Here is a 57,671-nt window from a genome sequence, read left to right as displayed (position 1 = left end):
TTGCTGCTCGCCTGATAACAGATGCAGCATTACACCGTACAGAAACAAGAGGTTGCCATATTCGCTCCGATTTTCCCAATAAAGATAACGAGTATTGGCTACAAAAACGGATCGTTCATTTTAAATCGACGAATAGAATGGAGGTAACCTATGATCAACCTTATACAATTAAACACCATGCTTAATCAATTCTATTTAGAAGATATTGGACATGGCGATATGACGAGCCAAAATTTGTTCGATACACATATGCAAGGAACCATCACATTTCATGCTAAAGAACCAGGGATTTTTTGCGGTGCTGAAATTATAGATTTGGGTTTTCAAATTATCCATGCTCCTATTCAGCTTATTAGAAATAAAGAAAACGGAGACCATCTAGGAGTTGGTGACGTAATTGCTACTGCATCAGGATCGATCATCAATCTATTACAAGCGGAAAGGGTGATCTTAAATCTGCTCCAACGAATGAGCGGAATTGCTACATTAACCTCAAAAGCTGTACAAATGGTGAATGAAACAGACGTAAAAATTTGTGATACTAGAAAAACGACACCTGGATTACGTATGTTGGAAAAACAGGCGGTACGATGTGGAGGCGGATATAATCATCGATACGGTTTATCTGACGCAGTGATGATTAAGGATAATCATATTGCCTTTTCTGGCTCAATTACAAATGCCGTACAAAGGATAAAGTCCAGGCTTGGTCATACAGTGAAAATAGAAGTTGAAATTGAATCAGAAGATCAATTATTAGAGGCGATTGCCAATGAAGTCGATATTATTATGTTTGATAATTGCTCTCCAGAAATGATTAGGAATTGGATTCACCATGTTCCAAAAACGATAATCACTGAGGCTTCTGGCGGTATCCAGTTGGAGCAATTACTGAATTATGCAAAAAGTGGGGTTGATTTTATCTCATTAGGTTATTTAACACATGCAGCACCGTCATTAGATATAAGCGCTTCTGTCTATATGTGAACCTAATATTACTTAAAGTCATTAGAAAAACTTGGCTTGTCGCCAAGTCTTATGGCGGAAGCCTTTGTTTTTCTTATACTATAAACCAAAAAAATCTTATACTCCCTCTATATACTAACGTTTTCTTTCCTATAGTGGAACAAAGGCGCAGGGCGCCCGTTTAGCAACGTAGCGAATGGAACGAATCAACTAAAGATTTAGGAATCACGGTGAGGTAACGAACCGATGATGACTTATCGTAGGGCGCATTTCTAAAGTCGCCTAGTTGCTGGGCGCTGCAGCCGGACGTGGCTTCGGTTATTTCGTTATCCATAAGCACCTCATTTTATAGTTTCTTATCTTATTAAAAAGGAGTTTTATATATGGATCTGCTTAAAGAGTTAACCCAACCATCCACATCCATTCCGAAAGAATATCTAGCCTTATCGAAGCAAGAAATGGAGGATCGGGTTAAACAAATAAAGCTTGATTTAGGCAATGCCTTATTCATTCCCGGACATCATTATCAAAAAGACGAAGTCATTCAATTTGCTGACGCTGTTGGCGACTCTCTTCAGCTTGCCCAAGTATCTGCACAAAATAAAGAAGCAGCTTACATTGTATTTTGCGGGGTTCATTTTATGGCGGAGACCGCCGATATGTTAACAAATAATGAGCAAATGGTGCTCTTACCTGATATGAGAGCAGGTTGTTCTCTAGCAGATATGGCTGACATCTATCAAACTGAACGCGCTTGGGAAAAGCTCAGGCAACAATTTGATGATTCTATTCTACCGTTGACATATGTAAATTCGACAGCGGCAATTAAAGCATTTGTCGGTGAACATGGGGGTGCTACTGTTACTTCATCGAATGCACACAAGATGGTGGAATGGGCATTTACACAAAAAGAACGGATTTTATTTTTGCCAGATCAGCATTTAGGGAGGAACACTGCTTCTGATCTTGGTATTGATGAAACAGAAATGGCAATATGGGATCCAATCCAAGATGAGCTCGTTTTTACTGGAGATGTACAGAAAATAAAAGTAATTTTATGGAAGGGGCATTGCTCCGTGCATGAAAACTTCACTCTAAATAATGTGGACTACGTACGAAAAGAACACCCCAACATGACTATTATTGTCCATCCCGAGTGCAAGAAGGAAGTGGTGGATGCTGCTGATTATAATGGCAGCACCAAATATATTATTGAAACGATTGAACAGGCAAAGACAGGAACCTCTTGGGCGATTGGAACGGAGATGAATCTCGTCCAACGAATAATGAACCAACATCCTGATAAGCATATTATTTCGCTAAACCCATATATGTGTCCATGTTTAACAATGAATCGAATTGATCTACCACACCTGCTCTGGTCTTTAGAAAAAATTCAGCAAGGATCACCGATTAATCAAATTACTGTAGATACAGAAACTGCTTCCCGTGCTCGTCTTGCACTTGAGCGCATGTTGGAAAGAGCATAATAACATGTTTTATACTTTCTTATCTCATTAGAAAAAGGGGCTTCATGCGTTTCATGTGCCCCTTTTTCGATTGGTATTTAGCTTGCTTTTTTTGCTCTAAATCGTTTTCTCATATACAATGCTACACCGAGAACAATGAGAGCTACACCAGCGAATAACAAATTATATATGTTTGTTGCCGTATTTGGCAATATGCTTCTATCGTCATTTTTACTTCCTGGTGTTTCTGATACGTTATGATCAGTATTCCCAATTAAAGTGCCATTTGCGTTGTTACTTGACGAACCGTTACCAGCGTTGTTTCCATTGTCACGGTCATCGTTATCCTTTCCTGGTGTAGCACCACCATCATGATTCATATTGCTGTTATTGTTATTGTTGCCGTTATTGTTGCCGTTATTGCCGTTGTTATCGCCGGTGTTGTTATTGTCGTTGTTACCATTGTTTCCGTTATCGCCATCGTTTCCACTATTTCCTGGACCTTCACCATTACCAGTTCCTGGGTTCCCTGTACCGCCTCCAGGGTTTAGTGGTGGCTCTTCATCTTTGGCAACAGAAATTCTGCCTTCAGCTTCAAATAGGAACGGATTATTCTCCGTTGTATTTAAGCTTTTGACAAATTCAACCGTTGCATCAAGATCAGATGGTCCCATAACTGGATTTTTACCAAGTTCACTAATTGGGCTGTGCTTCGGATTTTTCGAAGTACCCATATAATTATTTACAGTTAAGGTGAACACCTTATCCGCCTCAATTGGTGTACCATCTGGATACGTAACATCTACTACTTGATTCGTCTCAGGATTCCATGTGTAGTGGAAACCACTAATGCTATAGTCTGGTCCGTATATTGGTGACAGTTGTGCATTAATAATCGGCGCCAGGTCTTTCCCTTTAATTTCAAAGGTCATTAATGTGTTTCCAAATGGTTGAATATTATACAAGTCTCCCCAGGTTACTTTTCCAGCTAACAAATCATCGCGAATACCGCCACCATTCATCATCGCGAAATCACTATCCATGATCGAATTCATTCCATCCGCAATTAGATTTCCTAACCCGTGATCACCTTCATTGGTGTAATCGCCCGTTAAATCAGTTGCATTATACCCAACTACTTCATTCATAATTGGAGCAATTTGGTTTTCATATTTCGCTAGAATATCACTGACAGCAGGATCTGCTTCGTAGTCGCTTTGCGTCACAAATACTACGTCAGCATCTTTTTTAACAATATCGCCAGTCGTGCGATCAATTTCCACATCTACATCAGCAAAAGCTTTGCCATATTCAGACGCTTGAACGATTAATTTATCGTCAACGATACGATCTACTACTTGGTGATTATGGGCAGCAAAAATGATATCGACCGCGTCATCAACTTCTCTTGCTAAATCAGCCGCTTCTCCAGTTGCACCATCGCCTGCTTGATCGGCAGGAATATGTGCTAATACAACAATTGCTTCAACGCCTTGTTGCTGTAGCTCGGCTACTGCATTATTGACAGCTGCTGTTTCATCGGTAAATTTAATATCCGCGATCCCCTCAGATATTACCATATTAGCAGATGTTTGCGTGTTTACCCCTACAAAACCAATCTTTTCACCATCAACTTCTTCGATGTGATATGGAGGTAGAATCGTATCACCCGTTTCCTTGTCAACACAATTTGCACAAAGCTGCGGGAAATTCATCCCATCATAACCCTCTGTACCTTTTCCTTCTGGATGTTCTCCCCCATTTAGCATACGCATAAATTCTTCCGTACCTTCGTCAAACTCATGGTTCCCAACCGTACCGACATCAAAGCCAATTTCTTCAAGAATTTCCACTGTTGGCTCATCCTGAAGCAATCCAGAAATTGGTGAGCTTCCACCGATCATATCACCAGCATGCACGATAAATGTATTTGGGTTGTCCTGCTCTCTTTCCTTTAAAGCTGATGCAACAAAATCCATGCGACCATACGTATCAAATACGCCGTCTCCATCTGGATCTAAATCGTATTGTTGATCAATTTTCCCGTGTAGATCATTCATGCTTAAAAATTGCACAAGCAAGTTATCTTCTACAGGATTTCCTTCACCTGCTGGCTGATAACCATAGGATTCTGCTTCCTCTGGGCTTGAGAAAAACACGCGCTTTTCTACAGGTACGTCTGCCCAATCATCTGGAATGACGTATTCTTTTGTATCTGAATTACCGACAAAGCGCAAGAAGCCTTTTTGATCATCATTCGCACGAAATGCAAACGGTAATTCCATCAGCGGATTATCCGCACCCCAAATACCTAACCCTTGATCTTTTGCTTCTTTAACGGCTTGCTGATATTTCGGGTATGCCTCTTCGTCAATAGGTGCAATGAAATAGGATACAGCATAGCCATCACGTACCATTTCGAGATTAACATTCTTCCCGTCAGCTGTAATAACTTCTGCTAGCAGACGTCCATAATTATCTGTCGGCTGTTCTCCAACTTTGACAGTAATTTTATCGCCTGGCTGAATATACGTTCCGATATGTGCTGTCGCTTCATCACCATGATATTTTTGATTTTCATTAATCGCTTGACGTTCTGGAGCTTTATTTTTTGCTGCATATGTTTCTGGAGTATCCATATTTACAAACCGAACACGATTACTTCCAAACACGGGATCAGCAATTCGAATAGTATCCCCATCGGTTATTTTTTCCACGGCGGTTTCATATTCCCCTGCAGCTGAAGGAGGGTCTGGCTGCTCCTCAGCTACTTGTAAATCAGCCTGTTCAGTAGGCAACAGCTGATGATCATTGTATTGACTAACAATTCCGGTAATATCGTACCATTGCTTCTCTTCAACTTGACTAATATCAACAGCATTTTCCATCATTCGTAATAATGCGGAGTTATAGTCTTGATCGATAAACGTTACATTGTATCCGCCGCCAGCGGGAGAACTAGGAATGGAATTAATATAGCCATTTACACGTACAAGCTCACCTTCGTAGGACTCCGCTACCTCTTTATTTTGCAAATCTTCCAATGTTATCTGCTGTACTTCTGGTAGGGCTTGTCCTCGTTCAAGTATTTCAATCGAAGCTGGCACAATTTCTTTTAAGCCATTATAAGAATCCATCGTCCCTGTTACTTTGACACGATCTCCTTTTTGAACTTCGGGTAAATCACCTTGTTCATACTTAAATAAATTTATTCCAGCTGTTTCATCTTGGATATATGTAGAAAACTGGTTGCCATTGCTTAATGCTTCAGAATTAGCCGTAACAATTCCTTCCACAACGACTTCAGAACCATCTGCTAATTGTCTTGCTTCGCCAATCGTGTGGGTTTCGGGATCTGGTTCTGGATTGGGGTCTGGATCCGTCGGTTCACCAGGATTATTCTCATCATTCCCATCCATCGTATGGCTTCCTAAATAAGTAAATATGTCCTTGCCATAATCGGTCCATTGGCTAGCGTTATAGGTTGAAGTTGGTGTAGTCACATTTGTATTTCTAACTAACGTCTTGTCCTTAGCAAAATCTGACTCGTCCCCTATTGCACCGAACAAATCGATTATTTCACCGTTCTTTTCTAAAGCAATTGCATCGTTCCCATTAAAATTGACAACTGCCGAAGTACTATCGGCTACTTGCTTAATAGTATCATTTGCTTGACCATGAGCAAGTACAAGAACATCGCCATGGCTTAACGTTCCTTCCAAATTTTCTGTGTTGCTCGGCTCAGTTTTTCCATTACTGTACAACTTTAATTGATAGCTTGCGAGATTTACATCAGCACCTGTACCATTATAAATTTCAATTGCCTTATTTTGAGAGCTACCTTCGACATACTCTGATATAATTAGTTCATCCGCTGCGCCCGTTTCTCCAGCAGCAACTACAGTTACCGGAGCAACATTTGAAAAAATCAGAACCACAATCAATAAAACATAAATCCATTTCATACGTATCTGGTTAGCCATACATACCCTCCCATTTACTAGATTCATATAAACGTATAGTTATACTATGACATAGAGGAGAGTACGTTTCTATATATTTTTCATTAAGTTATTGTAAATTGTTCCAAGTAATTATGAATGCATTTTCACGATGAATGGAGCAAGTTAAAATGTTTATTACGAAGTTATCTAAAAAAAGCAGAGATCGTTCGTTTTGTGCTTTAATCATACACAGTGACAATAACACCTCCTACATTGTCACCGGAAATCGTATAGTTATGATTCTTTGGTATATTCACCGTCATTGATTTGGATACTGGGTAGTAACGGATATGATAATTTTTCCCATCCACTGTCGTAGAAATTTGTTTTTTTTCCCTGAGGAAATCCAAGTATTCCTCTAGAACAAAGTCTTTATCATACATAATCGCACTATGTGGTTTACTTACGTAACGAATATGCCACGGCTCGTATTCAATCCCTGTAATCGCCTTCTTTTCCTCTGGGTAGCGCAAAATAAACCCAAACTGCCATGCATTTTCTGCGATCCACACACCTTCTTCTGCTTCTGCCATTGATCCTGCTGATGAACCTACATCAAGTGCTAAGCCTAATTGATGCTCACTGAAACCTGCCGGCAACGCATAGTCCTTCCCCATTTCTTGATACAGCTTCGTTTGCTCTTGAAACTCACGATAACCGCTGCTGATTAAAAAATTATTCACACCATCTTTTTTAGCTGCCTCTATCATCTCATTAAAATAAGTGGTAATTTCTTTCGATAGCTTTATTTTATTATCGATTAACCCATAATCGCCTATTAAATGCTTATTTTCAAATAAATTTACGATGTCCGTTTTGGCACTTTTCTCTATCCCATGCTCTTCATTCACTAATAATAGCTCCCCTCGGTGAATGTCTTCCACATCTATCTGTAATGGTTCTTCACCTTCTTCATGTGTTTGTTCGATGTAGACAATGGATTTATTGTTTTTGTCATACCACATAATCGCAACAACAATACCTATAATAATTATATATAAAAACAATCTGCTTTTTTTCATTTCATTTTCCCCCCCTTCATTTTAAATGATAGAGAGGAAAACTTAAATTTTTGCTATGGTAAATCTTAAATTTTTCTTAAACAGACGTATCAAAATACTGCGCGTTAAAGCTCCAAATGCTGCTTTAGCCTATAGCATAACAATTGCTATAGGCTAAAGCAGCATTCGAACTACCCCGATGAACCAACCTGAGTCTGCATGATAGCAAACCTAAACCGGCTCCCCAATTTTCATAAGGAAGTATATCATTATTTTGGCAATCGAACTTCAAATATAGTTCGAATAACTGTGCTATCTGCCTCAATACTTCCACCATGCTGTTCGACAATATTTTTAGCAATAAATAATCCTAGTCCTGTGCTACCTGCTTTATATGTTCTCGACTGATCCTGTTTAAAAAACATCTCAAAAATATTCGGTAAGACATCATCGGGAATGCTATCTCCATAATTAATAACTTGTACAACGATGTCATTTGTATCTTGAAAAGCTTTTATATCAATAAATTTTCCGTCAGCACCGTAACGAATAGCATTTGTAAGCAAATTCTCAAATACTCTAGCAAGCTTTTCACCGTCAGCAGTAATCATTAAGCTGGATTGAATATCTAACCGGGTTCGGATATGATTTTTTTCAAGCATCGGATAAAATTCTTCATTCAATTGCTGGAGCAACTCTCCAAGATTAATCTCCGTCTTATCCAATTGCAGCATGCCATAGTTCATTTTTGTTATATCAAATAACTCATTAATTAGAGCTTCTAAGCGCTGTGATTTTTTATATGAAATGGATAAGTAATGTCGCTTTTGTTCATCAGTTAAGTGCTCATCTTTAAGTACTACATCCAAATAACCGAGGACAGATGTTAGGGGCGTTCGTAAGTCATGAGCTAAATTGACAATTAATTGATCTTTGCTACTTTCAGCAAATTCACCACGTTCAATTGCCTGCTGCAACTTATCCGCCGCTGCATTAATATCTTCAGCTATATCATGAAATTCATCTTTCGTGTCAATTTGCACATGATGTGTAAAATTACCATTCGCGAGTTGATGAATTCCTTGTGAAATTTCTTTAAAATAGAGGGAGTACCGCTTCGTTAACAAATAGAAAAACATAATGGAAAGCGGAATAAATAGAAGGATAAAAAAGTTGAAATCACCCACTGTTGCTATCATGCTGCGAATATTAGCTAAAGGTTCCCCTACTTGTACATAGTTGTGATAATAAAAACGCAACCCTAAAAAAATGGAAAATGTTACAACACCAGCAAACAGCATACTTAATCCAAACAGCATAACCATCTTTGTACGAAAATTTTTTATCCTATTACCCATGGAAGCTGTACCCCACTCCCCAGACCGTTTTAATCCATTTATCCTTGAGCTTCTTCCTTAATGTCCGTATATGTACCATGACAGTATTCGCACCTTCATAGTACAGTTCTCCCCATACCTGCTGAAAAATGGTCTCCACATCAAACACTTTCTTCGGGTGACTTGCCAACAGGAATAAAATATCGAACTCTTTCGGAGTCAGATCAATTTCTTCTTCATATAAGGTTACGCTCCGTCGATCCTTATCTATGCATAGTTCACCATATTCAAGAACGTTATTTTTGCCCTCTTTCTTCCCATTTAACACCGTAAACCGTCTTAATTGTGCATTAACACGGGCTACTAATTCCATTGGCGTAAACGGTTTTGTCATATAATCATCAGCCCCAATAACTAGCCCTTTCACTTTATCAAAGTCAGATGTTTTTGCACTTACAAAAATAATTGGCATTTGATAATCTTCCCGTATCCTTTGCGTCACTTCATACCCATCCATCTTTGGCATCATAATATCTAAAACCACTAAGTGGACAACTTGCTCTTGAACAAGCTGCAAAGCTTCCGCTCCATCCGCTGCCGTAATTACATTATATCCTTCATTTTTCAAATGAATGGAAATTAAATCAGCAATTTCCTTTTCATCATCAGCTACTAGTATCGTTATTTGTGTCATCTTTTTCACTCCAATAGGCTTATCAGGATAAACATCCTACGTATGATCATACAATAGTAAACATTTGATGTCATCATTAATGGTACAGAAGCCAAGAGACATTTTTCTAATGATACGAGCGACTTTTCCGGCTGTCACGAGCGATCCCTTCAACCTTTGTGAGCGATTTTCAGCTTTTTGAGCGACTTCTCTGATTTAAACGAGTGGTGATATTTGCCACGAGTGACTTTTTCAACAGCTGATCTGCAAGCTATAGCCAATTAATGGAATCAGAAGCTAATTAATTCGCTTTGGATTATCAGCTTTTTTCACACACTAAAAAGACAGACTCAAAATGTGCGGATATATCCTATTCTGAGTCCGCCTCATTAAAAACTATCCTTTAATTTTTCATTTTAGGATCTAAAGCATCTCGCAATCCGTCACCAATAAGGTTAAAGCCTAAAACAACTAGCATGATCGAAATACCAGGAAAAATGAGTGTCCAAGGGGCTAGTTGGATAAAATCACGCGAACCTGCCAGCATGGCTCCCCATTCAGGTGTTGGGGGTTGTGCACCCAACCCTAAAAACCCCAGTGCGGCTGCGTCTAATATGGCTGTCCCAAACCCTAGTGTAGCTTGTACAATAATTGGTGCGGCACTATTAGGCAAAATATGATGGAAGATGATGCGACCGTTTTTCATTCCTTGAGCTCTGGCGGCCATGATAAATTCTTCTTCCCGCAAACTAATAACCTTCGACCGAACGATCCTTCCAAAGATTGGTATATTAATAATGGCAATCGCTATTAATGCATTTTGCAAGGAAGCTCCTAAAATGGCAACAACCGCAATCGCCAACAAAATACTCGGGAATGCTAATAATATATCAAAAATTCTCGATATAATGGTATCTATCCACCGACCAAAATAGCCGGCAATCATTCCTAGTAACGTACCAAATACAAGCGCCCCTGTGACGGCAAAAAAACCAACTTGCAAAGAAACTCTTGCACCATAGGCGATACGAGTAAAAATATCTCTCCCCACATCATCTGTGCCAAACCAGTGCTCCGGTGACGGTGGTTGTAAGCGATTGGCTAAGTCTTGTCCTTGATAAGAATAGGATGTCAATAAAGGCGCTAAGAGACCGAATAAAACAAAAAATAGGATAATTAAAAATCCAGTAATAGCAAAGCGATTTTTCTGCAAGTGTTTACATGTATCTTTCCATGGAGACGTTTCTTCGATGTCATCCTCATCGATATGCGAATCCAGAGTTGCAGGGTTGGTTAACGGCAGTTGCTGTCCTTGCTTGTTATTTTTTTCCGCACTCATTCCATCACCCCCTAATATTTAATCCTTGGATCAATATACGTATATAAAATATCGACAATTAAATTAATCATGACAAAGAGAAACGCAATCACTAAAATACCTGATTGAATCACTGGGTAATCTCGATAATTAATTGCTTCAAATACATACCTGCCAATTCCTGGCCAACTGAAGATCGTCTCTGTTAGTATCGCCCCACCTAACAGTACACCTGTTTGCAAACCGATTACAGTCAGGACAGGTATGGTCGCATTTTTTAAAGCATGTTTATAAATAACCAGAAATTGTCCTCCACCTTTAGCTCGAACGGTTCGAATATAATCAGACTGCATTACCTCCAACATACTGGAACGAGTCATTCTTGCAATAATGGCCATCGGAATTGTCCCGAGTGCAATACTAGGTAATAGAAGATGCTTTAAAATAGTGAAGACTCTTGGAAAATCCAAATGAATCAATGCATCAAGCACATAAAATTGTGTAATGGCTGCAATTGGATCGCGGCTATTTTCCCTTCCATAAGCAGGAAACCATCCAAGCTCTTGAGCAAATACCCATTGTTCCATTAAAGCTAACCAAAAAACAGGTATGGATACTCCTACAAGCGCGAATAGCATAGCTAAGAAATCAAACCAGGAATTTTGTTTCCAAGCACTAATGATGCCAGCGTTAACACCAATAAATATAGCAAATAGCATTGCAAAAAAAGTTAATTCAAACGTAGCTGCAATATGTGGCCAAATTTCTTTTGTAATAGCAGCTTTTGTTCGTAACGACGTTCCTAAATCGCCTTTCAATAAATCAGTTACATAAATCCCATATTGCTTTATATATGGTTCATTTAATCCCATACTTTCTTCGAGATTTTTAACAGCTTCTTGTGTAGCTGCTTCTCCTAGGATGGTTTGCGCGGGATTGCCTGGTATTAAATGCACAATCGAAAAAGTAATTAATGTCATTCCAATTAATACCGGAATCAGATGCAACAAGCGGCGTATGATATATGCAGTCACCTTTTCACCCCAATCTTATTTCGATCTAACTCAACAAAATAGGGAGGGTAAGCAAAATGTATATTAAAATAACCGTGTCGTATTTTATAATAGTTACCCCCTATTTTGTTCGATACAGTTCGCTGCCAAACCTCTCCACCCTAACTTTCAACAAAATTCTGATATATAAAAGTTTTATCGGACAAGGAAAAATTCAGCAGCAAACACAAGCGTTTTCAAACGATCAGCTATTTCCAATTACCATCCAAAGATGGCGAAACGATACTCTATTTTGGTTCTAGAAGATATCCATTTAAGCTTTATTCCGTTGCAATCTCAACTTCTTCCAATGGATCACTTGTAGACGGATGTGGAATGAAGTTTTTCACTTCACTTTTAGCTGCAGCAAGAGGTGTTGAATGTACAATGTTTACTCCTGGAGCTTCTTCATGAAGGATCGCTTGCACTTGCTTATACAATTCTGCACGTTGGTCTTGATCAATTTCAGCTCCAGCTTGATCAATTAATTCATCCACCTCGTTGTTTTTATAAAACGAACGGTTTTCCCCGCCAATACTATCTCCATGCAATAAGCTATCAAAGAAGTAATCTGGGTCCCCATTAGATCCAGACCAACCGAGCAAGTATAGCTCATGTTCCCCTTTACCGGTTTTTTCTAGATAAGGCGCCCATTCTTCTCGTACAATGTTTGTTGTGATACCTACTTCCTCCAAATTGCTTTGGACGATTTCGGCTACCGTTTCAGGGTCTGGCATGTATGGTCTGGACACAGGCATGACCCAAAGATCCAACTCAAACCCGTTATCATATCCTGCTTCAGCTAATAATTCTTGCGCACGCTCCACATCATACCCGTAGGCTTTTATTTCTTCATTGTAACCAAAGTAGTTCGGTGGAATTAAATTAATTGCTGTTGTTGCATAATCAGCATACAACGCTTCGACAATGGCTTCTGTATCAACAGCATAATTGATGGCCTGACGAACTAATTTGTCATTTAATGGCTCCTTTTCCACATTCATACCTAAAAATCCTACATTATTTTCTCCTCGAACGTATAACTCGAGCCCTTCTTCTGACTCAATCCCGGCAGCATCATCTGGGTTAATCCCATCAATAATATCCACTTCTCCAGAACGTAAGGCGATTAATCGTGCTGAATTCTCTGGAATAACTTCAAAGATAACTTGATCTAACTTTGGTAGCCCTTCTTTGCGGTAATCTGCAAATTTTTCTAAAATAATTTGATCATTTTTACTCCAGCTGACAAATTTAAATGGACCTGTCCCTACAGGGTTTTCTCCAATATCCGGACCATATTTTTCTAAAGCCGCAGGAGAGGTCATCGCAAAATAATGCATGGCCATATTTTGCAGGAATGGTCCTTGGGGTGCTTTTAAAACAAATTCAATTTCATAATCATTAATCACATTTATTTCTTTAATATTGTGTGTGTCATCACCTTTATAGCCGCCGAACATCGTTCCATACAACGGATATGCATACCCTTGATCGGTAAACGCGTATTTATGTTTCGGATCTGCCCAGCGTTCGAAATTGATTTTTACAGCTTCGGCGTTAAAAGGTGTGCCATCATGAAAGGTGACGTCTTCTTCTAAGAAAAAGGTATAACTTAAACCATCATCTGATACTTCCCAGTCGTGTGATAAACCGGGGACTACTTCAAAAGATTCTTTATCATAGTCCAGTAAGCTTTCAAAAATGTTTTTCGTAACCCGAGAAGATTCTCCGTCGGAAATACTAGCAAAGTCCAAGCTGACAGAATCACCACCGCGTGCATAAACTAACACCTGGTCTCCAGCAGCATTTGAACCTTTTTGCTCACTTGTACCCTCTTCGTTCCCAGCTTCGTTCCCTTCTTCTGAAGCACTGGGATCTGCTCCCCCATCCCCACTGCAGGCTGCTAATAATAAAATGAATAAAAGCATTAGGATGGACCAAAATGCGTATTTTCCCTTCATCATTCTTCCCCCTTTAAAACTGAATATATTTGATACTGGTTCATCAAATCTATAAAGTAAATCTTCAATCAGCGGGGGTATCTTCATCCCCCTGATTGTTAGTACCGCGTGGATATGACCTAAAGGCCTCCGAACTAATTTGGCATTTAGGTGCCTTAGATTTGTTTGCATTCACCTCAACTTTGGAAGTGGTATCCTACAGCACCTTACATAATGAACAAATGACATGCGACAAAATGGTTATCTTCCACCTCTTCAAACGCTGGTTTTACTGTTTTACAAATGTCCATTGCTTGTGGACATCTTGTATGAAACACACACCCTGTCGGAGGGTTAGCTGGACTTGGTACATCGCCTTTTAAAATAATTCGTTCTCTAACATCGTCAGGGTCCGGTGTTGGTACTGCTGACAATAACGCTTGTGTATATGGATGTTTGGGACCTTCATACAACTTGTCCTTGTCCGCTAATTCCATCAAGCCTCCCAAGTACATAACGCCTACCCGATCACTTATATGTTTTACAACGCTTAGATCGTGAGCGATAAACACATAAGTTAACTGAAATTCTTCGCGCAACTTTTGCATCAAATTTAGAATTTGTGACTGAACGGAAACATCTAATGCTGATACTGGTTCATCGCAGATAATTAATTTGGGATGGTTCGCTAGTGCTCGGGCAATTCCGATTCGCTGGCGTTGTCCGCCACTAAACTGGTGCGGGTATCTTGAAGCATGATAGCTGCTAAGTCCGACTACTTTCAATAATTCTTTCACTCGCTTTTTTCGTTCTTCCGCAGATATCGTCCCATGGACAAGCAGAGGTTCGCCAATTATTTTTTCAACAGTGTGTCGCGGATTTAAAGAAGCGTACGGATCCTGAAAAATAATCTGCATATCCTTACGTAGTTTGCGCAGCTCTTCTGAATCCAAATGAGTAATCTTTCTACCTGCAAATGTCACTTCCCCAGCCGAAGGTTCAATTAAGCGCAAAATCGATTTTCCAGTCGTTGACTTCCCACAGCCTGATTCTCCGACAATGCCTAGTATTTCTCCTTCTCTTACTGTAAAAGAGACGTCATCGACGGCTTTTATTTCCCCAGTTTTTCGACCAAACACCCCTCCTCTTATCTCAAAATATTTTTTCAGCCCTTTAACTTCCAGCAGTGGTTTTGTCATTTTCTGCTCTTCCTCCTTCCGTTTGTTCATTTAGAAAGCACCTGCTTTTACGAATTTTCCCTAACTCAAACAATGGAGGAGTCTCTTGAAAACAACGTTCAAACGCAAGGTCACAGCGTGGTGCAAAACGACAGCCTACTCTTCCCATTTTTGGCTTTGGTACCGTCCCTGGAATGGAGTAAAGACGTTGCTCTTTTTTATTCATAGTTGGCAGTGATCGAATTAGACCTTTCGTATAGGGATGATTTGGATATTTTAATATCTCTCTCGTCGTCCCTTCTTCAATTACTTGCCCCGCATACATGACAACAACTCGATCGCATATTTCTGCCACGATGCCTAAATCATGAGTGATTAATAAGATCGCTGTCTGCTTTTCTTTATTTAACTGGCGCATAAGATCTAATATTTGTGCTTGAATGGTAACATCGAGTGCTGTTGTAGGTTCATCTGCAATTAACAAATCTGGGTTACAGGCCATGGACATGGCAATCATTACACGTTGCCTCATTCCGCCTGACAGTTGATGAGGGTAACTATCCACAATCTCATTTGCTCTTGGGATACCTACCAGTCGTAATAATGCCATAGCTCTGTTTCGAGCGTCTTGTTTGCTTATTTTTTCGTGCAATTGTATCCCTTCCATAATCTGATTGCCTATAGTAAACAAAGGGTCTAACGAAGTCATTGGCTCCTGAAAGATCATAGCAATCTCATTACCACGTATTTGCTTCATCCTTTTATTGGAAGCGGATACAATTTCTTCACCTTTAAATTTAATTTTGCCACTTACTATTTTTCCAGGCGGACTGGGGATTAATTGCATTACTGATAAGGAGGTTACGCTTTTTCCACATCCCGATTCACCAACAATTCCAACCACCTCGCCTTTATGAACGGATAAGCTAACCCCATCTACCGCGGGGATTTCCCCCTTATCCGTAAAAAAGTGCGTATGCAAATCCTGTAATTCCAGTATGACTTCGAGCATCGTTATTATCACCTCTTTTTCATTAAACATATTTTTATCATAAGATGAAGACTTAAGTCCTGTAGTTTTAAATCCAAGATATGAATCTTTATTTTGGCTTTAAAATGTATAAGATTTTAGAGCCATCTTGTAATGTTATTATTATTCATGTCCGCTTAAAATTATTAATCTTTCTTTATACAGATTTCCTGCAATGTAGAAAACTATTACCTTAGCTTATTTTAATTATTTCATCTTCACCCTATCCCTTAGTTCATTTTAAATAAGTTAACACACTAGCATTTTCCATGACAAACAAGTGTTGATTTGTTATCCTTAACTTACTAGCATTGCTAGGTAGAATTGCATATATATTTAAAGAACTACTAGGGGGGCCCTATAGAGGGGGCTGAGAAGAAGCAAATAGCTTCTGACTCTTATTGACCTGATCTGGTTAAGACCAGCGGAGGGAAGTAGTAGAGAGATTTTTCTATCTAAAACCTTCCAAGTCAGGTCCAATATGGATCTGACTTTTTTTAAAAGAATAAAATTAGGTGCTAGTGGAAAAGGAAATAACCGATAGTCACGTCCCGGCTCCAGCGCCCAGCAACTATGTGAACTTAGAAATGCGCCCTACGATAAGTCATCATTGGTTCGTTACAAAGAGGATGGCCGACTAAAAACGGGCTTGCCGCTCAGGCGTCGGCATACCCCTGTTTTTAGTGGCATGATTCCTTTATCCCGTAAAAAGGCGTTGTAGACTCCCACTTCAAGAATGTAAGATATGAGCTGAACAAGACGAAGCGGGAGGTAACAGCACCTAAATCCCTGATTCGTTCAAGGGCCTTTAGGTCATACCCTGGTGGTACTAACAATCAGCGGGGATGAAGAAAACCCGCTGATGGAAGGTTCACTTTATCTTTCGTTGATTCGTCCATTCACTACGTTGCTAAACGGGCGCTTGTGCCTTTGTTCTATATGGTTAGGACCGACAATCGTTTTCGACACAAAACATGTGAAGCATGAAATAATAGTTTCCGAAGTATATCCATCAATCTTCCCTTTCACTTCGTATCTATTTAATTTCTCTCTTTGTGATGACGATTAAATTACTAACCGCCAAAAAATTTAAATGGAAAACACTTCTTCTCTGCCTATCTTTCAAAGCAATTTTCCCTCTGCCAAGATAACGTCTTATACAGAAGAATACGAAAAGTAAGGTGATGCTATGAAAAAAACATATGTATTAACACTAATGGCTGTCTTTGTTGCCATTGGAACACTGGGAGCGCAATTTCTTTGGTTCCCAGCTGGGTTTGCCAAAGCATACCCTGTCCAACATGCCGTTAATGTGATAGCAGCTATTACATTAGGCCCTGGTCCGGCAGTAGTAGTAGCTTTCATGATCGGGGTATTACGAAATATGCTAGGACTTGGAACGATATTAGCATTTCCAGGAGCGATGGTTGGAGCTTGGCTTGCCGGTGTTCTTTATCGCACGTTTAAGAAGAAGATCTGGGCGGTAATTGGTGAGAGCATCGGCACCGGAATGATCGGCTCCCTTCTTGCAGTACCGGTCGCCAAGCTATTTATGGCCAGTAGTGCAGGGGCTTTATTCTTTATGCCATCGTTTTTAATAAGCAGTATTTCTGGTGCATTTCTTGGTTGGTTCGTCGTTTTACGTGTTAAAACTGATCCAATCGTTCGTTTACAAGAAAGCTAAGGCATCGAACACTACGCAATAGGGAGTATCTTTTCTATAATTTAGAGTTTAAAAAAGGATCACGAATAAAAACTGGAAGGGAAGCGAATAGAATGAAACAAATCCCATGTGCATTAACGATTGCAGGAACGGACCCAAGTGGAGGGGCAGGTATTCAAGCAGATCTTAAAACGTTCCAAGAGCTTGCCGTTTATGGTATGTCTGTCATTACTTCTGTAGTCGCCCAAAATACCACTGGTGTACAAAATGTCCACCATATACCAATTGAAATGATTAAAGAACAAATGCAATCTGTTTTTTCCGATATGCCCGTACACAGTCTAAAAACAGGGATGATTGCCAATGAATCTATGATGCGTGTTATTGTTGAACAATTGTCTAAGACAGACGCTTATTACGTGATGGATCCAGTAATGGTTGCTACAAGTGGCGATCCATTAATTGCGGAAGAGGCGAGGGATTTTTTAAAGGAACAGCTTCTACCTTTAGCTACTGTTGTCACACCGAATATTCCAGAAGCAGAATTTATTACTGGGCAAAAAATTCATGATATAAACGATTTAAAAGCGGCTGCCAGCGAAATTGTTGAAAAACACGGCGCTCGAGCTGCACTAGTGAAAGGCGGACATCTAGAAGGTGATGCGGTTGATTACTTGTATGATGGAAATACGATCCATACCTTTCATTCCAAACGCTTTGATACGACAAGTACACATGGCACTGGTTGCACATATTCGGCAGCCATTACAGCCTATTTAAGCAAAGGGTTCCCTTTATACGAAGCCGTCAATAAAGCGAAGCAATTTGTAACAGCAGCAATTAAACACTCTTTCCCTTTAGGGGCTGGAAATGGACCCACAAATCATTGGGGAATTCGTGAAGAAAGGGTGGAACAATGAACGAATCTGTTATCCAACAAGTAAGAACAAGGAATCCACTTATTCATAATTTAACGAATGAAGTAGTAATGAACTTTACCGCTAATGGTTTATTAGCTTTTGGTGGTTCACCAATCATGGCAAAAGCAGAAGAAGAAGCAGGCGAAATGGCATCCATCGCCGATGGAGTGCTTATTAATATTGGAACATCAACACTAACGGAGCTTCCTGCAATGAAGCTTGCAGGTAAAGCAGCCAACAAAAAAGGCGTCCCCGTTGTCCTGGACCCTGTTGGGATTGGAGCGACGTCTTTCCGCAAAGATGTCGTAAAACAATTGTTGCAAGAAGTACAATTCACTGCCATTAAAGGGAATGCAGGAGAAATGGCGAAGCTTGTCGATATTCCTTGGGAAGTTAAAGGCGTCGAATCTGTTGGAGATGGAGATGGAAAAGAAATCGCAGCGAAAGTATCCGAGATGTACCGAACGACAGCAGTTGTAACAGGAGAAACAGACTTCATTTGCAACGAAGGTAACGTAATACAGAATACAACTGGACATCGTTATCTGGAAAAAATCACCGGGGCCGGATGTTTATTAGGCTCTATCTTAACCGCTTGTTTAACTACAGAAGCACCCATAGAGGATCAAGCATTTGCAGCTGTCTATTTTTATGGGTTAGCAGCGGAGTATGCTGCAGCTCAAGGACACGTCCATGGGTCGGGCAGTTTTCTACCAGCGTTTATTGATGCATTATCACGCAGTGTGGATCAGTTAAATGGCGTTTAGTCTTCATTGTATGTAGTACCACGTGTAAGGTTTTATTTTCCCGGCTTCATCAGTATGGATGATGGAGCCTTTCTAACTTCCATTTTTTCACTTATATGAATAAGTTTGACACAACTTAGATGTGGTATAGATTTGAAAAAGGAAGATAGGATAGCAATAATTGAAGAAAGGTGCTGATTCATTTTGAATTTACAGCAAGCTTTACGAAAATATTTCATTATGGGTAGTCAAAATTGTGACCGAGATCCAAAACAAATTTTGGAAGAAGCAATTCAAGCAGGTATTACTGCTTTTCAGTATCGCGAAAAAGGACAAGGATCTCTATCGGGGTTTCAAAAATATATATTAGGAAAAGAATTACGAAATATTTGCAAGCAATATGACATCCCATTTTTTGTTAATGATGATGTGGAGTTAACACAAGTTTTAGATGCGGACGGAATCCATGTCGGTCAGGATGATGTAAATGCTTTAGAATTGCGACAACGTTTCCCCAATAAATGGATCGGTCTTTCTATATCCAACATGCAAGAATTGCAATCAAGCCCGCTTGATCATGTTGACTATCTTGGTGTCGGTCCTATTTTTGCCACAACCACCAAAGAGGATGCAAAAGCTGCAGTTGGTACAGATTGGATTAAACAAGTAAAACAGCTTTATCCAAACATGCCAATCGTTGGTATTGGCGGAATCTCTACAGAAAATGCAGCATCGGTTTTGGAGTCAGGAGCTGAGGGTGTGGCTATTATCTCTGCCATTACCAAGGCGAAAAATATTAACGAAGCAGTTGCAAAATTATAAAATAAATTTTCATTCAGTGGGGGATAAATGAAAACCCCCGCTGATTATTAGTACCGTAATCGTATAACTTAAAGGACTCTGAAGGGCGGGGATTTAGGTGCTATTAACTTCCACTTAGACTTATTGCTGTACAGATTATTAACTCAAAAGGCGAATGAAGTACTAATTTAGCTTCAGAAATATACGTAGACAATGCTTTGGAGAAAAGGCATCGGTGAGACCACATAGTGCGCGGGTCTAAAGAGGCTGACCGGTTGCACGCAAAAAGCAAAATATATTTCTAGAGCAGATTAATTGCATCATCTATAATAGCTACATAGTTCAGATTTTACTTGGATAAAAATACTTTTATCCAAGTCTCGTTTTTCTGAGCTAAAGGGAGTTGCTTGTATCATTAAATAAGCCACTCAGAGTGCCAAGAAAGTTGCTCGTATTACTAGGAAATGTCACTCGAACTCCATAGAAAGTTGCTCGCTTCACGAACAAAGTCGATTGGGCTGTACGCAGGTAAAGATGCTTTTCCTGTTCCCCTTATTTACTATCTGCATAAATCACCATTGCGTCTCGCATAAAGCTCGCTAGTCCTTCACCAAATTGATCAATGTTTTTCCTGAAACGGTCGTCTTCTACATACATTTGCCCTAGTCCTTTAAAAGCGTCTAATGAATAAGTGCCTATTTCATTCAATAAATGGAACCACTCACCAATTCGCTTTTGCGCTATTTCTGAAGCTGGATCCTCTTTACGAATGGCTGCAAGCCTGTGGTACAAAGCGTTGATGGTTTGTTCTAGGTTCTCTCTTTTGTTTAATTCGTTTATGTTGGCATTTGCTTTGTCAACAGCTTTATCTCCCCAACGTTCACGAGCTTCTTGTTCATAAGGGTTGCTGCTAAAATCAAATCCTGCAAAACGTTCTTGATTACTCATTGTAAGTTCCCCTTTCGTATGTCTTATCGTTTTTTGAATTGTTTCCAGCATCGTATCGATTTGTCTTCGTTTAGCAAGCAATCGTTCGCGATGCTTTTCTAACGCTTCTACTTGATCAAAGGAAGGATTATCTAAGATTTCCTTTATATTCTTCAAGGGAAATCCAAGCTCTTTGAAAAACAGGATTTGCTGCAGCCGTTCCAGCTCACTATCTGTATAAATCCGGTAACCGGCCCTTGTTGTATGCTGCGGTTTGAGCAAACCAATAGCGTCATAATGGTGCAGCGTACGGATACTAATACCAACTAAATCAGCTACTTCCTTCACTTGCATCGTGCTTCCCTCCCTGCTTTTCAAGCATAAACGGTAACGTTACGTTAGGGTCAAGAACGAATATTTAATTTTACGGTTATAATTCCATCTTACATTTAAACGCATCCGTTTCTCCCGAATGTCAGAAGCGGTATGACTCGCACTTCAAAGGTGATATAGATACAAAAAAAGTCTATGCGGGAGATAATGCTATCCAAATTCTAGATTCATTCAAGGATCACTAGGTCATACCCTTGCACTACGAACAATCAGTGGGGAAAGAGAAAAGCCCCACTGAGTAATGGTTCATTTATTTTAGACTATCTTGTTGGTTTACTTCTTTATATTCCTCTCTCGGAACTGCTCGGTATACTAAAAATGCTAAAATAACGGCAATGATAGAAATAGCAAATGCGATAAAATAAACGAATTCAACCCCTACGATCATCGCATCGTTAATGGTAGCAGGGTCATTCGGAGTAGAAGATTGACTTAGGTAATGGTTTTGTTTCGCATTTAAAATACTAATAAAAACAGACACGCCGACAGCTCCTGCTACTGGCTGTAACGTGGACATAACTGAGGTACCATGTGGATAGAGTCGTTTTGGCAATTGATTTAATCCATTTGTTTCTGCTGGCATCATAATGGCAGAGACAGTCAGCATTAATATGATATATGCAACAATAATCATCCAAGCCTCCGTGTTTTCGTTTAATCTACTCAACATAAACATGGTGGTGCTTAAAATGAATGTTGCAGGGATCATCATTACTCTTGGTCCAAATTTGTCAAATAAATGACCCATAACTGGAGACATTAATCCATTGATGATGCTCCCGGGTAATAACATCATTCCCGCTTTAGCAGCGGAAAATGCTAAAGCTCCCTGCATAAATATAGGCAAAATTATTTCCGATGAAAACATCGTCATAATGATAATTAAAAACATCAGCATACCATGTGTGAACATGGGATATTTAAAAACCCGAAGATCCAAAACAGGGTCGTTTAACTTAAATTGTCTCATTGAAAAAATAGTAATCCCTATGAGACCAACAATAATGAAAATATACACATTTGGACTTAGGAACCCTTTTTCTCCAGCTGAGCTAAACCCGTAAATTAATGATCCAAATCCAATCGTAGAAAAAACAAGTGAAAGTATATCTATCTTTGGTTTCGTAACTTCAGAAACATTAACTAAATACTTATAAGCAAATGCGATGGAAAACAATGCAAACGGAATGACGACAATAAACAGAAAACGCCAACCCAAATATTCAACAATCACACCTGACAAGGTTGGTCCGATTGCAGGTGCGAACATAATCACAAGTCCTACTAGCCCCATCACTTTCCCTCTCCGATGCGGTGGGAAAACAAGCAGGAAGACATTAAAAATAACTGGCATTAATAGGCCTGTACCAGCAGCTTGAACTAACCTTCCCAGAAGTAATATCGGAAAAGTAGGTGCTAATGCTGCAATAGTTGTTCCAATGGTAAAAACAATCATCGTTCCTAAAAATAACTGCCTCGTTGTAAACCATTGCAACATAACTGCAGAAGCAGGGATAACTATTCCCATTACGAGAAGAAAACCAGTTGCCATCCACTGCACGGACGTCAGTGATACATTAAATTCTTTCATTAACGTCGTTAAAGCAATATTAAGCAATGTTTCATTAAGAATCGCAAAGAATGCCCCGATAATTAATGACAACATAATCGGCATAACTTTAAATTGCGGATCATCCGCTAAATACTCGTATTTCGTGTTCTTGTTACTCATTCATGAAATTCCCTTCTCTTTGTAGTATCTGTAGATAAGTGCCATAGTCGGAGAATCTATTGTGCTGATTTCCAGAAATTTATAGCGGATGTATAAAGTAAATCTTCAATCCGTGGGGGTTTGCATTCATCCCCCCACGGATTGTTAGATGAACGAATCGGGTATTTAGATGCTGTTATCTCCCACTTAGACTTGTTGCCGTACAGATAGATATCCAACTCCTGAAGTGGGAGTCTTACATACCCTTTTATACGGGGTAAAATCCCATGCAAATCTTATGCGCTTCTAAATGATGAGATTACTACTTTGGCTAATGTATCACGTTATCTCGCCCATGTTACGCATTCCCGATAGATATGCTCGATACTACGATATGGTTGCACGTTTCAGTTCATTTTCTTGCCCAGCTTCTGAGCTATACTTCACAAGTAAGAATAATACTACCACCGATAATTTTTATTAGCAAGCATGATTTTAAATAGAAGTTAAATTTAATTATTTCAACCTTCTTTATCGGGAATTATAATCTCACTATAGGAAAATTATATTCATATAAAAATACTGTTAGGCTATCCTTGAACTGTTCAAAAATGATTTCTTTTTCATTTATACGTTTAAAATTTTTACTATCATAAAATCCATAATTACACTCATTGTCAGTGTAAACATATATAGAATTTACTCTCATACTTTTCATGTAATTGAACAAACTATTAAGCAACTCTCCACCTACTCCAAGACCCCTTGATTCTTGAGATACGATAAACAATTCAATACTCCCTTGAAAATTCTTTTCCTTTCCTTTAAACAATTCATCATACGCTTTTTCAGTCTCTGAGAATATATTTAGCACTTTTCTGTTTTCCTTAGATACAAAAATACCTTTAAACATAGTCCTTGCAATACTAAAAATATTATGAGCTTTCTTTAGACGATGTCGGTCTTTTAGTGCATTTCCGAGGATAATACCAATTACTTTATTATCTTTTTCAGCTACTTTACTAAAAGAGCTACTTACAATACAACTTTGTAGATAATAGTTTAATACTAAATTTAAAACTCTTTCGTCTTTTATAAATTCATGAAAATTAAATGCATCATTAATTAATTGTTTTATTTGTTGGTAATCTTCTCTTTTAAGATCTCTATATTTTACAGTGCTCATTTTTTCCACTATCCTTTCATTAACTTTAACTATAAAATGATAGTACTATCTCCCCTTAGGGTAGAGTCAACAAGAAAGGAAAGATAAAATGAAAGATTTATTTTCTATTGGTGAAGTTGCTGATATCAAAGGTGTCACAATAAAAGCTTTAAGATATTACCACCAAGAGGGCATTCTTATCCCAGCTTATATCGATAAGGAATCTGGTTTTAGATACTATTCAATCGATCAGTTTATTCACATTGATATAATCAAAGCTTGTAGAATTTTAGGAACCAGTATTAAAGAACTGAAACAAATTTTCATGGAGAGTAATACAAACAACTTATTAAAATTTCTGGCTTTTAAAAAAGAAGAAACCGAACTAAAAATGAAAAAGATGAAAGAAGTAATTGAAACTATTGACAAATTAAATGACAGTGTTCAGTTTGCTAAAATGGTATTAGTAAATAATCAAATAACAGTACAATATTTCAAAAAACGTTATGTAGTCACTGCTCCATGTAAAGAAGTAGGCGATTTAAAAGAGGTGCTTTACTATTCAGATTTAGACAAAATTATACAAGAGAAAAATGTAGAAACAACCATGGAAAGTGGCATAGTATATAACATCAATTCAAAAGGGAGCTTAGAACCTAGTTATGTTTTTAGTGTTTTAAACGATAATGATGGTATACAAATAGAACAAAATATAGATATACTACCAGAAGGCAAATATGTAACAATTGCTTATAGCAAAGAGAATGAAGAGGAAAGCATGACTAAATTACACAATTATATAGAAGAAAATAATTTAAAAATCAATAATTTCATTGAAGTAGAACTTTTAGATGATATTTTTAATACGGATTCCTATAGTTGCCAAATTCAATTGCTTATAGGGGATGATGGGGGATGTTAGATTTTCTATCCAACTTCGTTTTAAACGGCCAAATATATTAAAATGGGAAGATTAAATATTTTCGGATGAAGAGCAACAACGTAGTAGAGAATTACAAAATATAAGCTTTCATGGTCTTAATAAATTAAGGTGTGAAACACTTAGAGGATGTCTCCTCAGTAGGGTCTCTCTAGTTTCTATATCATCTTCATTTCGGCTCACCGCCGAAACCCAGCGGCGTGAACTGCTGTTTCAGACTTATTTCGACTATTGCCCTGTTGCTTTCTTCGATTATCGACCGTCTCAGTTACCCAATTACGTGTAACAATGCTACGTCAACGTTCACTATACGTTACAATCTGAAATTTTGTCCGAGTTCCTTATGAACACGATGTCAGAGGACTTCACCATATCCCTTTCACTTCATATACTTAATGGGTGAAACCAATTTTCCAATGATGAAAACAAGAATAATTATATTCATACGAATTTCCTTTACTTTTGGGTTTGAACAGGAACCACCTGAACTTCCATTGTAAAGGTTTTTTTGTTGTATGAACATTAATATCGAAAATTGATTTGATTTAAAATTAACAGATATAATTAACACAACGCTATTATTTACGATTTAACATAGAAACGTCCGCCCATTATGATGGAATTGAATAACATGCGAGGCAGATGCCCCATATAGTAAACTAGACGAATTATTATAGGAGGAGAATGTATGCATTTTTATAACGATCATTATGACCCAAGCTTGGATGAACAACATGAGTTTCCTTTCTCTACGCTAGAAAATGTCTTTTTAGAGCCAAGGCAAACCGGCGGAGGCTTTGGACCTCCAGGACCACCACCAGGATTTCCAGGAAGCGGCGGTCCCCCTGGCTTTCCTGGTACAGGAGGCGTAATTCCAGGGTTTCCAACTATCCCTGGAGTTGGGGGCGGGGGGCAGCCTCCAAGTGCTCCACCTCCTGCTTTTACACCACAAATATCGCAAGTACAGACCTTCGCGGTTGACCCTGGAGCCATCCGTAATTGTTTATTTCGGTATACGTATATATGGTTAAGAAGGAGCGCTTTCTGGTTTTTCCCAACATTTGTAGGGAGAAATTCCATTGCTGGCTTCCGTTGGACTGGTTTTAATTGGGTATACTTTGGTATTGACCTTAATCGCATTCAGTCTTTTCAATGTTTCTAGCTCGTTCCCATAAGGAAACCCCCTCAATCAGAGAGTTGCTTCGTTCCTCTCTGATTGTTAACCGAACAGAACCAAAGTGAATCTTCCATCCGTGGGGGTTTTCAGTCATCCCCACTGATGGTTAGTACAGTAATGGTATGACCTAAAGGCGCTTACGAATCGGATATTTAGGTGCTATTATCTCTCACTTAGACTTATTGCAAGAAATTATCCAACTCCTGCAACAAGTCTACAGCACCTTATATACGGGATAAAAGGCATGAAAAAACAGGAGATTATCTAGTTCCAGTCTAAATAATCTCCTGCCTATACAAATGACATATTCAAAGGTATCCTTATTTCATGTTATTGCTATCTAAATAAAACAGCTGTTGACACTGCTTTTTCTACTTTTCGCTTTCCCCTCACTTAATCCCCCACGACAATATACGTCGCTTGAATAGGCCCGTGTACGCCCACAATTAAATTCATTTCAATATCGGCACTGTTACTCGGACCAGAAACAAAACTGACACAAGAAGGAACATCCTTCCCTTTCTCCACAGACATATGCAATTGCTGTGCTGCTTGCGTCATGCGTGGGACAATCGTACTCTTAGGGATAATGGCAATAAAGCTTTTGGGCAATAAGCTAATGGAACGACCATGGTGCTTATCATTAAACAATGTTACAGTAGCTGACTCAGCTAAAGTTATATCGCTAAATGAGATACCAATATCGGCACGTTCGGCTATGATTTGATTTTCCTTTCCAAGTTGGGCATCCCAAATATGCACATCTATCTCTTCATTGAGTTGCTCATAGAATTGATCCAGCCCATATAGTGCATTCCGTTTATCATTGGCTGCAATTACCGTTTTTCCTTCATACCGTTTGATCGTGTCTGTCAACGCTTGCGTCAGTTCATGTTGCTTCACTTCGACAACATCGGTATGAATCGCTTGACACTGCTTTTTTAATACTGCTATCAGTTCTTCTTTGGAATAACCTGCAAAAACACGATCTTGTGGGCGAACGCTCCAAGTTGGGCGCTTTACTCCAGACGTACGGCGCGGTCGTCCTAAATGTGCTGCTACATTACTTAAAAATGCATCGTGATTATGAATGACCATTACTGATTAACCCCCTTTTTCCGTTCCTTCCACCAAGCACGAAAGGATTGTTTTGCTGGTGCCGGAAAATCTCTTACATCTGTCCAACCTTTTAATGGACCAGGGCCATTTTTAATCGTTTCATCTTTCGTCCATGGCTTTAAGGCTGTTCTTGCCAACTTCGTACTTAGCTTGTATGCAGCAGGAGTAGAGGCCCATTGCGCAAATCCCTTCATCATTATCTTTTCCGTTACCGGGGATTTCTTCTCCTGTTCCACAATAATTTGTCGATGACGGATCAATTGCTCATGTAATGGAATCTTGACCGGACATGCCTCTGTACAAGCTGCGCAAAGCGATGATGCATATGGTAGCTCCTTATGATCGTCATAGCCATCCAATAGTGGTGTTAAAACTGCGCCGATCGGGCCTGGATAAATAGAATTATAAGCATGACCTCCGACATGTCGATATACCGGACATACATTAATACAAGCTGCACAGCGGATACAATGCAAAGCCGATTGAAATTCTGTTCCTAATATTTTCGAACGACCATTATCCACGATAACTAAATGATAATCATCAGGTCCATCAATTTCTCCTTCTAATCTAGCTCCTGTATAAGACGTAACATAGCTCGTTAACTTCTGGCCGACAGCTGCTCGTGTTAGCAGACTTACTAATACTTCCATATCTTCCCATGTAGGGACAATGCGTTCCATTCCCATAACCGTTATTTGCGTATCTGGCAGAGCTGTTACCATACGTGCATTTCCTTCATTGGTAACTAATGTAATCGCACCTGATTCGGCAATTGCAAAATTACAACCGGTAATCCCAACATCAGCAGACAGAAAATCTTTACGCAGCTGTTCACGGGCAAATGCCGCTAATTCTTCAGGAGAATCGGACTGATCATAGCCGCGTTTTTCTGCAAAAGTTTCGCGAATTTGCTCTTTATTTTTATGTAGAGCCGGCGTAACGATATGGGAAGGGGGGTCTTCATCAAGCTGTAAAATCCATTCTCCCAAATCAGACTCGACAACTTCTGCACCCATTTGCTCCAATTGTTGATTCAATCCAATCTCTTCCGTTACCATAGATTTGGATTTAACGACCTTCTTGCCGTTTTTCTGTTTAATGACCTTTTTAATATAAGCATTGGCTTCCTCTGCTGTAGCGGCAAAAAATACATTTCCGCCACGCTTGGATACTTGTTCACTTAATTGTTGCAAGTAATAATCGAGATTTTCTAATGTATGCGTACGAATTTCCGATCCAAGCTGTCGCCAGTCCTCCCAATCACCAAGCTCTTCCGCTTGTGTGAGACGACCGTTTCTAAATCGCCCTTGTGCAGAGGAAACGGCTTCTCTCATGAAGTCATTCTCAATCCCTTTTTCAATTCGGTCTTGGTATGACATATCTCCCAGTTTGATACTCATGCAATTCCCCCACCTTGTTCATGTGTATTCAAAATTTCCGTAATGTGGACGACTTTTACATTTTTCCCCTCTCGACGCATCCTACCGCCAATATTCATTAAGCAGCCCATATCACCACCAGCTAAATATTCCGCATTCGTTTCTGATACATGTTGCGACTTTTCCTTTACCATTTCCCGCGAGATGTCAGGATTTTTCACAGCAAATGTACCACCAAATCCACAGCAATCTTCCTTTACAGGCAATTCTATCAACTCGATGCCTTTCACATGACGTAAAAGTGTTTGTGGTGCATCTTTCACTCCAAGAATTCGCGTCATATGGCATGATGGGTGATAGGTAACCTTGCCTTTAAAGGTAGATCCTAGGTCGGTTACCCCCAGAACATCAACTAAAAATTGCGTAATTTCATAGCTCTTATTAGCAAGATCTACCGCTGCTTCTTCCCATTCTGAGTCACCTTTGAAAATAGCAGGATACTCTTTTAACATACCGACACAAGAGCCTGAAGGACCAACCACATACTCTGAGTCTTTGAAGGAACGCATCATTTGTTTCATAGATTGCTTGGCTTCTTGTAAATACCCACTATTATAAGCTGGCTGACCACAGCATGTCTGCGCCGCTGGAAAATCGACCTCACAGCCAACACGCTCCAAAATTTCCACCGTATGTTTACCAACATCGGCAAAAATCATGTCACTGACACATGTAATAAATAATGAAACTTTCATTAATCTCACCCCATTTTCATAACTCAAGCAGGCAGAAAAGTTATACATCAAGATGTTTAAATACCAATTTCTCTACTTTTTCTAAATGACTGTACATTGCTTCTCTTGCTTGATCTGCCCGCCTACTTTTTATCGCTTCAAAAATCTGTTGATGCTCTTCTAGCAAAATATCTGCTCGATCCTCGGTATATAATAAAATTTGCCGTGATTCTCGTATCGTTTCCGACATCAGCTCAGCGACACTACCCATTAAATGGTTTAGTAAATTAATATGTGTCGCTTTCGCGATAGCTACATGAAAATCAGTATCGGCTTGTTCTGCTAAAGCCTCATTTCCTTTAGCATGTTCCATAACAACTAAAGCTTTTTCCATTTCCAATAAATCAGCTGCTTGATAATTTTCCGCTGCTAACCCCGCAGTTCCGACTTCTAATATTTTCCGAACTTGGTAGAGTTCCTGTACATCATTTCGTTTCATTAGAAATGCGGTACTAACAGGAAGAGTGAATCTTTTCGGGTCGAATGTTTTCACGTACGTTCCTTCCCCTTGACGCATCTCCACTAACCCCATTGAGCGCAATCCACTTAATGCTTCGCGAATTGCTGACCTTCCTACTTCAAAGTTAGCTGCTAATTTTTCAACAGAATCTAATTTATCTCCAGGCTGTAACTGCCCAGATTTAATCATATCAATTAATGAATCAGCTACTTGTTCATATATTTTTTTAGGTTGAATACGCTTATATTTCATGCTTCCCACTCCCCCTCATTTGAACCCATTTTACTTGATACGTCTATATTTGAAAAGCTGTTGAGGAGCGGATTACTTACAAATCAGAGTTGGACAAACGCAATATTAAATTTTTTAACTGCATTAAAGTTACTGTGAATTTCAGACAGCTTCATTCAAAATCGAATCCATTGTTGCATACTATAGGCAACTGTCAAAACAATCCTGTACTAAAAAATAAAATAGGTTGCTAAACCGATAACCAGTCCATATAAAATGGCGGGTAACAATGTTTTTCGGATAATATCGCCTTCTTTCCCGGATAAGCCTACTACAGCACTGGCTGCTACCACATTATGCACGCAAATCATATTACCCGCACCTGCTCCGACAATCTGGGCAGCAAGTACTGCATTTGCATCCATACCTACTTGATTTGCAACACTATGCTGAATAGGGGCAAATGTTAAGGTTGAAACCGTTGCGCTCCCAGTAATAAACGAGCCTAGCTCACCTACAAAAGGGGCTACCAAAAACCATACCGCCCCTAAAGAATTAGCAAATGATTCAGCAATATATTGAGGCATGCTCGCCAAATCATGAACATTGATACCTGAATTCGTAAATACATGCACCATCGCTAATGTAGCAATTAATGATATTGCGGTCGTTTTCATGGTTAAAAAAGACTGGTTAGCTGCTGAGATAAATACAGAAAAGCCTTTTCGATGAAGAAAGACCGATACTATTGCAGCAACTGCCAGAATCGTTCCTGGCGAATAAAGAAACTCCCAGTTAGAGGTAATGCCTTCAATGCCAAGAATATTCGTCCATGAAAAATCAATCGCTGTTTTTGTAAATTGAGCTAGCCAAGGGATAATCCGCGTCATTAATAACAATACAACGACAATCACATACGGCGACCACGCTGCAAACAGTCCCATATCGGATTTTTTCTTTTCTGGGTGAAAATCTTCCTGCAAGGCATCTTGCCATGTTTTTTTCGGTAGAAGCCAGCCCTTTTTTGCCGTTATGGTTGCAATAATTAAGGCTGTTAATGATGCTAAAATTGCAATAAACTCTTGCCCAAAAACCACTGCATATAGCAGTGCAGACGAAGTGTAAACGATACCAATTAATAACGTCCAAGGCAACATCGGCCATGCATCTTTTAACCCCTTAGCCTTTCCAAAGAATACTGTCATAATCACGACTAAAGTAAAGGGGATAAATGTTCCCGCAAATATATCAATCGTTGTAATCGTTTTCCCTATTTCTTGAAAAAATGCTGGACCTGCTTCCGGAAGTGTACTTAAACCGACTGCTACTGGAGTACCCACTGCTCCAAAAGCAACTGCTGTACTATCTGCAATTAAAGCAGTTGTTGCAGCAGCTAACGGACGAAACCCAAGTGCAATCATTAATGGGCCTGTTACCATCGCTGGTGTACCAAAGCCAGCAGCTCCTTCTATTAACGATCCGAATAAAAAAGCAACGATAATTACTTGCACGCGCATATCTGTTGAAATGTTTTGAAACCCTTGGTTAATCCGATCTACTGCTCCTGTCTTGCGAAGTGTGTTTAACAACACAAGTGCCCCGAATAAAATCCAAAGTATGGTTAACGTTTTATGTATACCCTGTAATACAGATGAAGCAATTAGCTTCCCCTCCACTCCCCAAATTGCCATTGCAAGTCCGATAACAATGAATGCACTCCACGTCATCCCCTTTGTAGCAGGGAAACGAAATACTACTAAAAAAATAAATGGTGCAATAATTGCACTTAATGCAACAATTAGATACATAGAAACCCCTCTTTTCTCTCTCTGTTTAATTAAGCGTTTTCACCCATCCCCTAATAAGGTCATCTGATGACCTTATGTATCAGTTTACTGACTTTCCATTTTGAATTCAAGATTTTGAATTGTGTACAATTGAACATAAATTTCACCGTTGCTTTTGCGCCCGTTTTCCTTGATGGTATGGAAATGCCCCTTTATGCATCTGCCTCTAAATCCTTTTGCCCTAGCTCTTTTAATTATTTCCTTCAAAGTATAAATATCTTTTCTTTACCTCTCTTCATACAGATACAAGTTGTTTCGCAAACCGACCTTCCAAATACGAAAAACCTCTATCTGATAGAAAAAATCTTTCTATCAGATAGAGGTTTTTTACTTATCTACTTTCTTTAGCAATTCTCTTTGCCAAATCAGTCCTTGCTCTAATGCCATTGTCCTAGCAATTCTAGGCGCACACCAAAGCGTAGGGAGTAGCAAAATAGAAACGGGTACAGCTGTTATAACGATAGAATTTTGGATGGAAGCCACACTGTCCTCACCTATTGTTAAAATTGCTGCCGAAGTTCCACCAAAGATTAACGCCCAAAATACACGCAGCCAGCGCTTTGGATGATCGTTTCCTGTAATTGTTGCTGCAACCGTATACGCCATTGTATCAGCTGTTGTGGCAACAAAAATAATCGAAACAAGGAGAAAGCCCACACCAAACCAAACACTTAATGGCAGCTGGTCGGTAATCGCCATTACCGCTGCAGGCATACCGCCCTCATTTAAAGAGTCGGAAACAGATCCTGGATGTTTATTTTCAAAAAACACTCCTGTTCCGCCAACAATGGAAAACCAAAAATTATTTATGATTGGTGCTACAATAGAAACAGCAATCACTAATTCGCGGATGGTCCTTCCTCGAGAAATCCGACTAATAAACACAATTAACATGGGAGCATAACCTAAAAACCATCCCCAGAAAAAAATCGTCCAAGAGGAGAGCCAGCCCTCATCTCCACGGAATAATGACATCGTAAAGAAATTTTGTAAATGTACGCCAGTACCACCAACAAAAGCATCAATAATAAACGCTGTTGGTCCAATAATGAGTACGAGAACTGCTAAAAATATCGTAAACCCTACATTATAACGGCTTAACGTCACAATTCCACGATCAACACCAGTAGCAGCTGAAATTGCTGCAACAAGCACCAATCCTATAATAACAAGTATGCTTACAGTAAGCGTATTTGGTACGCCAAACAAATGACTCATCCCATAAGCAATTTGCAAACCTAAAAACCCTAAAGGTCCAAGCGTTCCTGCTACTGTTGCAAAGATTGCAAACACATCAGCAGCCGTACCAACAGCACTTTTATGGTAAATTTTTTCACCAAAGATAGGGTATAATAACCCCCTTGGCTTAAGTGGAAAACCTTTGCTATAGTGCACATACATCATTACGATAACAGCAAGTGTTCCTAGAATGGCCCACGCTAAAAACCCCCAATGCATAAATGATTGTGCAAAGGCAGCGTTGATATTCTGAAAATCTCCACCACCAAATAAAGGTGGATTTGTCATATAATGGTACATTGGCTCAGACGCAGCCCAAAACACCCCGCCACTTGCTAAGAGTGTTACTAATATCATAGATACCCATTTAAAGTAACTATACTTAGGCTGATCCTGGTTACCTAATTTCACTTTTCCATACTTTGAAAAGGCTAAAAATAATCCAATAAAAAAGTTTCCTATCAATAACAATTGCCAATAAGCGCCAAAGATATCCGATGCATAGACAAATAACGTATTTACAACATCTCCAACTGCATCGCTACTCCAAAGTGACAATAGAATAAACAGTATTAGCATTCCACCACTGATCATGAATACTGGCCAATCTAACTTCGTGTCTTTTTTTAAGTCCACGTTTTTCCTCCTAAATTTTAGGAGCAAGTGCCTATAATTTACTTACACAAGCTGTTTAAAAAAATTCAATAAAATGGCACAGCGAATTTCTTTGATATAATCGTTTGTTTCTAGCTGTTGTTATATATTTTGCAACATCCAGTTTTTCGAAACAAAGTACAATGAAATTCTAGACTACCTCTTCATCCACTTTTTCAAACACATTCTACTTCACTTGTCATTAAAGACCATTGGATGGATAAAGATTATTCCCCGATACTTCACTTTACTTACCAAAGTTACCATAGCGAAAGCCTTCATCATACCTATACTGCCAGGGCAGTATGAAATAATCTTGACAAGAATCCATCGGCTTGCTCGTTTTTAAACACAGTTCATGATTATAGGTTGCCGTTATTATTTTGTCAACAATTCGAGCCTACAAATACTTGGGCACTTATTGGTTTAAAATATCATCTACTGTAGCCTCAACTTCATCACGTGACATTTTTTCTTCCCCATTTTCTAATGCCTTTAATGTCTTTTTAGCTAAAGCTAGGGGAATCTTACAAAATAGTAAAATGTTTCTTGTTTGAATATCCTTTATGTAAATTTCTGCTTGCTGCAAATTTTCCTTGGCATATGTAAACAAATCTGCTCTTGTCCATCCATCTGGAACAAAATGAACGCCTCGCTCCGCATCTTCTTCCTGATTTCTTAACATATTTACCGCTTGCAGACCTCTGCCATAGCCAACCGCTAAGTCATAGTCTGTTTTCGTGTTGTCATACCATTCCCAGATATCTGACAGCATTACACCGACTAATCCTGCAACATAATATGTATATTCATCCAAATCTTCTTTTGTTCGCAAGTCCCAATTTTTTTCTGTCCATTTTGCCATTCCATCGGCCATAATACTTGTAGACTGTTTAATTTTAATGACTATATCTTTAGGGCAAACTTTTAACCAATCAGCAAGCCTTATAGTTACTTCTGGCAGTATAGCTGCATAAGGCTTTATTAACTGATAATACGCCTCTTCATCAAATGATCGTTCTTGTAATAGTTTACCAGTTGATCGCAACAAATGTTGCTTCGTCTCAGAAGTTAGTTGCTCATGATCTTCTATTTCATCAATTGCTCGCATACATAAATACGCAGAGCCAACCGTATGTTTTAATACGGATTTTAGTAGCGTAATCGGAATATAAAAGGTTCTGCTCGTTTCTTTTAAAACGCGCATGGCATCCTTTTGTAACTTTGCTTCTTTACCCAACGATGTTTCCTCCTTGTAATGATGTGAGGTAATTTTAGTATATCAAAAAAAAATGAAAACTTCATGCTACATTGATTTTATTTACTTGAGTACGTAGATAATTGCTGCTTTACATCAGTGAACGATACACCTTCTATCCAAGTTGCGTTTTACCCTATGACATCGGTTTTTTGTCCTTTTACATGTCTTGTACGACTATTGCTTGTCTAACTGGGGAACGAGAACCATTGTAACCCTCGTACCAACCTATGCTGTAGGGTTAATTTTCATGCACTAGAACATATGCACAGTACTTGTTGAACCACATTATTTATTTGTTCATGAATGATTTTAGATTTCCTATCCAAACAGGACTTGCTGCTTTTTTTGATCCGGTTTACGATATCACATGCCTAGCAAAGGGAAATGAAACGTTCACCAGCGCTTGATTCGAAATAAAACCACAATCAACATCCCCACCGCAAGCCCTATGGAGGCTCCTACTTTCATATGATTAAATAAACAACCTGCTCCTGCTCCAAATACTAAACTTAAAAAGAAGAGAAATCCTACTGTTGTAACATTCAATTTATACACCTCTTTGCACATTCTTTCTTTGTAGTTTATTCAAAAAGGGTGCAAAAGGTTAAACAGAGTTTTCTCTTCTAGTCCATAGAAATGACACATAAATCATATTTTTGTAAATGTAAGCCGTTTATTTTTTTATTTTGAAAATTTCGCTATTGCTATCCTTCATTATTCGTGTTTAAATAGCTATTAAACAAAAGCGATGAGGTGATGAAGTGGGAAACAAGGTTTCTATCGGTCTATTAGGATTAGGAGTCGTCGGTTCAGGAGTCATTAAGCTTATTAAAAATCATCAAGAAGAGCTCGTTCATCAATTAGGCTGTTCCATTGAAGTTAAAAGCGTATTAGTTCGTAATGTAGATAAGGTTCGTGATGTTGATCTCAATCAAACGTTTCTCACTACCGATCCAGCAGATATTCTTCAAGATCCCGCAATTGATGTTATTATAGAAGTAATGGGAGGTATTGATGAAGCTTATCAATATACACTGGAAGCATTTAGGACTAAAAAACATGTAGTAAGTGCCAATAAAGATCTAATTGCCTTACATGGCACGGAATTAGAAGAAACTGCTCGTCAGCATAAATGTGATTTTTATTACGAAGCAAGCGTAGCTGGTGGTATACCTATTTTACGAGGGATTACAGATGGTTTAGCTTCGGACCGCATTCAAAAAGTTATGGGAATTGTCAATGGAACAACGAATTATATTTTAACGAAAATGACAAATGATGGAATGACTTATGAGGATGCATTAAAGGAAGCACAGGAATTAGGTTTTGCTGAGGCCGATCCTACAGCGGATGTGGAAGGATTAGATGCAGCTAGAAAAATGGCGATATTAGGAAGACTGGCTTTTTCTACCGATGTGGCATTATCTGAAGTAGAGGTAAATGGAATTAAGGATTTAGAGTTAGCGGATTTACAATATGGTGAAAAATTTGGCTATACGATGAAATTAATTGGATTTGCGCAATGTAAAAATCAGCAAATTGAAGTAAGTGTGCAACCAACTTTTCTTTCCAATGATCATCCATTAGCCGGTGTAAAAAATGAATATAACGCGGTTTATGTGTATGGGGACGCAGTTGGTGAAACCATGTTCTACGGACCAGGTGCCGGAAGCTTGCCTACTGCAACAGCAATCGTTTCAGACCTCGTAACCGTAATTAAGAATATGCGCCTAGGCATAAGTGGCAATGCTTCATTAGAACCTAGAATTACAACCACATTACGGAATAGTGAGCAACGCTCAGGACAGTATTACTTACGTATTCACGTGAAAGATCGTATCGGGGCATTTTCCGAAATATCAACCTTGTTTAATGATCTGTCCATCAGCTTTAAGCGCATTTTACAAACACCAATGAAGCAGAACGGCTTGGCGGAAATTATACTTATTACACATCAAACATCTTTAGCAACCTTTGAAAATGCATTAAATCAGCTTCATGAATTAGACGTCGTCAAACAAATCAAAAGCTACTACAAAGTGGAAGGGGATGCACCAGATGAATTGGCCGGGACTGCTAAAACATTATCATGAGTTTTTACCAACAACGAATCATACACCTGCACTAACATTGCATGAGGGAAACACACCACTCATCCATCTGACGAACTTGTCCAAGGAATTAGGCATTGAATTATATGGAAAAATTGAAGGTGCTAATCCAACGGGTTCGTTTAAAGATCGGGGAATGGTAATGGCTGTCGCTAAAGCAATTGAAGAAGGTAGTAATTCGATTATTTGCGCCTCTACAGGAAATACATCTGCCTCTGCTGCCGCATATGCTGCAAAGGCAGGAATAAAAGCAATTATTGTCATTCCTAAAGGGAAAGTTGCACTTGGTAAACTAGCACAAGCCATTATGTATGGTGCAGAGATCGTCGAAATTGATGGTAATTTTGATGAGGCTTTAACGATGGTTCGCCATCTAAGTGAAAAACAGCCCGTCACATTAGTTAATTCAGTCAACCCTTACCGGCTCGAAGGACAAAAAACAGCTGCCTTTGAAGTTTGTGATGAATTAGGTGCAGCCCCTGATGTTCTAGCTATTCCTGTCGGCAATGCTGGAAATATAAGTGCCTATTGGAAAGGATTTAAGGAGTACGATGCCTTTAAACAGACAGGGCTACCAAAAATGTTTGGTTTTGAAGCAGAAGGAGCAGCAGCCATTGTCAACAACAAAGTTATTGAACAGCCAGAGACGATTGCAACAGCTATTCGGATTGGAAATCCTGCCAGTTGGAAACTGGCTGAAACAGCTAGAAATGAGTCAGGCGGCGCGATAAAAGCAGTCAGCGATGATGAAATTATTCATGCTTTCAAAACGTTAGCTCAAACGGAAGGAATCTTTGCTGAACCAGGATCCAATGCATCCATAGCTGGAGTTATTCGAGAAACAAAGAACGGAACGATTAAACAAGGCAGTAAAGTTGTAGCTGTATTAACAGGAAATGGCTTAAAAGATCCACAAACAGCTATTGATGAGTTAAACATCGACCCAGTGTCTTTACCAAATGATGAACAAGCGGTTATGGAATATTTAGCAAAGCAGGTTAACACATGAAACCATTTAGCCTTTCCGTACCGGCCAGCTCCGCAAATATCGGACCTGGCTTCGATTCATTAGGACTAGCAGTGGATTTATATCTTAACCTAACCGTTTCAGCAAATAATACTTGGGGGATCGATCAGCAATCAGAAATGCTACCAGCTTTTAACAACTATAAGGAGCATTTTATCTATCAGGTAGCCAATCAAACTGCAGCGCTATATGGAAAGGAACTCCCGGCTTGTTATATGACCATTAATAGTGCAATTCCTTTAGCTCGTGGATTAGGAAGTAGTGCATCAGCAATTGTTGCTGGTATCGAGTTAGCTAATCAATGTTGTCAGCTGGGTCTATCCAGCAACGAAAAATTACAGTTGGCTACGGAACGAGAAGGCCATCCCGATAACGTTGCCGCCGCTCTACTTGGCGGATTAGTAGTTACTGCCTATAACGACGATAAATCCATAGATGTTTGCAAAATAAATCAATTAAATATCGATATTCTCGTGTTCATTCCGCAAGAAGAATTGAAAACAGATGTGTCAAGACAAGTACTTCCTGAGGTATACTCACGTTCTCAAGCTGCAAAAGCTGGCAGTATAGGGAATGTCTTCATCGCAGCATTGATGAATGAAAATTATGAACTGGCAGGAAAAATGATGGAAAAAGACATCTTTCATGAGCCTTTTCGGGCAAAGTTAATTGCCAAATACGACGCTATCAAACGAATGACTAAAGAACTTGGCGCATATGGTACTGTCATTAGTGGTGCAGGACCTACTATGTTATCATTTTTCCCTAAAGGAACCGGAGCAGCTATAAAGCAAAAGTTACAAAATACATTTTCTTCCTATCATATTCAGCAAAGAGAAATAGATTTCACTGGAGTAAGAGTAGAGACGAAATTAGTTTAGTAACAGAGAAGGCGTAACATAAATTATAAAACAGTGGTGTTTACTTTTATCCACCACTGTTTTTTTGTTTATTATACAGAATCAGTGTTATTTACTTAGAGCTTTTCGCCGGGAATCAGATACAGGGATGTAACCTCATGTGAGTTAAAATGTGAACTTCGGCGGTTTTCTATCATTTACCATAATTTCATTTATGTGATTACTATTGCAAAAGGAAAGTGGCAGACTTGTTGCAGTACAGATTATTCAACTCCTAAAGTGGGAGTCTTACAGCACCTATACGGGATAAATGCTGTTTACCACTAATTGCTTGTTTTGTTAAATGTTAATTTCTTGGGTTTTGTTTTGCGAAAAGAACGCCCTCTTTATCTGTTACTCCCATTAAAGCTACTAATAATGCTTTTTGTGCATGCAATCGATTCTCCGCCTGCTGAAAAACAACCGAATGAGGACCATCAATCACATCTGCAGTTACTTCTTCTCCGCGATGAGCCGGTAAACAGTGCATGAAGCTCATGTCGCTTTTTGCTAAACGCATTAATTGTGCATTTACTTGAAAGTTCGTAAACGCCAATTCTCTTTTTTCTTGTTCTTCCTCTTGCCCCATGCTAGCCCAAACATCCGTATAAATGACATCAGCTTGCTGAACGGCTTCTTGAGGCTGATCCGTAATGTGGACACTGCCACCAGATCGGTCTGCAAGCGCACTTGCCTTTGCCACAATTTCTTTATCTGGCTGATAACCATTCGGCGTAGCAACAGCTACATGCATTCCTAAAATACTTGCCCCAAGCATTAATGAATGTACCATGTTATTTCCATCACCAATATATGCTAGTTTTAAATCTTGGAGCGTCCCCTTTAATTCCTTTATAGTTAGCAAATCAGCTAAAACCTGACAAGGATGATATACATCTGTTAGTCCATTAATAACAGGAATACTTGCTTGACTTGCTAGTTCCTCTACATCCGCTTGTGAATAAGTCCGAATCATTATTCCATCCAGATACCTTGACAGCACCTGTGCTGTATCTGCAATCGTCTCTCCTCTTCCAATTTGTAAATCCTTGGAGTTTAGAAAGATACCATTCCCTCCTAATTGATACATACCAACTTCAAAAGAAACTCTTGTTCTCGTTGAGGATTTTTCAAAAATCATACCTAATGTTTTTCCTGTTAATAATAGATCTCGGTATCCACTTTTGTAGTTAGATTTTAGTGTTTGAGCTAATTCGATTAATTCTTCTATCTCTTCACGTGAATAGTCTGCCAATGTTAAAAAGTCTCTACCTTGTAATCCTTTTAATGTTTCTTTTACACCAATCTTCATTTTATCGCCACCTTTTAAATATATTATGAATTATTATGCACTATACAGAATAAATATACAATAATTATATATTATATTTTAAAGAAAATTAAGCTAAATGAAAATTGTTTGTTCTAGGTACATATACATCATTTAGCTACTGAAGTCATCTTTTTAGATATTTCATAGATTGAAATTTTTCTTCCTAGGCATGTCTTCAGTTCATACTCGGTACTCCGTGGGATTGGATGAAACCTAGCGAATATATTTTGATGCATTGGCGACTTTTCAGGTTTAGTGGACCAATTTTTAGCATCAATGAATGACTATGCGCTGAGGACGAGTAAATTCGGACATTGAATATGCTCCGGACTAAAAAATCCCACATCATTAGAATGATGCAGGATTTTTTACTATTAGAAAAACTTGGCTTGTCGCCAAGTCTTATGGCGGAAGCCTTTGTTTTTCTTATACTATAAACCAAAAAATCTTATACTTTCCTATAGTGGAACAAAGGCTCGGGGCGCCCGTTTAGCAACGTAGCGAATGGAACGAATCAACTAAAGATTTAGGAATCATGCCCCTGCAACCAGGGGTATGCCGACGTCGGGCGGCAAGCCCGTTTTTAGTCGGCCTTCCTCTTTGTAACGAACCGATGATGACTTATCGTAGGGCGATTTCGTGAAGTCGCCTAGTTCTGGGCGCTGAAGCCGGACGTGGCTATTCAGTTATTCCCTTATCCCAAAGCAACAAATTTTATACTTTCCTATAGTGGAACAAAGGCTCGGGGCGCCCGTTTAGCAACGTAGCGAATGGATCGAATCAACTAAAGATTTAGGAATCATGCCACTAAAACAGGAGTATGCCGACGTCTGGGCGGCAAGCCCGTTTTTAGTCGACCTTCCTCTTTGCCACGAACCGATGAGGCCTTATCGTAGGGCGCATTTCTAAAGTCACCTAGTTGCTGGGCTCATGCGCCGGACGTGGCTATTCGGTTATTTCATTATCCACAAGCATCTCATTTTATACTTTTGTACGAAAAAACAACTCTATTTAACTTATCTAACTCATTTATTTTAGACAGTATTTAAGAATCTAAACATTATAAAGCAAAAGTTTTTTCATGATAGATGGTGGCTCGCGCTCTAGGCAAGCCATACTGGTTTCTTATCTTTTAACAAAACTGTGCTCAGCTACTTATTTTTCTGTATTTGAATAATGCACACTTTCAGATAATTACTTTGGATAAACTGTTCATTCGTTTGAAAGTCTGATGGTAGCTGAAATTGTTCAAGGATTTTATAATTCGCTTGCGATTTCTGACATGCTAGCCTAATAAAACCTTTGAATTTTTTCATCCCAAAACTAGCATTATTTGTTGAAGCAACAATGATTCCATGATTTTTGGTAATCGAAATTACATCTGTAAGTAAGGCAGGATAATCCTTCGTCGTACTAAATGTACGCTTTTTGGACCTCGCAAAACTAGGTGGATCAACTATTACGAGATCGTATTGCAACTGTTTCCTCCGTGCATATTTAAAGTAATCGAACACATCCATAACGATGAATTCATGCTGATCAAAATCAATACCATTTATGCTAAACTGCTCCATAGTTTTCGGCTTGCTTCGTTTCGCCAAGTCTACACTTATCGTCTTTTCTGCTCCGCCTAAAGCGGCAGCAACAGAGAAAGCACCTGTATAGGAAAATGTATTTAACACTTGCTTACCTTTTGCATACGTATCACGAATCGCCTTTCGAACATCTCGCTGGTCTAGAAAAATTCCCGTCATTGCACCATCATTTAAGTAAACAGCATAATGCATGCCGTTTTCTTTTACAATAATCGGAAATAGACCGCGCTCCCCTTTCACAAAATCGTCATCTTCTAAGTACTTTCCTTGCGTATGAAATCTTTTTTTCTCGTAGATCGCATAATAATTACCCAATACATCCAAAGCCCTTACTACATCATCTTTAAAAGAATAAATTCCTTCGCTGTACCAATTAATCAAGTAATACCCTGCATAATAATCGATCGTTAGTCCGCCTATGCCGTCTCCCTCTCCATTAAAGACACGGAACGCATTTGTATCCTCTGATTGATAAAAGCCTTGTCGCTTGTTGATAGCCGTAAGTATTTTTGACTGAAATAGCTTTGCGTTTACCATTTCATCTTTATGATAAGTTAGCACCCAGCCAATTCCCTTATTTTGCTTCCCATAATAGCCTCTAGCAATAAAGCGGTGTTTAGAGTCAACAAGCTTGACAACAGCTCCTTCTTCTGGTGGTTGTTTCGACTTTACTGCTTCTTGATGTATCAGCGGATACCCTTGCCGCAATTGCTTTATATAGCTATCGTCTACTTGTAACGTTATTTCTTTCCTCATTTTTTCATCCCTAACTAAAAATTCTTTATCCTACATGCAACAACTAGCAGTTAAACTAACTCCTCCCATCTCACGAGGTGAACTCAGAAGAATAGCTGGAATAACCAACTGCAACTCACATGTCCGATTCGTTCAAAGGTCTTGAAGCTGTATCCTTGTAATACTAACAATTAATGAGATAAAAGTCCCCACTGATTGAATGTTCCCTCTATTATTGCATGCGGATGAATAAAAGTGCAAGACTCAGTTAGCAATAAACAAACGGAGCTCTCCATTATCTTACTCCACCGACGCAACGACTTCTACTTTTATCCGATCGGGATCTTCAAAAAACACTGCATAATGGCTAGGTCCCCCGGCGTAAGGGTGCTTATCTTCATATAAAATCGGAATCCCTTTAGCAACTATTTTTTCTGTAATCTCATCAATCTGCTTTTTTGATTCTCCGTAAAACGCCAAATGATTCAGCCCTACTCTACGACGATGAAATCCATCAGCTATAAACTTTTTATCTGCCTGCACGAATACAAGATATGTATCTGCTATTTTCCAGCTTTGCCCGGTATCCCATTTTTGATATACGGAATACCCAAGCTCCTCTAGTAGCCATCCCCAAAACTGTATACTCTGGGCTAAATCAGATACGTTGATTTCTACATGATGCAATAATCCTCTTTTCATCCAGTCCCTCCTAACGACATGTATACATAACCCCTATACTACACATTTTATTCTTTTTGTAAAATAAATCCATTTAAACGACCTGCTTAGACTCAGCATCGTTTTAAAGCAGCTGTTTTCTAAAAACCACAATATTTGATGTAGTTTTACTAAATCGCCATATACTATATTTCATATTAAAAATGACCAAGTGACCTTTTTGGGAGTGAACTAAATAATTGGTAGCATATTTTAGTTTTAATTTTAATTATATTAAGAAAATTATAACCGAACTGATACCTTATAAAAGTACTGGACAAAGTAATCTTCACGTGCTTTCTTTCAACACATGGGGAGTATAAAAAATTATCGTAATGTAATTGCTGGACAAACCTTCTTGCTTTTTCAAATAAGGCGCCGTTACATTTAACTACTACGTAAACCAAATGGATTTCTTACGGCACCTTTACATAACGGTTAAACTTCCGTAGCGCCCACTCATGACTGGACTATAAAAAAGAGCTTGTTTTCAAAATGACATACAATTTTAGTTTACTTGTTCAGTAAATTTTACTTTTAGGTATTATCTATTCTCGCTGTTTTTATCATACCTTTTTCTAAATCGACTTCTCTCTGCTATTTCCTCATAATTTTCCACATTCTCTAATTTCGTTTTTTCATACTCTGTAATAGATGTATTAGTTGAAGTAAAGATATGCTGCATATCGGATAGATAATTTTTCATTTTGATCAAATCTTGGATAAGCGGATCCAATGCTTTTGTTTGTGACTGATCCAAAGTATATAACTGATCAATTATATTATTTTTTCTATTTTTCGCTTGCCATGTCTGATGTAACAGTTCACCATCATCTAATAACGGAAGTTGGATGATATCTTGTATTTTCATAAGCTCTGCATTTGCTTCGTGTGTAATACTCTGTATGACGTATTCAAGCTTTCTGACCCCCTGCTCTAAGTCCTGTTCAAAAAATGACTGGTGAATAAAACCCTTCTCGTCCGGCTCAAAGGATTGTACAGCGTTTTTCATTTGCTGTAATGTTTGTTGATATGAGGTTAAAAAATGATCCATATAAATTAAAAAAGGCTCATGAACGTCTACATAAAAAGAACGAATTGCGCTCCCGCCTTTTCCTTTTAAAGCTTCTTTCAATGCAATAATTTTTCTGACAGCTTGCAAAATAGCTTTTATCTGTTGTTGTATTCCAACTGCTTTGAGGCTGCATTCCTCTATATAATCAATAATTCCTTCTTTATGTAACACTTTCATGAAAAAAACCTCCTATAAGGGTGATAAGGAGTGCAATTTCTACCTTTTACTTTATAAACTGTATCGATGAGGCAATAGATTGTTCTGATTCAATAAACTGAGCAACCGCATCCATTGTTGATTTGCCATGTTCCAATAGCATTACTTGATACGAAGCTAAAACATCCTCTAACAAATGATTCAATTCTTCCAATTTTTTGGTCATATCGAGCGTGTTTTCCCCTACATATCCACTCGTCATATCCGAGTTAAGTTGTTGTGTAGTCATCTCCAGTTTTGTAATCGTTTTTTGTATTGGGCCATGTGCTATTTTTATTTCCTCACTCATTAATTCATTAACTCCCTTCGCTGTTTACCATATAAATCGTCTAATGTATGGTTTTGAGCTGTTAGATCCATTCGAATATCAATGATCGATTGCTTTATTTCTCTAATTTTATTGTTTAGCTGCTCTATCGTTTCTGCTAATTGATGGTTGTATAGATCCACATAACTTTTCTTCAGATTATTTTCTCTCCACTGCTGATATTGATCAGCTAAATGCCCTGCCCATGTATTATCCGTCAATTCAGGAGTAGTACACCAAGATGTATGCTGTCTAAATTCTTCCTGGCGATCTTGCAAATTTGATTGTGCTAATGCAAGTCGCTCTAATTCTCTTCGCTTATCTTCCAATTGAAGGTTTAGCATATATAGTGAATTTTGCGTTCTGGTTATTTGGCTATTAATCCAATGCAATGATTCCATTTCTTCACCTCAGCACTTCTTTCTCCCAACTACAACTATTTCTATATTACTTCCATTATATAGTATTAAAAACCTCGTTTTAAGAGGAACTTTAGCCTATATTTATTTACATAAATCCCCTTGATGCGTAGGTAAGAAGTAGCAATTAGCCAACAAAGAAAATACTAAAATAGCTCAACTTGTATTAACTTAACTTTCAGTCACCCCCTTCACATGTGTTTAGAAGTAGCTGCGATACCCGACTTTTTATACAAACGCAAAGGCGCAAGCGCCCGTTTAGCAACGTAGCGAATGGAACGAATCAACGAAAGATAAAGTGAACCTTCCATCAGCGGGGTTTTCTTCATCCCCGCTGATTGTTAGTACCACCAGGGTATGACCTAAAGGCCCTTGAACGAATCGGGGACTTAGGTGCTGTTACCTCCCGCTTCGACTTGTTCAGCTCACATCTTCCATTCTTGAAGTGGGAGTCTACAACGCCTTTTTACGGGATAAAGGAATCATGCCACTAAAACAGGGGTATGCCGACGTCTGGCGGCAAGCCCGTTTTTAGTCGGCCTTCCCCTCTTATCGACGTACCGATGAGGCCTTATCGTAGGGCGCATTTCTAAAGTCGCATCGTTGCTGGGCGATGAAGCCGGACGTGACTAGTCGGTTATTTCGTTATCTACAAGCACCTCATTTAATAGTGTCCTACACAATAAAAAAGTCTCCACCCAAATTGGAGACTTTTTATTGTGCCGCTTATTCATCTAAGTAAGAAACATCCCCTGTTAATTCTACCTCAACGTCTTTATCAACTCGAATTAAAATAACATTTTCACCACCCTGTAACTCTGCATCAGTCGATATACTCTCTTTAGTAAATTGTTTAAAAGACAGCTCATTTTCTAAAGTATAAAAGGTTACTTCTGTTTCTTTAGGATTTTGAATGGTGAGTTGTTCACCTTGAAGAGAAACCTTTGGAAGTAGCATATCTCCTATATACTGCTGGATGTTGACTCCATTAAAGAGATATGGTGCCTGAAAATAACGAATATCAACTTGATTTTGTACATCATTTGTCTTTTCAATATATACATTTACCATACCACCATGCGATGTTACATTTAATTTTTTTGGTACAGGAAACTCCCACTGTTTTTGTTGATAGGATGGAACTAATTCTTCCCAGTTACGATCCCCGACAAAATAGTTAAACAGGTCTATTTCATTCTTCTCGTCTTCTTTTTTAACCTCTTTATAAGGAAAAGCAAACGACGCCCCAGTAGCAATCACTAGTATAACTAGATAACCGAGAAAAATCCCCCGTATATATTGATGATAGTGATGAACACGGTTTTTAAGAACTTTTATAATAGCTAAAATTACTATTACGAAAAGGATCATAATAAGGATTGGCAGATAGGCTGCTACAGTCATCATCGTAGCTCCTCCTTCTTATTGGAGAGCAGGATGGCGAAGCTGAATAAAATGCCGATCGCTCCTATAACTTTTATCATAAACAATATAATAGAGTTCTCTTGAAAAAAATAACTAAATACTGCACCATAAAGTTCACCATCGTTGTTACCAACAATGCCAAATCCAATTAACAGCACCGGAATCAAGATTGCAATTAAACGATTCATTTTTAAAATGATCCCGTATAAATAACCAATCGCACAAGCAAATAATATATATAAAACCGTTGCAATAATACCAGCAAGAATTTCATGCCCTCCCAGATTACTCATTCGTATCAGCGGATCACGACCTAAAATATAATGGATGGAGACATTTACATACTTCGTCAATAAGGCAGTGATCCCACCTATAATGCTAATAGAAACTAAAAAGGTAATATTTGAGAGATGATTACTGAGACGATTGGTGACAAACATAAAGTTTTCTAGCCAATATCCTTTTGTTGTAATTAATGCAGCACTAATCCCTCCCCAAATAACGGTAAAAATTATTGCCATATCGGAGGAAAAGTAATTCATATAAAAATTGAAATTATCCATCCCTCCTCCTGTAAAAAAAACTGACCCATCGATTCCAAATAATACTGAGATAAGTTGTAATACCATTAAAGACACATAAATGCCGACATAGCTTTTTTGTTTATATTGATACTGTTTCCAAACAATAGATGACAGTGAGACATCATTGATAGACATGATCTATTCCTCCTTTTTCTGAACTGGTTACATAGACACAAATATCACTAGCTGAAACAGGTGTAACGTGGATACCAAGCCGTTTTGCTTTTCCCATGTTAACTTCATTTGCTTTTACAACGACATATGTTGTATCGGCTCCCATACTCTCTCGATAGATCACCGTTTTTCCGTGTATATATGTATAAATCAGCTCTGTTCTACCGGTTAAACCGATAGCTTCATGTTTTAATTCGTCCATTGGAAGATAGAATTGTTTTTTCCCTTTATCTAACAGCAAAACATATTCGAGCAGTTCTTCAATCTCTTCTAAGTGATGGCTAGAAAACAGGATGGTACGTGGCACTTCCAAATAATCCTTTAGTAAAGCACGGTAAAAATCATTGCGTACTGCCTGATCCATTCCTGTTGTTGGTTCATCAAATATCGTGATGGGGCAACGAGAAGACAATCCGATAATGGCGTTAAAAGTATTTCTTTTCCCAGTCGAAAGCTGTGTATACAAGTCATTAGAGCGGAAAGCAAAATAATCGAATAGTCGCCGAGCGATTCTGTCATTCCAGCTTGGATAAAAACGTCCCGCTTCAGTGAGTAAGGCTGATAAAGATAAGGAGCTTGGAAATACCATTTCATTGCTAATGTAAATGGTATTTGCAGATACTCTTAAGCTATTGAAAGGATCTTCCCCAAATACACGTACGTTACCTGATGAACCTCTCCATAATCCAGCAAGTATTTTTAGCAATGTTGTTTTTCCCGCCCCATTTCGCCCGATTACACCGATTATCGTATTTTCCTGAATTGATAAGGATAAATCCTTTAATGTAAACATTTGCCTCTGCTTTTTGGTTAGCTTATCACATACGATCACTTCCATTACACTTCCCCCTTACGATTCGTTATTTCTTGTTGAAGCAGCTGCATAAGCTCCTGTTCGTCGACCTTTAACCGTTCTGCTTCGATCACCAAATCTTCTAACAGTTTTTTTAACGTTTGATTTTTTCGTTTATTAACGATGATAGCTTTTGCTTCAGGGGTTACAAATTTTCCCAAACCACGTTTGCTGTATAAAATTTTTTTCTCTGCTAACAGCGTTAATCCTTTAGCTGCAGTAGCGGGATTAATTGTAAACATGTCAGCAAGCGTATATTGGGAATAGACCTTATCGTGCGGCAAGAAGGTCTCATTTAATATTTCCGCTTCGATCCATTCAGCAACTTGTATATAAATCGGCTTCATTCCGTTTGGATCCAAATGCAAACCTGTAACCTCCTTTTTTATGTAACTCAGTGCATTAGTCTTGTAATGTAGTATATATTTAATTGCAGTGAAATGCAAGATCCATTAATTGTGATTATTTTCGAATCAGCATCGACTGAAACGCCCTCGAACTTCGGTAGTGACCATCTTGCGCACCCAACTCCCTCACCCCTTGGGAGATAAAGTGAACCTTCATCCAGTTGGCTTACTTTCATTCTCATACATTGGCATAACCTTACGGGGCATCCCTAAGATCACCTTCCAGATTGGGAAATGTAGGTATCGTTATCCCACTTCTTTGCACTCCTCTAACCCCCGAAGTAGGGTCTTACAGCACCTTATATGCGGGATAAATAACACCACATTCATTAATTAATTTAATTAATGAATGTGGTGTTATGAATATATGATACACGCTTCTGCTTGATCAGATGGATGAACTCAACTTATTCTCTTTATTTCTCTGCTCCGTATCAATAATTTTAAATTGAGACCGATATTTCGACGGCGATATACCTTTACATTTTGAAAACTGTCTTGAAAAATGCGAAGGATTATTAAAACCAACTAAATAAGCTATCTCTTCAATGCTAGAACTGCTTTTCTTAAGCAATTCTGTCGACTTATTAATGCGATATTGCACAATATAGTGTGTTGGATTTACATTTAAATACTTTTTAAACAGCCGATACAAATAGGAACGCTCAATTTTTATCATTTGCGCTAGCTGTTCAACGGAAAAAGCAGACTGATCATAATTTTTCTCAATCATATCAATCGCATATTTTACATACTTCTCTCCTTGCGTTATCCTGCATCTCATTTCTTCTTCATATTGCTCGATGAATAGATTAATAATATGATAGGCTTCTCCAATCGCAGCATATGGCTTTCTGTTTTGTGAATAAGTAAACACATTAGCAAATAGATCATCCATTTTTCGTTTATTTTCATAGCGATACGTGAAATTTTCCACCCCATTAGCAGTATTTCTTAATAACCCGCATCGGGAAAATAAATCATAACAGGCAGCACCTTTAAAGCCAATCCACCGATAGCTCCATGGATTTCCTACAAGTGGATAATAATTATTTTTCGTGTTTGGCGGGATAATAAACCCCTGCTTTGCACCTAAATGATGTACTTCATCGTTAATAAAAAATAGCCCCTCTCCTTCAAGAATGTAATGAATTAAATAATAATCAATTGGCTGATATTGATATGGGTCTCTTGGCTTTACATCCTCAAAGCCACATTCATAAATGTAAAAATCACTAGCCAGTTGCTCATCTGTTTGGAAAGTACCAATAGAATGAAACAATGAAATTCCTCCTTGCAACATAATGTCAAGAACAAACAACAAGGGAACATTCACTTTACTGATCATAATCGATACAATGAAAGCGCAACCACAAATAGTTTGCTTATATTTATAGTAACAAACCCCTTTGTACATGTACATCTTGTAAGTGTCTAACAGCAAAGAAAGGAGCTAAAATTGTGACAGAAAATAGAAAAAAGATTAGCGCAACCTCATTTTTGTTAATGGCTTTTACGGCAGTTTTTGCATTTAATAACATCATAAATGCAACTGCAAGTATTGGTTTATCTGCAGTACTTACTTTTTTATTCGCCACTATCTTTTATTTTATTCCTTTTGCTCTAATGATTGGTGAGTTCTCTTCAGCCAACGCCGAGTCTGAATCAGGGGTATACAGCTGGATTAGAACATCGTTAGGTGAAAAATGGGCTTTTCTAGGATCATGGTCTTACTTCTTTGTCAACTTATTTTATTTTACCGCGTTACTGCCACAAATATTAATCTATGCTTCATACACCTTTACAGGAAAAAATATTTTTGGAAGTGGCGCAACCATTGCTATTTCCATTCTGTCCATTTTCCTTTTCTGGTTAGCTACATTTGTATCCATTAAAGGTGTTTCCTGGATTTCGAAAGTGACAGACGTATCAGGGGTAGCGCGAATTTTAATGGGGGTTGGCTTTATCGTTTTTGCCTTAGCTGTCGTATTTATTTTAGGTGAACCATCAGCACAGGAATTTACGAGCGAATCGGTTATGCCATCGATGAATTGGAATTACTTTGCCACGTTAGCTTGGATTTTACAAGCAGTTGGAGGGGCAGAAGCCATTGGCGTCTATGTAAAAGACATTAAAGGTGGTAATAAAACCTTTATTCGAACCATCATCATTGCTGCTTTTTCCATTGGAATTATGTATGCTTTAGGCTCAGTAGCAGTAGGTTTAATCATGCCTGCGGAAGCACTTCAGGATAACTACTCGGATGCTTTATTTGAAGCTTTCGCAATTTTAGGTAGCTATTTTGGCATTGGTGATGGCATTACAAGATTTGTAGGCTTAATCATGCTATTAAGTGCTGTCGGTTCGTTAGTAATCTGGACTGCTGCACCAGTTAAGATTTTGTTCTCCGAGATCCCAGAAGGCATCTTCGGGAAATGGGTTGCTAAGACAAACCATGAAGGGAATCCTACTAACGCTTTAACCTTGCAAGCAGTTGTTGTAACCATATTATTAATTATTCCTGCTTTAGGAATTGGTTCTGTCAATTCCTTGTTAAAAACATTGATTAATATGACAGCTGCAACATCACTAATACCTGTACTTTTCTTACTTATCGCTTACATCATGTTTCGAGTTAAAAAAGACGATCTTCCGAGAACGTTTAAAGTAGGAAAACGCTCAACAGGAATTGTCATGGGGGTTATGCTATTAGTATTCTTTTTATTCGCTTTCTTTGTTTCCACATTCCCTTCACCTGCTGCGTTGATGGATTATTTTGCAACAGGAGTTGTTGCGGAAGGGTCGATGAATCCATTATTCAGCCTTACTTACAACGTAGTGGGGATTGTCATTTTCATTGGCTTTGCATTTATTTGCTACAAAAGATATGAAAGAAAAGAAAAAATAAAGGGTGAAGAAAATGGTCATAACTAAAAAGAGATGGGAAAATCATAAACTAGATGGGATTAACAGATTAGAAGCAAGGGCACATTTCACAAGCCTATCAGCAAGCAAAAAACCACATTTCTATCAAAATTTAAACGGAGAATGGTCCTTTCTGTTCTTAGATGCTCCAGAATATAGCCCGGCAGATTTCTATAAAACGGAGTTTGATAACTCGTCATGGGATACTATTGAAGTTCCCGGAAATTGGCAAATGCAAGGCTATGGCAATATGCACTATTCCGACTTATGGTATAACTTTCCTATTATACCGCCGTATGTACCGACAGAAAATCCGACTGGTATTTACCGAAGAGCATTTGAAGTCAAGCAAACGGACCGTAACTATCAATATATCCTACGCTTTCAAGGCGTTGATTCAGCATTTGAAGTTTATGTAAATGATGAATTTATCGGCTATAGTAAAGGAGCCAGAATTCAAAGTGAATTTGATTTAAGTGATGTTTTAGTAGAGGGAACGAATACGTTAACCGTTCGTGTTTTCCAATGGTCTGATGGAACATATTTAGAGGATCAGGATATGTGGTGGTTAAGCGGTATCTTCCGAGATGTTGATCTTTTTGCTAGACCGAGAGTAGGGCTATATGACTTTACAGTTAAAACACAGTTTGACGATATGTATAAAGAAGCTACATTAATTGTAAACCCTGTGTTTGACCATTTGCAAAAGCAGAGGATACACTATGAACTAAAAACCGCTGAGGGAGAGGTTATTTTTACCAAAGAGCAGAATGGAAGCGAAAGTTTAATCCAGGAAGTTCAAAATCCGGTAAAATGGTCTGCTGAGCACCCTTATTTATATAAACTGATAATCACCGTTTATAACAATGGTCAAATAGTTGAAATCATCGAACAAGATATCGGTTTTAGACAAATCGAAGTAAAAGGAAAGTGTTTTTTTGTAAATGGTGTTGCGATTAAATTAAAAGGTGTCAACCGACATGATTATAGTCCAGATAAAGGACGTGTAACCACTTATGATAGTATAGAACAAGACATTATTCTCATGAAACAACATAATATGAATGCTGTTCGTACAGCGCATTATCCAAACGCGCCTTACTTTTATGACTTATGTAATAAATACGGTATGTATGTGATTGCAGAAGCAGATCTAGAATGTCACGGTTTTGAATTAACTGGTGATTACAAATGGATTTCAGATAACCCCGAGTGGGAAGAAGCGTATGTTAACCGGATAAAGCGGACGTTATTACGAGATAAAAACCACCCATCCATCATAATGTGGTCATTAGGAAATGAATCCGCTTTTGGATATAACTTCAGAAAAATGGCAGCATACGTCAAACAAGCCGACCCAACCCGATTAGTACATTATGAAGGGGATTTTGAAGCTGAAGTAAGCGATGTATATACTACTATGTACACATGGTTAGAACACGACAGTAAATTAACCATGGATGAAGTTATTAGAAAAACAGAAAAACCACATATACTATGTGAATATGCACATGCAATGGGAAATGGCCCTGGGAATCTAAAAGAATATCAAGAACTCTTCTACCGTCACGATCATTTGCAAGGTGGTTTTATTTGGGAATGGTTTGATCATGGGATTAAAACCGTTACAGAAGATGGGAAGGTATATTATCGCTATGGCGGAGATTTTGGGGATGAGCCAACGAACGGAAACTTCTGTATTGACGGTCTCATCATGCCAGATCGCACACCATCAACAGGTTTAATGGAGTATAAAAAAGTGATCGAACCGGTACAAACAGCACCTCTTGATATAACGTCAGGAATGTATCAACTAACCAATCGGCTCGACTTTACTAGTTTAGGAGCTTACAAACTTGTTTGTCAATTTTATGAAGATGATGAGCTGCTCGAAGAAACAGAACTACCATTGCCTAATTTAGCAGCCAGACAAACAACTAGATTCCAAATTCATTATCCAGCTTTAGAACATTACCAACCTGGGGCGCAATATACCGTTCACTTTATTTACCGATTAAAACAGGATACAAAGTGGGCTCCTGCTGAGTTTGAAGTTACGAAATCCGTCTTTGTCTACCATAAAGAACCTCAACAAGTTATTACCGTTTCGCAAGCACCTGAGCTGAAGCTACTAACAGAAGGAAGTACTGTAATGGTAACTGGCGGCAATTTCACCTACTGCTTTGATCGTGTACGCGGAAACTTGCTCACTGCAACCTTCGATGGCGAACAACGAATTGAACAGGGACCGGCATTTACGTGGTGGCGTGCTCCGATTGATAATGATATGTATATTCTGGAAGATTATCGAAACAAATACTTTATGCATCTGGATCACCATATAGTTCGTAATGTGGCATACGACATAAAAGATGGGAACTTCGTATGGAATGTACATGCTTTCTATGGAACGACGAATAGTTCCTGGTACTACGACTTATCCTATCGCTATACCATCACACCACAAGGAAAACTACACCTGAAGGTAGAAGGAATTGCCTCCGGCCGCAAAGAAAATGCACCGCCTATGCTACCAAGAATCGGGGTCAAGATGCATGTTAATAAGCGATTTGCAAACGTGTCTTGGCGTGGATTAGGACCACATGAAAACTACGTCGACTCCTGTCAATCTGCATACCCTGGTGTGTTTCACGCTAGCGTAGATGAGTTGTTTGTCGATTATATTAAGCCACAAGAGAACGGCAACCATATGGATTGCGATTGGATAAGTTTGGCAAATCAAGATACTGCATTACTCGTCCAAACAGAAGAGCCGCTTAACTTCAGTGTTTCCAAATATGAGGATCGAGATTTGGAAAAGGCAAAACATACAATTGATTTAGTGGAACAAGATTATCTCGTCCTTCACCTTGATAAACAACAGAACGGATTAGGAAGTAACTCCTGTGGCCAAGACCAGCTGGATAAATATCGTTGTAAGTTTGATGATTTTTCGATCAGCTTTACGCTTGCTCCTAAAGATCTGTCGACAACGCCTATCGCTGAATTAGCAAGAAAATGCTAGTACGTTATGTCATATAAGCGCCTCTAGCGGCAATCGGACATATCTCGTTGCAGCGCTAGGCAAAAGAGCTCAGACATAAATGGAAACACCGTTCATTTAGATCACATGAAATAAAACCGCCTGAAATCAATGCTTTTAAATTTGAATTCAGGCGGTTTATCCATTTTTTGCAAGGAGTGTTCCAGCCTTTTCCTCCATTGAAAATTCCCTTTTTGCAATGATTAAATGCTACTGAGTTTATCCCATATATATAAGGTGCTGTAGGACTCCCAATTCAGGAGTTGGATAATCTGTACTGCACAAGTCTAAGTGAGGGATAACTGCACCTAAATGTCCGATTCGTTTAGAGGCCTTTAGGTCATACCATTACGTTACTAACCATCAGTGGGGGATGAATGAAAAACCCCGATTATCGCAGAATCAATAAGTCCTTAGATTTTTCTAATTCACCTTCTATCTTTTTTCCACTGTATTGCTTCTTCGTTCTAAAAGTATGATATCTCGCCAAACCCCGTTAAGCTTGCCAATTCGTTGGCGAACACCTACATTCCGAAATCCGGCTTTATGATGCAAATGAATACTAGCTATATTTTCCAGAAAAACCCCAGATTGTAGTGTCCAAAATCCGTTTGCTTCACTTTCCGCTATCACATAAGCCATTAGCCTGCTACCAATCCCTTTTCCTCTGCTTGATGCTCCTAAATAAATACTTAGTTCAGCTACGCCAGCAAGTGCTTTTTTACTGGAAATAGGCTGTAATGCAGCCCACCCAACGATTCGTCCAGCCTCCTTAACTACAATGCGACAAGCGGTCAAGTAGCTTCGATTCCACACGTCCCACGATGGTGGTTCCTCATCAAATGTTGCATTTCCTGAAGCAATCCCTTCTATATAAATAGACTTTACATTCGGCCAATCGGTTTCAATCATCTTATCAAAGTGGATTGTCTCTAAGCAATTACTCATTGTATATCCAGAACCTCCTCGTCTCCCGACCATCTTCGTCTATATGTGGATGATCCTCTCTTCCCCCATTTTTGAGGATCGCTTTTGCTGATCTGATGTTATCCGTAGTACAGGTAACGAGTACTTGTTTGATTTGCAACTCCTTACATTTCTGTAACGCCTCATAAAGGATTCTCGTTGCATAGCCCTTGCTTCGCTCGGATGGTCGGACGCCATAACCAATATGCCCTCCCACTTGGAATAAAAAATCATTAAGTTCATGTCGAATATCAACCATAGCAACTATTTTTTCTTTATCGTTTACTAAAAAATAACTGGAGCTAGGCACCCATTTTTCTTGTCCACTCTCTCGTTCAGCAAGTGCATGTAAATACGTTTCATAGGTTTGGTGGCCTGTTAGCTCGAAGCTGCTGGGAATCATTCGCGTTGGACCCCACTCTTCCAAATAAGCTCGATGCTCCTTCTCCCATTTCAAACTTGGTTTGACTAACCGCATGGTATCACCTCTTTCCAATAATTAATCGCTTCTCCTAATCTATTAAAAGCAAACAGCTAAGCACTTCCTAGTTGTGCAGATTAAGGTATCACTGTGATCAGCCTCCAAACCAGCTGCTATCTGAACGCTGAACGAATAAATCACAGAAATCTTAAAAAGCATATGGATTATAATTATTAGTAATTATAATCCATATCGCTCGACAATGAAATCATTATTTTTCTAAGTTTTAACCAAGGTGCTGTAGGACTCTTCAGGATTTGGATAATCTGTAATACAACAAGTCTAAGTGGGAGATAACAGCACCTAAATGCCCGATTCGTTCAGAGGCCTTTAGGTCATACCCTTGCGGTACTAACAATCAGTGGGAGGTGAATGCCCCCCACTGATAGAAGATTCACTTGATTACTCCAGTAATATTGTTCCAAATGAAACTAACGATGAGGAGAATTAAAACCCAACTTGATACACGCCTCCCATATACTTTTAACGATTCCAACTTCGCTTCATTTTGTTCCCCGTCCGTGTTTGAGCAAGCTCACGAGGTGTATATCCACACAATTTTATAGGTGAACATTCTTTTATTAAATTAACATAAAGCAGGAATCACGAGAAGATAACTCCTATAATAACTTGGCATGCTCGGCAATATGACTTGACTTTTACGGGTATTCGAATTATGCTCACTGCAATGCAAAAGAACGATGGAGAGGTTATTTTAATGCAAATATATGTCGATGCAGATGCGTGTCCTGTAAAAGATCAGATTATCAAGTTAGCGAGAGAATTCCAAATTCCCGTAACACTTGTACAAAGCTTTTCCCATTATTCTAGTAAAACTACGCCTGAAGGAGTCAAAACCATTTATGTTGATTCTGGAGCTGATGCTGCCGATTATCGAATAATGAAACTCGCCAGTCAGGAGGACGTTATTGTCACACAAGATTATGGTCTGGCTTCATTAGGACTTGCTAAAGG

Annotated in this window: 48 protein-coding genes and 1 riboswitch (2 of these 49 running past the window's edge); of the genes, 15 read left to right on the top strand and 33 right to left on the bottom strand. The window is 38.8% G+C overall.

The annotated features are described in order from the left end of the window. From nadB to nadA, 3 genes are all read left to right on the top strand, one after another. A protein-coding gene (nadB, locus tag BKP57_RS14245) for an L-aspartate oxidase (RefSeq protein ID WP_232231173.1) crosses the window boundary here: on the top strand, positions 1-185 show its 3' end. 1,402 nt of this gene lie to the left of the window's left edge; the window shows 185 of its 1,587 coding nt (coding positions 1,403-1,587); the start codon falls outside the window, past its left edge; the stop codon is at positions 183-185. Continuing rightward, complete coding sequence (gene nadC / locus BKP57_RS14240; RefSeq protein ID WP_050353437.1) at positions 154-987, top strand: carboxylating nicotinate-nucleotide diphosphorylase; 834 nt, start codon at positions 154-156, stop codon at positions 985-987. The genes nadB and nadC overlap by 32 nt, the downstream gene beginning before the upstream one ends. Before the next feature lie 362 nt (positions 988-1,349). After that, the gene (gene nadA / locus BKP57_RS14235; RefSeq protein WP_050351441.1) at positions 1,350-2,456 is read left to right on the top strand and encodes a quinolinate synthase NadA; all 1,107 of its coding nucleotides are present in this window, start codon (positions 1,350-1,352) and stop codon (positions 2,454-2,456) included. A gap of 77 nt (positions 2,457-2,533) precedes the next feature. Here nadA and BKP57_RS14230 read toward each other — a convergent pair whose 3' ends face one another. The 9 genes from BKP57_RS14230 to BKP57_RS14185 form a co-directional block, all read right to left on the bottom strand. Beyond that, positions 2,534-6,418: a 5'-nucleotidase C-terminal domain-containing protein gene (locus BKP57_RS14230; RefSeq protein WP_072741789.1), complete on the bottom strand. Its 3,885-nt coding sequence runs from the start codon at positions 6,416-6,418 to the stop codon at positions 2,534-2,536. A 200-nt stretch (positions 6,419-6,618) separates the two neighbouring features. After that, positions 6,619-7,461: a M15 family metallopeptidase gene (locus BKP57_RS14225; RefSeq protein WP_050351443.1), complete on the bottom strand. Its 843-nt coding sequence runs from the start codon at positions 7,459-7,461 to the stop codon at positions 6,619-6,621. Between the two features lie 248 nt (positions 7,462-7,709). Next, positions 7,710-8,798, bottom strand: coding sequence for a sensor histidine kinase (locus tag BKP57_RS14220; protein ID WP_050351444.1), 1,089 nt, complete (start codon positions 8,796-8,798; stop codon positions 7,710-7,712). After that, positions 8,791-9,471, bottom strand: a complete 681-nt coding sequence (locus BKP57_RS14215; RefSeq protein WP_072741788.1) for a response regulator transcription factor — start codon at positions 9,469-9,471, stop codon at positions 8,791-8,793. The genes BKP57_RS14220 and BKP57_RS14215 overlap by 8 nt, the downstream gene beginning before the upstream one ends. Positions 9,472-9,853: 382 nt before the next feature. Next, complete coding sequence (locus BKP57_RS14210) at positions 9,854-10,789, bottom strand: ABC transporter permease (RefSeq protein ID WP_072741787.1); 936 nt, start codon at positions 10,787-10,789, stop codon at positions 9,854-9,856. Positions 10,790-10,800: 11 nt separating this feature from the next. Next, positions 10,801-11,802: an ABC transporter permease gene (locus BKP57_RS14205; RefSeq protein WP_050351447.1), complete on the bottom strand. Its 1,002-nt coding sequence runs from the start codon at positions 11,800-11,802 to the stop codon at positions 10,801-10,803. 299 nt (positions 11,803-12,101) lie between these two features. Next, positions 12,102-13,784: an ABC transporter substrate-binding protein gene (locus BKP57_RS14195; protein ID WP_198034995.1), complete on the bottom strand. Its 1,683-nt coding sequence runs from the start codon at positions 13,782-13,784 to the stop codon at positions 12,102-12,104. Between the two features lie 206 nt (positions 13,785-13,990). After that, positions 13,991-14,962 carry an ABC transporter ATP-binding protein gene (locus BKP57_RS14190; protein WP_072741785.1) on the bottom strand — a complete coding sequence of 324 codons (972 nt, stop codon included), beginning with the start codon at positions 14,960-14,962 and terminating at the stop codon, positions 13,991-13,993. Then, positions 14,937-15,953, bottom strand: a complete 1,017-nt coding sequence (locus BKP57_RS14185) for an ABC transporter ATP-binding protein (protein ID WP_050351451.1) — start codon at positions 15,951-15,953, stop codon at positions 14,937-14,939. Before BKP57_RS14185 ends, BKP57_RS14190 begins: the two co-directional genes overlap by 26 nt. A 357-nt stretch (positions 15,954-16,310) precedes the next feature. Continuing rightward, a riboswitch (TPP riboswitch) is annotated at positions 16,311-16,421 on the top strand. Between the two features lie 739 nt (positions 16,422-17,160). Between BKP57_RS14185 and thiW the strand changes: the two genes are divergently transcribed. The 4 genes from thiW (at position 17,161) to thiE (ending at position 20,122) form a co-directional block, all read left to right on the top strand. Beyond that, positions 17,161-17,655, top strand: a complete 495-nt coding sequence (gene thiW / locus BKP57_RS14180; RefSeq protein ID WP_050351452.1) for an energy coupling factor transporter S component ThiW — start codon at positions 17,161-17,163, stop codon at positions 17,653-17,655. A 92-nt stretch (positions 17,656-17,747) separates the two neighbouring features. Then, positions 17,748-18,554 (top strand): bifunctional hydroxymethylpyrimidine kinase/phosphomethylpyrimidine kinase, encoded by an 807-nt coding sequence (thiD, locus tag BKP57_RS14175; protein ID WP_050351453.1) that lies wholly within the window; start codon positions 17,748-17,750, stop codon positions 18,552-18,554. Next, positions 18,551-19,321, top strand: coding sequence for a hydroxyethylthiazole kinase (gene thiM / locus BKP57_RS14170; protein WP_050351454.1), 771 nt, complete (start codon positions 18,551-18,553; stop codon positions 19,319-19,321). The genes thiD and thiM overlap by 4 nt, the downstream gene beginning before the upstream one ends. Positions 19,322-19,540: 219 nt before the next feature. After that, positions 19,541-20,122, top strand: coding sequence for a thiamine phosphate synthase (thiE, locus tag BKP57_RS14165; RefSeq protein WP_213397340.1), 582 nt, complete (start codon positions 19,541-19,543; stop codon positions 20,120-20,122). Positions 20,123-20,653: 531 nt separating this feature from the next. Here thiE and BKP57_RS14160 read toward each other — a convergent pair. The 3 genes from BKP57_RS14160 to BKP57_RS14150 all read right to left on the bottom strand — a co-directional run bounded on the left by BKP57_RS14160 (position 20,654) and on the right by BKP57_RS14150 (position 24,318). Next, positions 20,654-21,382 carry a MerR family transcriptional regulator gene (locus tag BKP57_RS14160; protein ID WP_072741784.1) on the bottom strand — a complete coding sequence of 243 codons (729 nt, stop codon included), beginning with the start codon at positions 21,380-21,382 and terminating at the stop codon, positions 20,654-20,656. Between the two features lie 289 nt (positions 21,383-21,671). Then, positions 21,672-23,153, bottom strand: a complete 1,482-nt coding sequence (locus BKP57_RS14155; RefSeq protein ID WP_072741783.1) for an MDR family MFS transporter — start codon at positions 23,151-23,153, stop codon at positions 21,672-21,674. Positions 23,154-23,673: 520 nt separating this feature from the next. Continuing rightward, the gene (locus BKP57_RS14150; RefSeq protein ID WP_050351457.1) at positions 23,674-24,318 is read right to left on the bottom strand and encodes a GNAT family N-acetyltransferase; all 645 of its coding nucleotides are present in this window, start codon (positions 24,316-24,318) and stop codon (positions 23,674-23,676) included. Positions 24,319-24,406: 88 nt separating this feature from the next. Here BKP57_RS14150 and BKP57_RS14145 point away from each other — a divergent pair, with 88 nt between their 5' ends. Together BKP57_RS14145 and BKP57_RS22205 are read left to right on the top strand one after the other, a co-directional pair. Continuing rightward, complete coding sequence (locus tag BKP57_RS14145) at positions 24,407-25,219, top strand: MerR family transcriptional regulator (RefSeq protein WP_072741782.1); 813 nt, start codon at positions 24,407-24,409, stop codon at positions 25,217-25,219. A 706-nt stretch (positions 25,220-25,925) separates the two neighbouring features. Further along, on the top strand, positions 25,926-26,399 hold the full coding sequence (locus tag BKP57_RS22205; protein ID WP_050351459.1) for a hypothetical protein: 474 nt from the start codon (positions 25,926-25,928) through the stop codon (positions 26,397-26,399). Positions 26,400-26,807: 408 nt separating this feature from the next. On the opposite strand, the gene BKP57_RS14135 is transcribed toward BKP57_RS22205, so the two are convergent. The 8 genes from BKP57_RS14135 to BKP57_RS22200 all read right to left on the bottom strand — a co-directional run bounded on the left by BKP57_RS14135 (position 26,808) and on the right by BKP57_RS22200 (position 35,947). Then, positions 26,808-27,512 (bottom strand): LutC/YkgG family protein, encoded by a 705-nt coding sequence (locus BKP57_RS14135; protein WP_072741781.1) that lies wholly within the window; start codon positions 27,510-27,512, stop codon positions 26,808-26,810. Further along, complete coding sequence (locus BKP57_RS14130) at positions 27,512-28,936, bottom strand: LutB/LldF family L-lactate oxidation iron-sulfur protein (RefSeq protein WP_050351461.1); 1,425 nt, start codon at positions 28,934-28,936, stop codon at positions 27,512-27,514. The genes BKP57_RS14135 and BKP57_RS14130 overlap by 1 nt, the downstream gene beginning before the upstream one ends. After that, on the bottom strand, positions 28,933-29,670 hold the full coding sequence (locus tag BKP57_RS14125; RefSeq protein WP_050351462.1) for a (Fe-S)-binding protein: 738 nt from the start codon (positions 29,668-29,670) through the stop codon (positions 28,933-28,935). The genes BKP57_RS14130 and BKP57_RS14125 overlap by 4 nt, the downstream gene beginning before the upstream one ends. A 40-nt stretch (positions 29,671-29,710) precedes the next feature. After that, positions 29,711-30,421 (bottom strand): FadR/GntR family transcriptional regulator, encoded by a 711-nt coding sequence (locus BKP57_RS14120; protein WP_050351463.1) that lies wholly within the window; start codon positions 30,419-30,421, stop codon positions 29,711-29,713. Between the two features lie 209 nt (positions 30,422-30,630). Continuing rightward, a complete protein-coding gene (locus tag BKP57_RS14115; RefSeq protein WP_072741780.1) occupies positions 30,631-32,208 on the bottom strand; it encodes an L-lactate permease in 1,578 nt (525 codons plus the stop codon). 366 nt (positions 32,209-32,574) lie between these two features. Further along, complete coding sequence (locus BKP57_RS14110; protein WP_050353439.1) at positions 32,575-34,080, bottom strand: BCCT family transporter; 1,506 nt, start codon at positions 34,078-34,080, stop codon at positions 32,575-32,577. A gap of 478 nt (positions 34,081-34,558) precedes the next feature. After that, positions 34,559-35,380 (bottom strand): squalene/phytoene synthase family protein, encoded by an 822-nt coding sequence (locus BKP57_RS14105; RefSeq protein WP_050351465.1) that lies wholly within the window; start codon positions 35,378-35,380, stop codon positions 34,559-34,561. Positions 35,381-35,794: 414 nt separating this feature from the next. Beyond that, entirely contained in the window at positions 35,795-35,947 is a 153-nt protein-coding gene (locus BKP57_RS22200; RefSeq protein ID WP_156875343.1) for a hypothetical protein, read from the bottom strand. A gap of 215 nt (positions 35,948-36,162) precedes the next feature. On the opposite strand from BKP57_RS22200, the gene BKP57_RS14100 reads away from it, so the two are divergent. The 3 genes from BKP57_RS14100 to thrB are packed head-to-tail and all read left to right on the top strand — an operon-like array spanning position 36,163 to position 39,420. Continuing rightward, the gene (locus BKP57_RS14100) at positions 36,163-37,494 is read left to right on the top strand and encodes a homoserine dehydrogenase (protein ID WP_072741779.1); all 1,332 of its coding nucleotides are present in this window, start codon (positions 36,163-36,165) and stop codon (positions 37,492-37,494) included. Beyond that, positions 37,460-38,521, top strand: a complete 1,062-nt coding sequence (thrC, locus tag BKP57_RS14095; protein ID WP_072741778.1) for a threonine synthase — start codon at positions 37,460-37,462, stop codon at positions 38,519-38,521. Before BKP57_RS14100 ends, thrC begins: the two co-directional genes overlap by 35 nt. Beyond that, positions 38,518-39,420 (top strand): homoserine kinase, encoded by a 903-nt coding sequence (gene thrB, locus BKP57_RS14090; protein ID WP_072741777.1) that lies wholly within the window; start codon positions 38,518-38,520, stop codon positions 39,418-39,420. The genes thrC and thrB overlap by 4 nt, the downstream gene beginning before the upstream one ends. Positions 39,421-39,745: 325 nt before the next feature. Here thrB and argF read toward each other — a convergent pair whose 3' ends face one another. From argF to BKP57_RS14035, 11 genes are all read right to left on the bottom strand, one after another. Further along, positions 39,746-40,750 (bottom strand): ornithine carbamoyltransferase, encoded by a 1,005-nt coding sequence (gene argF, locus BKP57_RS14085; protein WP_072741776.1) that lies wholly within the window; start codon positions 40,748-40,750, stop codon positions 39,746-39,748. 1,172 nt (positions 40,751-41,922) lie between these two features. Then, positions 41,923-43,122, bottom strand: coding sequence for a class I SAM-dependent rRNA methyltransferase (locus BKP57_RS14080; protein WP_072741775.1), 1,200 nt, complete (start codon positions 43,120-43,122; stop codon positions 41,923-41,925). A gap of 279 nt (positions 43,123-43,401) precedes the next feature. Beyond that, positions 43,402-43,803 (bottom strand): VOC family protein, encoded by a 402-nt coding sequence (locus BKP57_RS14075; RefSeq protein ID WP_072741774.1) that lies wholly within the window; start codon positions 43,801-43,803, stop codon positions 43,402-43,404. Between the two features lie 562 nt (positions 43,804-44,365). Beyond that, positions 44,366-45,073, bottom strand: coding sequence for an LXG domain-containing protein (locus tag BKP57_RS14070; RefSeq protein WP_072741773.1), 708 nt, complete (start codon positions 45,071-45,073; stop codon positions 44,366-44,368). Between the two features lie 46 nt (positions 45,074-45,119). Further along, positions 45,120-45,401, bottom strand: a complete 282-nt coding sequence (locus tag BKP57_RS14065; RefSeq protein WP_072741772.1) for a DUF5344 family protein — start codon at positions 45,399-45,401, stop codon at positions 45,120-45,122. Continuing rightward, a complete protein-coding gene (locus tag BKP57_RS14060; protein WP_050351474.1) occupies positions 45,401-45,820 on the bottom strand; it encodes a YwqH-like family protein in 420 nt (139 codons plus the stop codon). Before BKP57_RS14060 ends, BKP57_RS14065 begins: the two co-directional genes overlap by 1 nt. 744 nt (positions 45,821-46,564) lie before the next feature. Next, on the bottom strand, positions 46,565-47,245 hold the full coding sequence (locus BKP57_RS14055) for a hypothetical protein (RefSeq protein ID WP_072741771.1): 681 nt from the start codon (positions 47,243-47,245) through the stop codon (positions 46,565-46,567). Beyond that, on the bottom strand, positions 47,242-47,982 hold the full coding sequence (locus tag BKP57_RS14050) for a hypothetical protein (protein WP_072741770.1): 741 nt from the start codon (positions 47,980-47,982) through the stop codon (positions 47,242-47,244). Before BKP57_RS14050 ends, BKP57_RS14055 begins: the two co-directional genes overlap by 4 nt. Further along, positions 47,969-48,859 carry an ATP-binding cassette domain-containing protein gene (locus BKP57_RS14045; RefSeq protein ID WP_050351477.1) on the bottom strand — a complete coding sequence of 297 codons (891 nt, stop codon included), beginning with the start codon at positions 48,857-48,859 and terminating at the stop codon, positions 47,969-47,971. The genes BKP57_RS14050 and BKP57_RS14045 overlap by 14 nt, the downstream gene beginning before the upstream one ends. Then, on the bottom strand, positions 48,859-49,242 hold the full coding sequence (locus BKP57_RS14040; RefSeq protein WP_072741769.1) for a GntR family transcriptional regulator: 384 nt from the start codon (positions 49,240-49,242) through the stop codon (positions 48,859-48,861). Before BKP57_RS14040 ends, BKP57_RS14045 begins: the two co-directional genes overlap by 1 nt. 427 nt (positions 49,243-49,669) lie before the next feature. Continuing rightward, positions 49,670-50,563 (bottom strand): AraC family transcriptional regulator, encoded by an 894-nt coding sequence (locus BKP57_RS14035; RefSeq protein ID WP_232231171.1) that lies wholly within the window; start codon positions 50,561-50,563, stop codon positions 49,670-49,672. Positions 50,564-50,742: 179 nt separating this feature from the next. On the opposite strand from BKP57_RS14035, the gene BKP57_RS14030 reads away from it, so the two are divergent. Together BKP57_RS14030 and ebgA are read left to right on the top strand one after the other, a co-directional pair. After that, positions 50,743-52,215: an amino acid permease gene (locus BKP57_RS14030; RefSeq protein ID WP_072741768.1), complete on the top strand. Its 1,473-nt coding sequence runs from the start codon at positions 50,743-50,745 to the stop codon at positions 52,213-52,215. Continuing rightward, positions 52,202-55,231, top strand: a complete 3,030-nt coding sequence (gene ebgA, locus BKP57_RS14025) for a beta-galactosidase subunit alpha (protein WP_050351480.1) — start codon at positions 52,202-52,204, stop codon at positions 55,229-55,231. Before BKP57_RS14030 ends, ebgA begins: the two co-directional genes overlap by 14 nt. Before the next feature lie 453 nt (positions 55,232-55,684). On the opposite strand, the gene BKP57_RS14020 is transcribed toward ebgA, so the two are convergent. Next, positions 55,685-56,197, bottom strand: a complete 513-nt coding sequence (locus BKP57_RS14020; RefSeq protein ID WP_170875337.1) for a GNAT family N-acetyltransferase — start codon at positions 56,195-56,197, stop codon at positions 55,685-55,687. Beyond that, the gene (locus tag BKP57_RS14015; protein ID WP_050351481.1) at positions 56,190-56,693 is read right to left on the bottom strand and encodes a GNAT family N-acetyltransferase; all 504 of its coding nucleotides are present in this window, start codon (positions 56,691-56,693) and stop codon (positions 56,190-56,192) included. The genes BKP57_RS14020 and BKP57_RS14015 overlap by 8 nt, the downstream gene beginning before the upstream one ends. 721 nt (positions 56,694-57,414) lie before the next feature. Between BKP57_RS14015 and BKP57_RS14010 the strand changes: the two genes are divergently transcribed. Continuing rightward, positions 57,415-57,671, top strand: partial view of a YaiI/YqxD family protein gene (locus BKP57_RS14010; RefSeq protein ID WP_050353441.1) — the 5' portion only. It continues 202 nt past the right edge of the window; 257 of the gene's 459 nt are visible here — the first part of the coding sequence; its start codon is at positions 57,415-57,417; its stop codon lies beyond the right edge, outside the window.

Source organism: Virgibacillus sp. 6R (assembly GCF_001895305.1).
Lineage (GTDB): Bacteria > Bacillota > Bacilli > Bacillales > Amphibacillaceae > Virgibacillus > Virgibacillus pantothenticus.
This window is presented reverse-complemented; position numbering and strand designations above follow the sequence as displayed.

What these genes read in the sequence shown, in the direction of transcription:
- nadA (WP_050351441.1), top strand. Translation starts at nt 1,350, where the DNA reads ATGGATCTGCTTAAAGAGTTAACCCAACCATCCACATCCATTCCGAAA.
- BKP57_RS14230 (WP_072741789.1), bottom strand. Translation starts at nt 6,418, where the DNA reads ATGGCTAACCAGATACGTATGAAATGGATTTATGTTTTATTGATTGTG.
- BKP57_RS14225 (WP_050351443.1), bottom strand. Translation starts at nt 7,461, where the DNA reads ATGAAAAAAAGCAGATTGTTTTTATATATAATTATTATAGGTATTGTT.
- BKP57_RS14220 (WP_050351444.1), bottom strand. Translation starts at nt 8,798, where the DNA reads ATGGGTAATAGGATAAAAAATTTTCGTACAAAGATGGTTATGCTGTTT.
- BKP57_RS14215 (WP_072741788.1), bottom strand. Translation starts at nt 9,471, where the DNA reads ATGACACAAATAACGATACTAGTAGCTGATGATGAAAAGGAAATTGCT.
- BKP57_RS14210 (WP_072741787.1), bottom strand. Translation starts at nt 10,789, where the DNA reads ATGAGTGCGGAAAAAAATAACAAGCAAGGACAGCAACTGCCGTTAACC.
- BKP57_RS14195 (WP_198034995.1), bottom strand. Translation starts at nt 13,784, where the DNA reads ATGAAGGGAAAATACGCATTTTGGTCCATCCTAATGCTTTTATTCATT.
- BKP57_RS14190 (WP_072741785.1), bottom strand. Translation starts at nt 14,962, where the DNA reads ATGACAAAACCACTGCTGGAAGTTAAAGGGCTGAAAAAATATTTTGAG.
- BKP57_RS14185 (WP_050351451.1), bottom strand. Translation starts at nt 15,953, where the DNA reads ATGCTCGAAGTCATACTGGAATTACAGGATTTGCATACGCACTTTTTT.
- thiW (WP_050351452.1), top strand. Translation starts at nt 17,161, where the DNA reads ATGAAAAAAACATATGTATTAACACTAATGGCTGTCTTTGTTGCCATT.
- thiD (WP_050351453.1), top strand. Translation starts at nt 17,748, where the DNA reads ATGAAACAAATCCCATGTGCATTAACGATTGCAGGAACGGACCCAAGT.
- thiM (WP_050351454.1), top strand. Translation starts at nt 18,551, where the DNA reads ATGAACGAATCTGTTATCCAACAAGTAAGAACAAGGAATCCACTTATT.
- thiE (WP_213397340.1), top strand. Translation starts at nt 19,541, where the DNA reads ATGGGTAGTCAAAATTGTGACCGAGATCCAAAACAAATTTTGGAAGAA.
- BKP57_RS14160 (WP_072741784.1), bottom strand. Translation starts at nt 21,382, where the DNA reads ATGCAAGTGAAGGAAGTAGCTGATTTAGTTGGTATTAGTATCCGTACG.
- BKP57_RS14155 (WP_072741783.1), bottom strand. Translation starts at nt 23,153, where the DNA reads ATGAGTAACAAGAACACGAAATACGAGTATTTAGCGGATGATCCGCAA.
- BKP57_RS14150 (WP_050351457.1), bottom strand. Translation starts at nt 24,318, where the DNA reads ATGAGCACTGTAAAATATAGAGATCTTAAAAGAGAAGATTACCAACAA.
- BKP57_RS14145 (WP_072741782.1), top strand. Translation starts at nt 24,407, where the DNA reads ATGAAAGATTTATTTTCTATTGGTGAAGTTGCTGATATCAAAGGTGTC.
- BKP57_RS22205 (WP_050351459.1), top strand. Translation starts at nt 25,926, where the DNA reads ATGCATTTTTATAACGATCATTATGACCCAAGCTTGGATGAACAACAT.
- BKP57_RS14135 (WP_072741781.1), bottom strand. Translation starts at nt 27,512, where the DNA reads ATGGTCATTCATAATCACGATGCATTTTTAAGTAATGTAGCAGCACAT.
- BKP57_RS14130 (WP_050351461.1), bottom strand. Translation starts at nt 28,936, where the DNA reads ATGAGTATCAAACTGGGAGATATGTCATACCAAGACCGAATTGAAAAA.
- BKP57_RS14125 (WP_050351462.1), bottom strand. Translation starts at nt 29,670, where the DNA reads ATGAAAGTTTCATTATTTATTACATGTGTCAGTGACATGATTTTTGCC.
- BKP57_RS14120 (WP_050351463.1), bottom strand. Translation starts at nt 30,421, where the DNA reads ATGAAATATAAGCGTATTCAACCTAAAAAAATATATGAACAAGTAGCT.
- BKP57_RS14115 (WP_072741780.1), bottom strand. Translation starts at nt 32,208, where the DNA reads ATGTATCTAATTGTTGCATTAAGTGCAATTATTGCACCATTTATTTTT.
- BKP57_RS14110 (WP_050353439.1), bottom strand. Translation starts at nt 34,080, where the DNA reads ATGATCAGTGGTGGAATGCTAATACTGTTTATTCTATTGTCACTTTGG.
- thrC (WP_072741778.1), top strand. Translation starts at nt 37,460, where the DNA reads ATGAATTGGCCGGGACTGCTAAAACATTATCATGAGTTTTTACCAACA.
- thrB (WP_072741777.1), top strand. Translation starts at nt 38,518, where the DNA reads ATGAAACCATTTAGCCTTTCCGTACCGGCCAGCTCCGCAAATATCGGA.
- argF (WP_072741776.1), bottom strand. Translation starts at nt 40,750, where the DNA reads ATGAAGATTGGTGTAAAAGAAACATTAAAAGGATTACAAGGTAGAGAC.
- BKP57_RS14080 (WP_072741775.1), bottom strand. Translation starts at nt 43,122, where the DNA reads ATGAGGAAAGAAATAACGTTACAAGTAGACGATAGCTATATAAAGCAA.
- BKP57_RS14075 (WP_072741774.1), bottom strand. Translation starts at nt 43,803, where the DNA reads ATGAAAAGAGGATTATTGCATCATGTAGAAATCAACGTATCTGATTTA.
- BKP57_RS14070 (WP_072741773.1), bottom strand. Translation starts at nt 45,073, where the DNA reads ATGAAAGTGTTACATAAAGAAGGAATTATTGATTATATAGAGGAATGC.
- BKP57_RS14065 (WP_072741772.1), bottom strand. Translation starts at nt 45,401, where the DNA reads ATGAGTGAGGAAATAAAAATAGCACATGGCCCAATACAAAAAACGATT.
- BKP57_RS14060 (WP_050351474.1), bottom strand. Translation starts at nt 45,820, where the DNA reads ATGGAATCATTGCATTGGATTAATAGCCAAATAACCAGAACGCAAAAT.
- BKP57_RS14055 (WP_072741771.1), bottom strand. Translation starts at nt 47,245, where the DNA reads ATGATGACTGTAGCAGCCTATCTGCCAATCCTTATTATGATCCTTTTC.
- BKP57_RS14050 (WP_072741770.1), bottom strand. Translation starts at nt 47,982, where the DNA reads ATGTCTATCAATGATGTCTCACTGTCATCTATTGTTTGGAAACAGTAT.
- BKP57_RS14045 (WP_050351477.1), bottom strand. Translation starts at nt 48,859, where the DNA reads ATGGAAGTGATCGTATGTGATAAGCTAACCAAAAAGCAGAGGCAAATG.
- ebgA (WP_050351480.1), top strand. Translation starts at nt 52,202, where the DNA reads ATGGTCATAACTAAAAAGAGATGGGAAAATCATAAACTAGATGGGATT.
- BKP57_RS14020 (WP_170875337.1), bottom strand. Translation starts at nt 56,197, where the DNA reads ATGAGTAATTGCTTAGAGACAATCCACTTTGATAAGATGATTGAAACC.
- BKP57_RS14015 (WP_050351481.1), bottom strand. Translation starts at nt 56,693, where the DNA reads ATGCGGTTAGTCAAACCAAGTTTGAAATGGGAGAAGGAGCATCGAGCT.